Genomic DNA, 57,671 nt, shown 5'->3' on the forward strand with positions numbered 1-57,671 from the left:
TTGCTCCATCTGCTATTGAGACACCTGTCTATATATAATAAGGTAAAGATGACGCTTCACGGCATCTGTGAGGGTGTGCTCTCGCTAAAGGATGTAAAGAACCTGCCATTATACCTGTTTTTCTCTATTGGTATATGGGTGATGTATTTCCTGCATTACTACCTCACATTCTTCTGCTTTGACTTCACAGCTGACTTAGGACTTGGCTGTGCGCTGATATCGTTTGTGGTGGCCAACTTCGCCGTTATCGTGCCTACGCCAAATGGTGCCGGTCCCTGGCATTTCGCCATCAAGACCATGCTGATTCTCTATGGTGTGGCCGATCATCAGGCGCTGATCTTCGTACTCATCGTACACACCGTACAGACGATGCTCGTTATCCTGCTGGGTATGTATGCGTGGGCAAGTCTTTCGTTTACGAAAAGACAGAAGAACGTTGTTCTAAAGACAGAGTAACAAAATAACATATTAATAATAATAACCCGAACAACTATGAGTGACATCCAAAATCTGAAACCAGAATGCATCTGGAGAAATTTCTACAAGTTGACACAGATTCCACGTCCATCAGGACATCTGGAAAAAATACAGCAGTTCTTGCTCGACTTCGGCAAGGAATGCGGCATCTATGCAGTGAAGGACCCTGCCGGAAATATCCATTTCCGTAAGCCTGCCACACCTGGCTACGAGAACAAGAAAGGTGTGATCCTGCAGGCGCATATGGACATGGTGCCTCAGAAGACACCTGAGTCAACACACAACTTTGAGACAGACCCCATCCAGCCTTGGATTGACGGCGAATGGGTGAAGGCTACTGGTACGACACTGGGGGCCGACAATGGTCTGGGTGTTGCCGCCATCATGGCTGTTATGGAGGACAAGACATTGAAGCATGGTCCTATCGACGCACTCATCACGCGCGATGAGGAGACAGGTATGTACGGTGCCAACGAACTGCCTGAGGGTGAGTTGCAGGGCGATATCCTGATGAACCTGGACTCAGAGCACTGGGGTAAGTTCGTCATCGGAAGTGCCGGTGGTATCGATGTTACCGCTACACTGGACTATAAAGAGGTGGAGACTGACGCTGACGATGCAGCCGTACGCCTGACTGTAAAGAACCTGCGCGGTGGACACTCCGGACTGGAGATTCACGAGGGTCGCGGCAATGCCAACAAGCTGATGGCACAGATGGTGCGCGAAGCCATTGAGGAACTGGATGCCCGTCTGGCAGTATGGCACGGTGGCAACATGCGTAACGCTATCCCCTTCAAGGCTGAGACAATCCTCACCCTGCCCAAGGAGAATGTGGCTGCGATGAAGGAACTGGCTGAGGACTGGAAAGAGACGTTCAATGATGAGTTCAAGCTCATTGAACCTCAGGGTATCGAGGTTATCGTGGAAGAGGTGGAGACACCCAAGACAGAGATTCCTGTAGAGATTCAGGATAACCTGGTTGACGCCATCTACGCCTGTCACGACGGCGTGATCCGTTATATCCCCGCCTACCCCAACGTGGTGGAGACCTCAAGCAACCTGGCTATCATCGACATCGAAGGTGGCAAGGCCGGTATCAAGATCCTGGCCCGCTCTAGTCGCGAGGATATGAAGGACTATATCGTGAAGACCCTGGAGAGCTGTTTCTCTATGGCAGGCATGAAAGTGGAGACAGCAGGAAGCTATGGCGGCTGGGATCCCAATCCCGACTCGGAGATTCTGCACCTGCTGCTGAAGGAATACAAGGAGCTGTTTGGCGAGGACGGTATCATCCAGGTAGATCATGCCGGACTGGAGTGCTCTGTGATTCTGGGTAAGTATCCCTGGCTCGATGTTGTCAGCCTCGGTCCTACAATGAAATCACCTCACACCACCACAGAGCGTGCACTCATCAAGACAGTAGAACCTTTCTGGACACTGCTGAAGAAGACCTTGGAGGATGTACCTTCTAAGTAAAAAAACGAACAGTAAATAATAGGAAATATGCTGCCGCTTAATCGATAAACAACAAAAAAGATTATGGCGGCAGCATTTTTTTCTCTTTTCACTTTTCACTTTTGCCTTTTTTTTCGTAACTTTGCACCCGTTAAACAAAAATACAAACAAAATTATGGACGATTACCCGGCGGATAGTAACAAACGTTAGGCCAGGGGATAGCGAGCAAGGCAGCTAATCCCTTTGCCGCTAAAATTGTGAATTGTCAATTATCAATTGTCAATTAAAAAAGGATTAGCACAATGAAGACTTACTGGAACACCCAAGGTGGGCTGAGCCAGCTCCAGGAGTGGCAGCCCAATTGTTGGATACAAGTGACGTGTCCCACCGAAGAAGATCAGCGCGAGCTGGAAGAGAAATTCGGCATACCCGACTATTTTATCAGCGACATCAGCGATACCGATGAGCGCGCCCGTTATGAATATGATGACGGATGGATGCTTATCATTCTGCGTATTCCCTATGTAAAGGAGGTGCGTTCAAGGACGCCCTACACCACCGTGCCTCTTGGTATCATCCACAAGCGCGACGTCACCATCACGGTGTGCTACTACGAGACGAACATGATGATAGACTTCGTAAGCTATCAGCAGAAACGCGGCGTAGGCTTTACGGACTATGTGGATATGATTTTCCGTCTGTTCTATAGCAGTGCCGTATGGTACCTGAAGCGTCTGAAGCAAATCAACTCGCTGATAGACAAGGCCAAGCGCAACCTGGACCAGAACGTGAACAACGAGAGTCTGATAGGCCTGAGCCGCCTGCAGGACTCGCTCACGTATTTCCAGACTTCTATCCGTGGTAACGAGACGCTGCTGTCGAAGTTGAAGTTCAAACTGCAGATTGACGAAATCGACGCCGACCTGATTGAGGACGTCAACATTGAGATGACGCAGGCTCGCGAAACAACGAATATCTATTCGGACATCCTGGAGTCAACGATGGACACCTACTCAAGCATCATCAACAACAATATGAACACGGTGATGCGTACGCTGACCAGTGTGACCATTATCATGATGTTCCCCACCCTGATAGCCTCATTATTTGGCATGAACCTGATTAACGGCATGGAGAACAGTCCGATGGGATTCATTATCGCCCTCGTCATCTCCGTTGGTGTATCAGGTGCCGCATGGTGGTTCTTCCGTCACAAGCGACTAATTTAAACTAAAGATAGTAGTGAAAAGTGAAAAATTTGCTACCGCAACGAAGTAAAAATCGTTAATTTTTGTATAGCGGCAGCAAATTTTTCACTTTTCACTATTAACTTTTACATTTTTTTGGTACCTTTGAAGCCTAATTTTGTGTGAACCAACCGAATCAGTAACTAAAAAAGTTAAATGATGGACTCTCAAGAAAACATCCTCGAAAAGGGGAATCAAGAAGTTAAGGTCGAAGAGACCGCAGTAGAAACAACCGAAAACAACGCTTCACCTGCTGAAGAACGAAAAGTTTACACCACCAAGAAAGAAGTTCTTGATCGTGTAAAGGAGATTGCTCACGGCGAAGAAGCTCCGCAGAAAGAAGAGGTAGAATACCTGAAGACGGCATTCTACAAACTGCACATTGCAGAGCGCGAAGCACAGTTGAAGGAGTATATTGACGGTGGAGGCGATCCTGAAGCCTACCAAATCACCCCCGATGAAGACGAAGAAGTATTCAAGGCTGAGATGGGCGTTATCAAAGAGCGTCGTCAGCAGATCTTCCGCGAGCAGGAGGCTGAGAAGGAGGAGAACCTGAAGAAGAAGCAGGCCATCATTGAAAAGATTAAGGCTATGGTCACTTCTCCTGAGGAGGCCAGCAAGACCTACCAGGAGTTTAAGGCCCTGCAGCAGGAGTGGCGCGAGATTAAGGCTGTACCAGCTGAGAGTGCCAACGAGTTGTGGCGTAACTACCAGCTCTACGTGGAGCAGTTCTACGACCTGCTGAAACTGAACAGCGAGGCTCGTGAGCTGGACTTCAAGAAGAACCTGGAGGCTAAGACACGTCTGTGCGAGGCTGCAGAGAAACTGGCTGACGAAACTGACGTGATCAGCGCTTTCCACCAGTTGCAGCAGCTCCATCAGGAGTATCGCGAGATTGGTCCTGTCAGCAAGGAACTGCGCGAAGAGATTTGGCAGCGTTTCAAGGCAGCCAGCACCGTTATCAACAAGCGTCACCAGCAGCACTTTGAGGATCTGCGCGCTCGCGAAGAGGATAATCTGGTCAAGAAGACTGCTCTCTGCGAGAAGGTGGAGGCAATCAATGGTGAAGAGAACAAGGGTAGCGGCGACTGGGAACGTCATACGCAGGAGATTATTGCTATTCAGGCTGAATGGAAGACCATCGGCTTTGCACCACAGAAGATGAACGTGAAGATCTTTGAGCGTTTCCGTGCTGCATGTGATGACTTCTTTGCCCGCAAGGCTGAATACTTCAAGACACTGAAAGACAGTTTCAAGGAGAATGCCGACAAGAAACGTGCACTGATTGAGAAAGCCAAGGCTTTGCAGGACAGCACAGAATGGCGTTCTACCAGCGATAAGCTTATTGCCCTCCAGAAGGAATGGAAGACCATCGGTGTGGTGCCCAAGAAACTGGGTGACCAGCTGTGGGAGGAGTTCCTTGGCGCTTGCAACAAATTCTTCGAGGCCCGTAATGCCGCAGGTGCCGGTCAGCGCAATGAGGAGCACGAGAACCTGGAGAAGAAGCGCGACGTCATTGAACGTCTGAAGGCTGTTGCCGAGGAAGCCGGCGAAGGACTGCAGGAGAAGGTACAGAAACTGGTTGAGGAATACAACGCCATCGGTCACGTGCCCTTCAAGGAGAAAGACAAGATTTATGAAGAGTACCATGCTGTACTCGACAAGCTCTATAAGGAATTGAATGTCAGCGTAGCCAAGAAGCGCCTCAACAAGTTCAAGGACAACCTGAAGCAGGTAGCAGAGCGTGGCGAGGGTGCACTGGACAACGAGCGCCAGCGTCTGATGCGTCAGTATGACAACCTGAAGCAGGAGATTCATACCTACGAGAACAACCTGGGCTTCCTGACTGCCAGCAGCAAGAAGGGTAACAGCCTCATCGAGGAGATGAACCGCAAAATTCAGAAGTTGAAGGATGATATGCAGTTGGTCAAGGAGAAGATCAAGGCTATCGATGCCGAGAACAACGCATAAGCAGACTTCCCACATATCACAGAATAAGAATCCCAGCCATTTCACAATGACTGGGATTTTTTCTATTTAAAATAGTATAATCAGTAGTTAAGTTACACGGGAAGAGCTATGATAAAACGGGCACCGGAAGTGTAGCTCTCGTCGAGCATCAGGTCACCACCCATCATCTTAGTAAACTGCTTAGAGACGAAAAGACCTAATCCAAGACCTTCTGAGAAGCTATTGGCCTTGATAAACTGATTGAATATCTGACTGCGGTGAGCAGCAGGAACACCAGGGCCATTATCCTCCACAATGAAATGTACGAATCCGTCAACCTTCTGAACACGCAGCACAATCAATGCCTCGTCCTCATGACCAGGAACAACGCTATACTTCTTGGCATTATAAAGCAGTTCGTTGAAGGCCTTCAGGAAATAATCCTTATGGACATTGACAAACAAGTCGTCAGGTACCTCTGTCTTTACCTGTAGGTTCACATCAGGCTTTGACACACGCTGATTGTAGATATTGACTGCCTCACAGACAATACCATTACATGAAACGTGGTCCTCGCAATCCACCACCTTACCAACATCCAGTGAAGACGCAGCAGTGAGCATATGTACCATACGCGAAATAGATGTCGCATTGTGCTTCATCGTCTCCGTGATAGTCACCATCTCCTCACGCGGTATCACGGTATAGTCATCACGCAGCACCTGTACAAATCCCATGATGATATTCAGCGGCGTACGTATCTGATGGAGGATATTCTGCAGGAAGGCAACCTGACGCTGGGCGGCCTCTTCGGCCTGCTGATTGGCATTTGCCAATTCCGTATTCCTGTGCTCTGTCTCTGCATTCACCCGCTCCAGATGACTGATATGCTTTGCCAACGACTTCTGCATGGCAGAGAAACTGTTCTGCAGGCGTCCGATTACATCCACGCGTCTGCTGTTTGGCAAGGGCACATCAAAATGACCATCAGCAATATGATGGGTCTGAGATGCCAGGCGATTCAACGGATTGATAAACGAATTCACGATGGCACGCAGGAAATACATCAAGAGGAACAGACCTATGACGAGCAAAGGCACAAGGATGTACAGCAGTTTGTTGTATCGGGAGAACATATCACTCTCTGAACAAATCAGGGCTATGCTCCAAGGGGTATGTGCCAGGGGCTTATAGAACACCAGACAATCATCGCCGTCAAAATTTACCTCCATGAAGCCCGAGTTTCTTGCCACCATCTCATGTCCTAAGGCAATAATATCGGGATGCTCTCGTGGGTCCAAGTCGTCGAAGATGGTTTTACGGACCAGTTTCGTTGTGTCTGTATGAACAAAGTAATGACCTTCCTGTCCCAGCATCATACAATAGGAGTGCTCGTAAGGCACCTCTTCAGAGATAGCCATCGACAAGCGCTTCAACGAAAGGTCGGTTGCCATGATACCGATGGTAGTACCCTGATTATCCTTAATAGGAACGCTATACGAGGAAATCCACTCAGATTTAGAAGAAGAACCGCCATCATTATCGTCGTAAGGATCTGTCCATACGGGTTCATCAGCCTCGTAGGCCTTCTTATACCACACCTTATTATAATAGTCGTAAGGTTTCTCGCGTACAGTAATCACGCTGTCACCCTTGCGATAGGAGAATGCAGAGAAATAGTGACCATCCTGAGAGAAGAAGTCGGGCTCCATTGTAATAGAACAACTACTGACACCAGGATTCAGCTGCACAACACGCTGCGTATAGGCCAACAAGGAATCAGGTGTCAGATTCTCGTCAATCTGCCACATCATATTATCGGTCACCGTCTGGACTTCATTCAGGAAGCCGCCAACACGCAAAGAAGTATTTGCCAGCATGCGATCTGCCCGCTCAACGGCTTCCTGACGCACCATTTCCCTGGACCACTTAAACAGAAGACCCAGGGACACGACGAAGACCACCACGACAAAGGGGATAATGCCGATACCTAATCTCGCAGCCAGGGAATTATGTACTTTACGTATTGGTATTGTCATCAGGATTCACAGTTTGATTATTCAAGGAAACTTCAATGGTCTTGTCAAGCAACTGAGTGACAGAATGTGTGTGTTCAGCCATTTCGTTGACCATCTCAGCCACTTCCTCATGCGTCAAGTGGTCATGTTCCTTGGAGATAGTATCTACCAATGTATTGATTCGGGTCACAGGTTGCACCATCTGACCAGTCATATTATGTACGAAAACAGATTTCAGCCTGTCGGCCTCACGTACTTTCTCACGGGCCACACGCAAAGCATCATTCTGACGGTCAAGAACAGTCTTGCGCTGTTCGATGGTAGCCAGATAACGACCTAATGAACGCTGCATGGCACGGAAGCTCTTCTGCAAGGCACCGACCTCATCCTTTCGGTAGCTGTCTGCAATGGGCTTGTCAAAATGGCCTGCTGCCAGACGCTGAGCAGAGAGGTCGAGCATTCGTAGCGGGCGCAACTGGAAATGGATGTAATGCGAACAGTACAACAGCAAGACCAGCATGCCGCCAACCATAATAAACATCATTCGTTTCAGCAAACGGTCATATGTATCAAAGACATCCGACTTCAAACTGACGATGTTGGCTGTCCACCCCGTGTTTCTATAGGGCTTATAGAATACATAGCAGGGAGCGCCATATAAGGTCAGGGACATATGGCCAGTATTACCCTTCAACATCACATCAGTCAACTGCTGCAGATTTTGATCAGGGTATTCCGCCAGCTGTTCATAGATGGTACGCGCCTGCAAATAGGACGAATCGGGATGGATGATAAACGTACCACTCTGATTCATCAAAGAACAAAATGTACGCGGGAAGGGGCGCGCAGCTTCAATCGTATGCGACAGCCACTCCAAGGAAATGGCCGACACAAAGACACCGATAACACGCTCATGTTGCCTGATGGGGATGCTATAACCCATAACCGGATATCCGCCACGCAGGTTTTCTATCGTAGGGTCGCTCCACTGGGCCTCACCGGTAGAATATGGCAAGGAATACCATTCCTGTTCTGTATAGGGACGGTTTCCAAAATGATCAGACATAGAGATAGAGTCGGTGCCACGATAAGAACAGAATAAAGTCTGGCAGTCTTTATCCTCACAGAAAGAAGGGTCTAACGCAATAGCACATCCTACAATACTGGGATTGCTATCCAACATCTTACGGGTGAGGTATTGCAGGGTTGCAGGCTCATTAACATGATGCTCTACATTCCAGTGTATGTTTATGGAAGCCTTTTCTACAGTACGCAAACGATTATCAATTTGCTGTATCATACCGTCCAAGGCAGCCTCAGACTTTGCCAAAGCCTCTTTCTTCACGGCTGTACGGGCATAATAGAACATAACCAAGAGAGCCGCCATAAAAAATATGGCCACGAATCCCACAACACAAAGACTTAATCTTGCTGAAAGGGATTTGCGTATCGCTAAGATCAGGTTCTTCATAAACTGAGTGCAAAGTTAACCATTTTTTCAAAAAGAGCGTTGTTTCTACACACAAACTTTTCTGAAAAAAAGTTATCTTTGCACCCCTCGTCGATTAATCTTTATGCTTTATCGAATGACGACCTTCCGGCCGTTTCTGATATACATTCCTTTCACAGGATGTTCCACTACCTGTCCATTCAAGTTGTAATACTTATTATCATTGATATGGTCATATTTAGCCATATTAACAGTCGTGACTTCAGACTTCGGAACCAGATACATTCCTTTCACCGTGAGCTGGCCACCACTATTAACCTTGATGGTATTCAGATGTACAAAACCATCAACGCGTTTATTACCGTTGGAATCGTCCATAGCAGCAATCTGCTCCAATGGAATAGAAATCACACCATATTCTGAATCCCAGTAGGTGCTCCGTTCATTCACATCGGTAATGAACTGCTTATAGGGACCATGATCCACAAGGCGGTTGGCAATGATACGCAGTCCACTACCCGATCCCCGAACGATCAGACGGTCGTACTGACTGAGGTCGGCAAACTGATTGTAAGTCACAGAAGTGGAACCTACAACGACGTTACCGCCACTCAACGACTTATTCAGGTTCCAGTCTGCATTCCAGGCCTTTGTCTGGCTTGCATCAGCACCTGTGCCATTCCACTCGCAGAACATGTCCTTCGTCAGAGGAATCCACTCCTCAGGAGCCTCAAAGTCGTCAATGTTCACATAGCTCAGGATATCATTCAGGACCCTGGCGCTACGATTAGGAAAATACTCCGTCAACAGTCGGTTGCGTTCAGGGATATAGAACTCGTCAACAGTATACAGTTTGCCTGCAGAACTATAGCGATGGACATCCCGGCGGTAGTCGCCCCAACGGGCAGCCTCATCATAAAGAGCCTTGTCAATCGTGTAATAGAGACTGTCCCATACATCAACGACAGACTTCTCACCCAGCAATCCATCATTAGCCAGTACCTCTTTAGCACGACGTACATAGCGCTTTGCGAACTGAGGATTCTGCAACAGATTGCGGTAAATGGCCGTAACAGCACCTTCCTTGTCCCTGCTGACAGCACCAGAAGCCACGTTCTCATTGACATTCATCAGAATCAGTTCACTATCCCAGCAAAGGAACTTGAATCCCTCGCTTGCCGTAGAGTCATTGTTATGGCGACGGATAGCATACCAGTTATGATGATTCCAGTCTGTATTACCAGCATACTGATTGATGAGCATATAATCGATGAAGTTACCAATATCAAGCAGGGAATCGAGTTTCTGGTAATAGGTATCATCAGCAGCACGGGCCACGACATCATTCATTTTCTCCCACGCATCAAGTGTGCCTTCGCTGGCCTCAATATGATTTCCGCCATCCTCCTCAATCTTGACGACATCTATATCCTCCTTCTTGCCACCAAGATGGTCCTTGCCGAACTGGCCGTCCACACGTTCGGCAATATTGTAGAGTCCCCAATACATGCCATTGATAAACAAATGGACATAAAGGGCATTCACACTGGTGTGTCCCATTTTCCTCTGAATGCGACGTGCCCATACATCTCGTGTATACTGCGCACGCTGACGGTTATCCTCGCCCCAGTGTTGCCAGGCATTACCGAAATGGCAACGCAGCACAAGCTGGTCGAACTTCGCAGGTTCGTCCTCACCAAAGAGCGGGTACTTCAGCGTCTTAGGACCATATTTCTCCTTGAATACCAGGCGGAAAGAGTGCTTGGGGTTTTTCTCTGCCAAGCGGCCATGTCCGCCATGCAGACGGATGCCACAACTCGTACTCAGGTCATGCTGCTGAGGACCGCCAAAGAGTTCCACGCTGGCAGGGCGCGTCCAGCCATGACCTGTAGCATCACCTACCGGAGGACCTGTGAAGATATAGATACCACCTCGTTCCTCATCATTCTCATGACTGAAGAAATTGTCCTTGTCAGAGACAATGCTCAGAACGGGCAGTTGCTTCAGGCCCTCAATAATCTTAGGCCGCAAGGTACTATTACCCGTCATCTCAGGATCCATCTCATAATCAGCCTTCGCAGTACCGCTGATCTGCGTATAGCTTCCCCACTCAGAGGGATAGCCCGCAGGGGTATTGGATTGACTAAGTACGGAATTAACAAAGATATAACTGGTTGTGGCAACGGGTGACAGTGAGTCACCTATCTCCTCGACAGCACGAAGGATTGTTGTCTTGGTGAGTTGCAGTGGAGCCGTGTATCGGGGACTGCTTTTCGTTGGCGTGCTACCATCCGTGGTATAGCGAATAGTAGCAGAGGCATCACCACTAATCGTGACGCTGATGCTCTTGGTACCGTCAATCAGTTCATGTGGCCGGTTGAACTTGGGCTGGGCCAAGGCTGTCGTAACAGCAGTCATAAATGTAAGAAATGTCAATTCTGTAAGTAGTAGAAATTTTTTCATCGTTATTGGTTTTTGGGTGCAAAGATAATAAAAAAATGCGGCAACGAGTGCCGCATTTTGTTTCGTTATATTTAAATTATGTTACAATCCTTATTTATTTGAAGAGCAGTGGAGCCATCTCACGCAAGCTGCGACGCCATGTCAGGAACTCATGAGCAGTACCCTCAGACACGAAGCCATGAGCATCGAAGCCGGCAGCCTTCAGAGCATCAACACTAGCCTTGATACCATCAGGATTCTCCTTGCTGCCACAGCTCTCGAAGATAACCTTCACCTGCTTAGGATCCTTGATATCCTCAGGCATATAGGTACCACCGCTCAGCAGTCCATAGTATGCGAACATCTCAGGACGACGCAGTGTGATGGTCTTTGTCTCCATACCACCCATTGACAGGCCAGCCATAGCACGGCTATCCTTCTTGGCGATAGTCTTGAAGTTTGCATCGATATAAGGTACGAGCTCATCGCAGAGCACGGTCTCAAACTCCTTGGCAGTGAAGCCGCCCATTCCACCAAACTTGATGTCATTGGTCATACCATAGGTCATCACGATGATGAATGGCTTTGTCTTACCCTCAGCAATCAGGTTATCCATGATAAGTCCGGCACAACCCTGAACAGGCCAGCTGGTCTCGTTCTCACCCCAGCCATGCTGCAGGTAAAGCACGGGGAAGCGCTTCTTGCCATCATAGGTAGGAGGCAGATATACATTGGCAACCTTCACCAGATTTGTGCTCTTTGAGGGGAACAGAACCTGTACCATCTTACCGTGCTTGACATCCATGCGGTTAGCATAGAAATCCTGATCAGGAGCAGGAATCTCGATACCACTCTCCCAACGGCAAGAACCGAAGAAGTTGCCAGTACCAGGATCATTGACAGTAGCACCATCGATGGTGAGGTGATAATAGTGGAAACCAGGATCCATAGGACCATCAGTCGTACCAGTCCAAACACCATCCTTATCCTTCTTCAGTACAGTACCGCCACGACCACCAAGACCAAGGCTTACAATAACAGACTTAGCATCGGGAGCCTCAATGCGGAAACGGGCATAACCCTCGCTGTTCACCTTAGGCCATTCCTGACCAGGCTGGTTCCAGAAGTTGGGCACGAAATCTTCCTTCGGTACACGGTTATCAAGTGAAGCATCGAAATCACGGATAGCACGGAAGCAAGCCTTTGGACGGTAGTTCTCATCGAAAGGCAGTGGGTGGTTGTTCACACCAAGCCAAGAGTCCTTATCACCCAAGTTCCAGAATGTAACGTTATCGATAACGTCAGCGTGTCTACGGAACACCTTGAACAGACGGGCATACTGGTCAGTCTGCAATGTAGCCATATAAGCAGGCTGAGGCTTAGCCTCTCCACGAGAGAACATCAACTGGCCACCGCTCTCGTTGTTCATACGCAGGTCGAGCTCTGTGATATGGATGTGCTTCACGATCTCCTTGAAACGTACGATAGCCTTCTCCAACTGAGCCTCATCAGGGAAGTAGATATTGTAGTGGCCCTGCATACCGATACCATCGATGGGCACACCAGCATCCTTCATCTTCTTCACCATATTATAAATGCGCTCACGCTTGCCCTCATCTACACAACTGTAGTCGTTGTAGAACAGGAGTACGTTGGGGTCGGCCTCACGGGCAAACTGGAATGCCTTGGCGATAAACTCGTCACCACAAAGCTGGAAATGACGGCTCTGACGATAAGGACTAGGCTCCTGACCACCACGACGGCCCCAACGAGGAGCATTATTATCGTCGGCCATGGCCTCATTCACTACGTCCCATGCGTACACCACATCCTTGTAGCGATTCACTACAGTATGAATATGTTCACGCAGGCGCTCGTAAAAGACCTCTTTTGAAACAGCCTTACCATTCTTGTCGGTAAACATCCAATCGGCAAACTGTGAGTGCCAGCACAGACAGTGGCCACGCATCTTGATGCCGTTCTGACGACAGAAGTTGGCTATCTTGTCAGCGCGCTCAAAGTTCCAGACGCCCTCCTTAGGATGGATTTCACCTGGTTTCCAGTCGTTCTCTGCAGTAACGCTATTGAACTGTTTAATAGTGAGAGCCTTCTGGGCATCGTCACTAATGTTACGCTGATTCAGCGCTACACCGATGGTGAAATAATCCTTGTAAGCATCCTTCAGGCCTACATTCTCTCTAGGGTCAACCTGACGAAACTGTGCCCATGAGGCAGTGCTCATTGCAATTAATGCAGTAAGAGCAAAAATTCTTGTTTTTCTCATTGTGTTGATTTAGAAATGGTTTAAAGTTATCACTAACGATATTTGCGATGCAAAAGTACACAAAAAAAGCGACACAACCTTAAGTCGGATGTGTCGCTTTCTTTTCTATTCGTCTCATTTTATTGTTTTCCGAAGCGATATGTCTCACCAGCAACCGTTTCTACATCATATTCATACACATGCTGCAAAGGTAGGAGAGAAAAGTCCTTCAGCTCTGTTGACTTCAATGGCGTACGGATTTCCGCAGGTGCTAACAGATTATTGGGGCATTCACCATGAGCCTCTTTCAGTCCTTTACCTTTCAATGGCACGTACGAGCGCAAGCGCAATGTGCCACCAATAGTTGAGCGAACCACGACATCACGAAGTTCTCCTCCATTCCAGGTTTCGTCAACGACGAATCCGCCACGTGCACGCAGCCCCTTCACCTCACCGGTCTTCCAGTCTTTGGGCAAAGCAGGCAACAGCTGAACGGCACCGTCATGACTCTGCAGCAACATCTCACAGATACCAGCCGACACACCGAAGTTTCCATCAATCTGGAAGGGCGGATGCGCATCAAAAAGGTTGGGATAGGTACGTCCATTAGGATGCTGGCGCGCAGAACGGTCATCCGGCAACAGATGCAACATATTCTTGATGATGCGGAAAGCATGATCGCCATCGAGCATACGAGCCCAGAAATTCGTCTTCCAGCCCAAGCTCCAACCCGTAGCCATATCACCACGCTGGTTCAGCGTATTGGCTGCAGCCGTAAAGAGATCGGGATGAGAATAGGGAGATATCTGATTGGAGGGATACAGGCCATAGAGATGTGAGATATGACGATGTTCGTCCCTGGGGTCGTCGGCATCAATCAGCCACTCCTGCAACTGTCCGTAACGTCCTATCTGCATAGGAGGAAGATTGGACATCTGGAATTTGAGGTTTGAGATGTATTTTTCATCTTCACCCAGCACCTTGGCAGCCTGAAGCGTTTGCGAGAGCACATCAAAGGCAATCTGGTTATCCATGGTAGAACCAGCTGTCACATTGGTATTCTTACCACGAGGTCCATGCTCAGGCGATACCGTTGGAACGGTCATCAGCCATCCTGCAGCCTGTTTCACCTCGCCGCCTGCAGGATATACCTGCATATAGTCGAGCAGGAAGTCGGCTGCACCTTTCAGCACAGGATACCATTGCTTCAGGAAGTCCTTGTCGCCCGTATAGAGATAATGCTGCCAGATGTGGGTCGTCATCCAAGCGCCTCCAGTGGGGAACATACCCCAAGGTGTACCATCCACAGGACCTGCAATACGCCAAAGGTCCGTGTTGTGATGGGCCACCCAACCTTTACAGTTATACATATCCTTGGCAGTCTTTGCACCCGTCTCGCTCAGGTCCTTAATCATTGAGAAGAAAGGTTCCTGTGTCTCTGCGAGATTGCCCACCAAAGCAGGCCAGTAGTTCATCTCAGCATTGATATTAATGGTGTATTTCGAATCCCAGGGAGCATTCACGTTATCGTTCCACACGCCCTGCAGGTTAGCAGCCTGTCCGCCTGGCTGACTTGAAGAGATCAGCAGATAACGGCCATACTGCATCATCAGGGCCACCATATCCAGGTCGCTGGCATCCTTTTCAAAGGCAGCCACACGCTTGTCGGTCTCCAAACCAGAGTTTACAGATTTAGGCAGCGTCAATGATACGCGATTGTATTGTTCCTTGTATTTGGCGGTATGACGGGCCAGCAACTGCGGGAACCGCATCGTCTCTGCCTGGTTCAGACGGTTTTTGTTCTTCTTTGTGGCATTGCCGCTGATATCGTGATAGTTCACGAAATTGGTGGCGGCAGAAATATAGATGGTAGCCACGGTAGCATCCTGGACGATAATCGTGCCGTCGGCAAACGAGATACCGGCATCCTTACCCTCCACTCGCACGCTGGCGTGACACTCAGCAGTCAGACCAGCCTTAACGCCCTCTTGTTCAACGCCCTGAACCGTGGCGATGAGGCGTCCGCCATGATTCCCAGAACCTGCAGTCAGAGCATTCTGACAAGTATGTTCTGAAGTCACCTTGAAAGGCAGCTGACTCTGATAGGACATCGTAAAGCTCAGCGCACCCTTCTTTCCGGCTTTCAACTGGATAACAATCACGCTGTCGGCCTGAGAGGCGAACACCGTGCGCTCGTATTTCACACCATTATATATATAAGAGGTAGTGGCCGTAGCATCACCCAGGTTCAGGGCACGCTCATACTTGGTCACGTCATTATGGCCTAACGAGAGCTTCAGGCTGCCCATGGGAAGGAAACGCATGCCGTGAGGCCCCTTGACAAAATGCTGGTCTATCAGTTTGGCAGCCTCGCCCTCCTTGCCTTGGAAAATCAGGCTACGCACCTCTGACAAAGCCTCCAGCGACTCTGTGCTGTTATTATTGTGGGGCTGACCACTCCAGAAAGTCTCCTCATTGAGCTGGATCTCCTCAGTATCAGTACCGCCATAGATCATAGCACCCATGTGACTGTTACCGACAGGCAGTGCTTCCAACCAATGGCTGGCAGGCTTTGAATACCACAAACGATGATTCTGGGCTATCGCCGTTGAGGAAACGACAACCAACAGAAATAAAAATGCGAAACGGTTTCGTAACATATTGTTATTGATTTAAATAGTTTAGGCCGTGCAAAGGTAGGAAAAAAAATTGGTTTACAGATGATTTATGGTCTAAAAAAATGCCGAAAACAGGCAAAGAAACATTTTCACACACTTTATGATACATTTAATCATTGGTTTTTCCAATAAAAATGCGTACTTTTGCAGCAAATAACTAAAACGATGAAGAAATTCCTGTTTCTCATACTGATGATGCTGCCCATTATGGCGATGGGGGCTGACATCTTCCGTATTAAAAATGCGACCATCAAATACGACAAGCAGGAAACCCTTCAAGTGAAAAGAGCCATAGGCGATTTGCAGGCTGATGCCGAACGGGTGACGGGATGCCGCCCTACCCTCTCGACAAAAAATGTTCGTGGCCCGCAAATCATCGTAGGCACCTATGGCAAGAGTCCACTCATCCAGAAACTCATCAAACAGGGCGTTATCAAGGAAGCCGACCTCAAAGGCAAGTGGGAAAGCTATGTCCTCACCGTGACCAATGAGAAAGAGCCACGCCTTGTCATTGCCGGAAGCGACACACGCGGAACTATCTACGGCATCTACGATATCTCTGAGCGTATGGGTGTATCGCCCTGGTACTGGTGGGCTGACGTGCCTGTCTGCAAGAATCCGGATGTAGCCATTCAAATATCCGGCGATTACTTTGCCTCCGGTGAACCGGCAGTCAAGTATCGCGGCATCTTCATCAATGATGAGGACTGGGGATTAAAACCCTGGGCATCCAATCATTTTGAGAAGGAACTGGGCGATATCGGTCCCAGGACTTATGCCAAAGTATGTGAACTGCTTCTCCGTCTCAGGGCCAATATGCTGGCACCTGCCATGCATTCCTGCACAGGAGCTTTCTACTCGCATCCTGAGAGTAAGGTGGTTTGCGACTCCTTTGGCATCATTATCACCACCTCGCATTGTGAACCCCTGCTGCTGAATAATGCGGCAAAGAGCGAATGGGACAGCAACAGAGACGGCGAATGGAACTACAAGACTAATCGCGAGACCATTTACAAGAAATGGGATGCCCGCCTCGGCGAGGCCGCAAAATACGAAAACATCTACACGGTTGCCATGCGTGGTGTCCACGATGAGGGCATACGCGGCAATCTGCCCATGAGCGAGCGTGTGCCCCTTATTGAGCAGGTCATCAGGGACCAGCGCGAACTGCTGGAAAAACATAGTGTGTCCCGGTTTGCCCGCGATATCCCGCAAATCTTCGTCCCCTACAAGGAAACGATGGATATCTACGAGAACGGGCTGAAGGTACCCGATGACATCACCCTTGTATGGGTAGACGACAACTACGGCTACATGAAACGCGTGGCAAATCCAGAGGAGCAGAAACGCTCAGGTCGCTCAGGCGTCTATTACCACCTGTCATATCTAGGTGCCCCTCACGACTACCTGTGGCTCAACACCACCCCACCCGTTCTGATGTACGAGGAACTGCGCAAGGCCTACGACAACGGTGCCGACCGCTATTGGCTGCTCAACGTGGGTGATATCAAGCCGATGGAACTGGGCATGCAGACTTTCTTTGACATGGCTTGGGATATCAACGCCTTTGACTTTGAAAAGGTCTATCAGCATCAGGCAGAATTCCTGGCTCGCACCTTTGGTCATCACACCTCTCAACTCTCAGTTCTCAGTTCTCAATTACAAATCATCCTTGATGACTATTATCGCCTGGCATGGAGCCGCAAGCCAGAGTTTATGGGTTGGGAATATCAATGGGACGACAAGGCACATACGGGTCTGAAGCCTACCGAGTTCTCCTTTGAGCACTACGACGAGGCCCAGCGCCGATTGGCAGACTACCAGCGAATCAGCGACGAGGTGGAGCGGATAAGTTCAGAGTTGAGAGCAGAAAGTCTAGAGTTTGCCACCGCCTTCTTCGAGTTGCTGCAGTTCCCTGTTCAGGCTGCCTGTCAGATGAACCGTAAGTTCCTCATGGCGCAACTCAACCAGTTGCTGGCAGAGAAAGGCCGTTTCTCTGAAGCCAACTGGGCCGCTCGCCAAATGGAAGAAGCCTACGACAGTATCAATGCCCTGAACCGCCGCTATAACAAACAGCTCAATGGCAAATGGGATGGTATGATGGCACTCTCAACCAGTTTTACCAACACATGCCAGTTTTACCAGAAGCCAGAAGTGAAGCGTTTTGAAGGTGCTGGCGAGAAAGCCGTATTGCTGACGCCCCTCAGAGGCCGAAGCGCTATAGATTGTAAAGTCATTGACCTGCAAAATTGCCAACATGCATCGGAGGGTACCCGTATCGTTCACGGTCTGGGTTACGACGGAAAGGTGGTGCAGTTTGGTGATCCTTCGAAGGAGTCCGAAGACGGAGCCTTGGAAGATATATTCTATTGGTTCAAGAGTCCAAATTGTGACTCCGTAGATATTATTGTCTATACGGTACCCTTCTGGCCTCTGTATAAAGGCAAGCAGAATCGTGTGGGTGTAAGTGTGGATGACTCACCTGTGCAGGTCTTTGAAAACAAGTTCAAGGAGTACGACCGCACGTGGAAGGATCAGGTGATGCGCAACGGTGCTGTGTGCCGCCTGCGTTTCGCTGTCAACAAGAATCACCCTTACCACGAGTTGCGACTTGCAGGCGACCCAGGTCAGATGATTCAGCGTGTTATCATCGACTGGGGCGGACTACGCCCTTCATATATTGGACCAACGATTTAACCACATAAGCAAATGATTATGCGTCGTTTTACACTGACTATCATACTATTACAACTATTCTTCGGCCTGGCTTACAGTCAGACCGGGGTTTTCTTTTCCTCAGAACGTTTCTCCAGCGCGCTCATTAATGATTTGTGCCAGGATAAATACGGCTACATGTGGATAGCCACCGACTATGGACTAAACCGTTTCGACGGCTATCATTTTACAGAGTATCTGCATCAGCATAATGACTCTACGACTATCAGCAGCAGCACGGTATGCACCCTGTTCTGTGACAAGGATGGCGAACTATGGGTAGGCACCAATAAGGGACTTGACCGCTTCGACTATGCCACGGGAACATTTATCCACTATCCTTTCGCCAGAGGTCGCAAGCCACGTGTCACTAAGATGACGCATCTGAGCGATGGGAGAATGATTGTAGCTACCAGTGGCTATCATGGTCTTTACTGCATGGCCAACGAAATGGCAGACGACTATACCGAAGGCGACCTCGACATGCTGTTTGTGAATAGCGTGATGGAAGATGACATGGGACGTATCTGGCAATGCAGCTTTAGCGATCAGATATCCATGAAAGACGCCAACGGTATTCACAAGATGCGCACCACCCAGGGTTTCGTCGTTGACTTCGTCTATCACGACGGAGAATTCCTGATTGTCTGTATGCACGGACTTCATAGTTACCGTGACGGTCAGCTCACCATTCCCGATTACGACATGAGTGCACTGGAACCCAGTGCTATCATTCGCTGTGTGTTTACCGACAGTAAGGGCAACACCTATATTGGAACCCGAGGCGATGGGCTCTATTGCATCCCTGCCAACAGTAGGAAGTTAGAACGTGTACCCGCCATAGCCTCTGGCCTTAATTTACGTACAACGAAGATATGGGCCATTACAGAAGACCGTCAGCACAATATCTGGTTGGGTTGTCAGTCAAAGGGACTTGTGATGCTACCAGCCAAAAGTCCCCAATTCTCATCTTGGAGTTTTGCCACCCAAGGCATAGACCTTGCCTCTACCATCACGGCTGTATGTGAAGGTGACAATGGTTATATCTGGTGTTCTGTTCAGGGTAACGGCATCTATGGTTTTGATGCAGATGGACATTTGAAAGCCCATCCTACCGCTCCCGACAAGGCTGAGTGTATTTTCCGTGACCGCAGAGGCAACTACTGGGTGGGTACCGATGATGCTCTCTATGCCTACGACCCACTGACTGGCGTATCCACCAGGAAAGCGACCATCGACTGCGACAAATTTAATTCCATCACCGACGACGCACATGGGCGACTGTATATCTCCACGTTCTCTCGTGGACTATGTGTTTACGATACAAATACCGGTGACCTACGTCAGTATAGTCACAAGAGTAGTGGTCTGTGCAACGACTGGATCATGGGAGTAACCTCTGACAAGTCGGGAAATATCTGGTTGGCCACAGCATCGGGTGTGTCTTGTTATAATCCTAAGACAGAAAACTTTGATCGTCCTCATCTCTTTGATGTCATGTGTTTCAATGTGCTACAAACACGTAGCGGTGCTACTTATGTAGGAACAGAGCAAGGCATCTATCGACTGGAAGGCGAGAAACGGCCAGAGTTGGTAGCTTTGGGACAACTCTCTGTAGGCTATATGATTGAGGATGAACAAGGCTTCATATGGTGCTCCACCTCAAAGGGTATCTGGCAATATGACCCCGCCACAGGCAAAACCATCGGACATGTCTATGGCAATGGTCTTTCTGCTAAGGAATATATCACAAGCGTAGGACTACTTACCAGTGACAATAAGATTTGTTATGCCAACTATAATGGTCTAACCGTTTTTCGCTCTAAAGACGTCATTGGGTGCCACACAACGCTCAACGAACTCTATCTGACAGCCTTCCGTCTGCCAGACAGAATGATTTACACGCAGGATGATGATCATTACGAAGTGTCTTACCTCGACAATGCCATCACGCTGGAATTCTCACTACTCGACTATAACGCGCCAGAGAACATCATCTTTGAGTACCGTATCAACCAGTCGGCATGGCTGCAGAATCCGGAAGGCGAGAACACCATTCTGTTAAACCATCTCCAGCCAGGAACCTACAACATAGAAGTCAGGGCCATGTCTGGGACCACCTACTCACAGACCAAGACCATCACACTCACGGTGACTCCCCCATGGTATCGCTCCAAATGGGCCTACGCTATCTATCTCTTTGCATTCATCGGCATCATTACCGGCATAGGTTTCAGCTATCGCCGACGCGCCCATCGTATGTTGGCAGAAGAGAAGATGCGTTTTCTCATCAATGCCACCCATGATATTCGTTCACCACTTACAATTATCATGGGAGCCATCGGAAAACTGAAAGACTCAAAGATGGCAGAACTGAAGTCTGAGGATGATTTTCAGTCCTTTAATTCCTCGACCCTTCAACCATCCATTGAAACGATCGATCGCAATGCCCAACGTCTACTGCAGTTAGTCAATCAGATTCTTGACCAGCGACGTCTGGATAAAAAACAGATGCAGTTACATTGTCAGGAGACCAACATGGTTGATTTTATCAGCGGTGTGTGCAAACTATATCAGTTTAGTGCCGACCAGCGTAACATTTCATTCACCTTCGAGCACGAGCGAGACCATGTATTGGCATGGATTGACCGTATCAATTTTGACAAGGTCATCTCCAACCTGCTCTCAAATGCTTTCAAATATACCTACGATAATGGCGAAGTGAAGGTTGTGCTGCACGAAACAGAAAAGAGTATAGAACTGTCTGTCATCGACAACGGCATGGGCTTCAAGGATGAAGATCCCAACCGTTTCTTTGACCGCTTCTATCAAGGACAGAACTCTGCCAATCTGGGCATACAAGGCACGGGCATTGGTTTAAATCTCTGTCGTGCCATCACTGAGATGCATGGTGGCGAGATTAAGGCACAACGCCGTGAAGACAAGCAGGGAGCCTGTTTTGTGGTGACAATTCCCAAAGGCAACAAGCACCTGCGTCCTGAGCAGATTGTGACAGACAGTCCTGTGCGCGAAGTACTCTCATCAGGTATCAAGGGAAAGAAATCCTTCCGCCAGTTCCGCATCCTCATTGTCGACGATGAACCGGAAATAGCCCGTTATATCATCTCTGAATTAGGCGACCGCTATAAGTTTGACCATGCCATAAACGGCAAGGAAGCACTGAAGATGTTGCTTACTGATGAATACGACCTCGTCATCAGCGATATGATGATGCCCGAGATGGACGGACTCACCTTGCTCAAGCATATCAAGGATAATACGAATATCTCTCAGATACCCGTTATCATGCTCACGTCAAAGGCTGAGGTGGAGTATAAGCTGGAAGGTCTCAGAGGTGGTGCAGATGCCTATATTGCCAAGCCTTTCGACATGGAGGAACTGCATATCCAGATTGATAATCTCATTGACAACGTACGTCGCTTGAAAGGAAAGTTCAGTGGAGCCCTAAAACAGGAAGACCGTATTGAACAGGTAGAAGTAAAGGGTAACGATGATGCCCTCATGGAACGTATCATGCGCTCCGTCAATGCCAATTTCTCTGATCCAGACTATAACGTAGACACCATGGCCAACGACGTAGGTATCAGTCGTGCGCAACTGCATCGTAAGATGAAGGAGATTACTGGTGTTTCCACAGGTAAGTTCTTGCGTAACCTGCGTATGGAACAAGCCGCCCGTCTGCTTCGCGAGGGTAAGATCAACGTATCCCAGATTGCCGATCACGTAGGTTATGCCGATCAGGCCCATTTCTCTACAGCCTTCAAGACCCACTTCGGACAGTCACCCTCGGAATACGCCGAGACACACAAAGAGTAATCAGAGTTTCACGTTTGAGATATCTATCAGATTATTCACAATAGCATAAATCGTCAATCCTGCAGCGCTATGAATCTGCAGCTTTCTGGCGATATTGCGACGATGTGTAATCACGGTATTCACCGATATGCATAGATGGTCGGCAATTTCCTTATTCTGCATACCCTGCACCAAAGCCACGATGACATCCTTCTCACGATCTGACAGCAGTTCCTGACTCTCGCCAACGCCAGCCTTCGTCACCATATCCGAGATATTGCGCGTCACGTCGTTCTGCTTCACGATTTTCTCCAGACGACGAATGGCAGGCACGAAGATACTGTCTTCCACCATGGCGTGCTGACGAAGCCATACCTCGTTCTCGTAGATATCATGGAGAGTGGCAGTCAGCTGGTTGTTATGCAGTCCATCCTGTGGCAGATACTTAATAATGAGGAGCTTCAACTCGCGCAACTTCTTATCCGTTGCCCCGTGATGCTTGGAAAAAGTATCCACATTATAGTCATTGATGGGTTGTTTGTCTATCAGCGACTGCACATAGGGGAAGAGCGTCTTCTGCTCATACTTCATGTGACGGCGTATCTCCTGTGCATATTCGTCATAGAAACGCAGGATCAGCATACCCAGCGAGTCTTTCTCATCGAGCGACTCCTGCAGCTCCCTGCGGATGTAGGGCAACTGGAAATCAAGGAAATAGGCATGAGAAGCTTCCAGATAATGCAACAGCGTAGGGACTGACAACTGCTCATCGTTCTCGAAGCTTTCATACCCATTGGCCGTAAAGTTCACTACAGCCAGGAACGTATAGGTATCCACTCCGTTGTCCTCGCATGTCTCCCTGACGGTCTTATCACCGAATCCAAGATTGATTCCAAAACTACCGAGCGACTGCAGCAAATCATAGTTATCGCGAATCAGCGATATCATCTTGTCGTCAGCCTCATACATTTTCAGATTTCTCATCGTCCTTTTACCTATTTATGATTAATCGGTGCAAAGGTAAGCATAATTTTCGACTTACGCAATCATCAAAAATAGGTATTTTGCATAATTATAACAAATAAGTAAAGTGATTGAAATACAAGGATGAAACATATTCATGAAGTCTATGCAACAAAAATCGGGACTGTTTATGCAACATTTTTCTTACCTTTGCACCCAGAAACCATTAAAACTATAAGAATGAGAAGTTGTCTCTGTGGTATTTTTTTGTTGCTGGCTGTGCTTTCAGTATCAGCTAATGATAAGTTTTGTATTGCCAAAGACGGCAAGACTGCCACCATCATCGTTGACAAGAACGATTGGAAAGGCGTCATCCGTGCCGCCAACGACCTGGGTGATGACGTGCGCAAGGTGACGGGTGTTGCCGCCCCCGTCGAGTATGTCGATGTACCACAGCAACACGCCATCATCGCCGGCACCATCGGCAAAAGCCGCCTCATCGACCAGCTCATCAAGCAAAAGAAAATTGATATCAAGAGGATCAAGGGCCATTGGGAGGGCTACTATATCGATGTAGTAGATGACAATCTCGTCATTGCAGGCAACGACAAGCGTGGTACCATCTACGGTATTTATGAGATATCCAAGCGTATTGGCGTCTCACCCTGGTATTGGATGGCAGATGCTCCCGTAGTACATCAGGACGAACTGTACTACGACGAGGGACTTATCTACGAATGGCCTGCCGTGAAGTATCGCGGTATCTTCATCAACGACGAATGGCCTAGCTTTGGCACATGGTGTACCAAGCATTTCGGTGGCATCAACTCCAAGGCCTATGAGAAAGTATTTGAACTGTTGCTTCGCCTGAAAGCCAACTATTTCTGGCCGGCCATGTGGGGCACCAACTTCAACGAGGACGACCCGGAATCTCCCCGTCTGGCTGATGAGATGGGCATTGTGATGGGCACCAGTCACCACGAGCCCATGATGCGCTCACATCGTGAGTACCTGCAGCGCAAGGAACAGGTAGGTCCCTGGGACTACGCCACCAATAAGGAACGCGTGGATCAGTTCTTCCGCGAGGGTATGGAGCGCAATAAGAACTACGACAACCTCGTGACTATCGGTATGCGTGGCGACGGCGACGTAGCGATGGGTAAAGGTGATGATGCGGAAAACATGAAGACGCTCCACAAGGTCATCGACGGCCAGCGTAAGATTATCAAGGACATCTACGGACGTGCCGATGCCGTGCCCCAGCTCTGGGCTATCTTCACCGAGGTACAGCGCTATTATGATGCCGGCTTTACCGTACCCGATGACGTCACACTCCTTTTCTGCGACAATAATTGGGGCTACATCCGCCGTAAGGGCACGGAGAAGGAGCGCAAGCGCAAGGGCGGTCTGGGTCTCTATTATCATATCGACATGAACGGTGGCCCATGGAACGACCGTTGGGTGAACACCACCACCGTGCCCAAGCTCCGCGAACAGCTCAACCTCGCCTACCAGAGCGGTATCGACCGCATCTGGATTATCAACGTGGGCGACCTGAAACCCAAGGAGATGCCCATCTCGTTTATCATGGACTATGCATGGGATCCTGACTACATATACGTTGGTGATGAGCATGAATGGCTGAAAAAATGGACAAAAAGCGTGCTCGGCAATCTACCCCAATCGGACATCACCGATTGCACAGAAATCATCGAGGAGTATTCACGTCTGAACCTAATGCGCAAGCCCGAAGTACAAGTACCAGGTCTCTTCAATTATCAGGAAATGCTACACCTTAATAATATATGGCAGTCCCTCGTACTTCGTTGCGAATCGCTAAAGGAACGCATACCCGCTACCGCCCAGGATGCATTTTATCAGTTGGTATATTATCCCGCAGTAGCCTCTGCTGGTGTAGCCATGATGTATAACGCAGCTACTGTAGGCGATAGTCTAACTGTCTGCGAGCTGATGAACAAAGACGAACGACTTACAAACTATTATAATAAGGAGATGGCTGGCGGCAAATGGGAAGGTATGATGCTCGACAACCATATCGGCTACACACAGTGGTCGATTCCAGAGAAGAACCGTCATCCCATGTCACTTGGCTATAAGGTAACTCATGACCTAAGCGCCACAAAGGAGACCAAGGAATACTCTTTCCACGCCTACCATTATCTCCATGTCGACGATGGTTGGATGGAATATCCGCTGCTGAGTTGGAGTTTAGCCTGCATGGGAGCCTCAGACGTGATGAAGGAATGGCCGGCCGACGGCAGCGGTCCAAAACTGGAGTACGACATAGACCTGTCTCCCACCGACGGCAAGGGAACCATAGCCATCGGCATTCTGCCCACACAAGACATCGTGCCTGCCCGCGGCCTGCGCCTTGGGGTACAGATTGACGACCAGCCGATGCAGGTTATTGATGCCCGTCAAGGTCTGCACGACGAATTCCAGGAATACACACCGAAGAACCTCGCCCAGTCAAAGAACCTGAAGGCTCTCCCACCCCACAACAACCTGTTGCTTAGCGGTTGGAAGGACGGCAGGAAGATGCTGCGCCGCGACGAAGTGTTTGACAATATCCGCTGGCTGGAGGTGAATTTCGCCAACACCACTCCTGGCAAGCATCAACTGAAGCTCATCATGATTGATCCCGAGATCGTTATCGAGACCATCGTGGTAAACCCCGACAACAATCGCTACAGCTACTTCGGAGCACCAGAAAGACAATAACACCTAACTAAAGTTTCGCAAGTGATGGCGCACCTGCATAATTTAACATAAAATAGGAATAAAAATGGCTTCGAAGTTTGCTCAACTCACTGAAAATGAGTAACTTTATAGTCGCCAAACAATAAAGTTCAAACTTAGAAGCCGTGAGCAAAGGTACAACAATTATTTCAGATTTGAGAAGCTTTTTCTCAGAAAATGAGAATAACCGTGCAATTAATGCGATTATGAGAGTGATGGAGTGCATAAACATACGTCCGGAGCAGATAGGGCCAGAGAAGAAAGAGAACTGCAAGTTCACGAACGTGCAGGTCCTTAATCTTTTGATGCTGTTCCCTTTCTTCGTCGTCAGGAATGCATACCGGTACTCTGGCTCTTCATTAAGCCGCTTGTTCTGTTGTGAGAAGGACATGTTCTATCGTTTTATGAATGATGGTGATATCAAGTGGCGCAAACTGCTGTATGCGATGAACCTCCAGCTGCTGCGTAAGATCAGCCGTAGCACCGAGGCTGAGCATGACAAGCCTGTCTGCCTGATTATCGATGACACAGACGCTCCAAAGAGTGGTCGCAAGAGTGAACTTATCGGCAAGGTTTTCTCTCATATCCAACATAAGAGCATCCTCGGCTACAAATGTCTGACGCTGCTTCTGTGCGATGGCATGAGCCAATTGTTTCTCGATTTCTCGCTTCATGGTGAAGAAGGCAGTAATCCTGACAAGAAGCAAGGGTTGACGGACAAGCAACGCAGTGAGCGTTTCTCTGCCGACTATACGGGGCAATGTGTTGAGGAGCGCATAAAAGAATACACCATGAAGAAGACTGACAAGGCAATCGAGATGGTGAAGTACGCTATCAAGCGTGGAATACGTTTCGACTATCTGCTGGTTGACAGTTGGTTTACCAGTGCAGACTTCGTTCGCCTGATTACCAGCCGCCACATCAAGTGTCATTTGATTGGTATGATAAAGATTGGAAAAACCAAATACCACACCCAGTGGGGTGATTTGACTGCTAAGCAGATTATCAAGAAGCTCCAGAAGCAGGGTCTCACCAAACATAACAGGACACTCAGATGTACCTACTGCACCATCGATGTGAAGTTTGCAGGTACCACCGTGCGTTTGTTCTTCTCGAAACGAGGCAGGAATGGGCTTTGGAATGGATTGCTCACTACGGACCTCTCGCTTAGTTTTCTCAAAGCATACAGGACGTACGCTATCCGCTGGACTACCGAGGTGGCTTATCACGACCAGAAGCAACTGCTCGACTTCGGCAGATGTCAGAGCGTACACTTCTCTGCACAGATTGCCAGCTTTACGCTGATCATGATGCAGTACAACATACTTTGCACGGTGAAGCGGTTTGAAGCCTACGAAACCGTCGGGGCGCTCTTCCGTGATACCACTGGCAACACTCTCGAGCTGTCCGCTTCGGACAGGATATGGGAACTTATATTGGACACCATCCTGGAAATCGCAGAGATGATCTCTGCCGATGCCAGTGAACTGCTTTCTGCGGTTATTGATGCCAATCCTAAGTTCCATAAGCTATATCAAATGTATAAATTAGTCGCTTGATGAATGAATATTCACTTGCGAAAGTTCAGACACCTAATATAAAAGACTAAATAACCATTATGAAACAAACCATTTTATTGCTATTCCTATTTATAGTAGGACTAACGCCTGCCAAGGCCGACAACATCACCGTTGACGGCACCAATCGTTCGTACAATGTCATAGTACCTAAGAACTTAGGCGAAGGTCGTCCGCTTCTTATCTTCTGTCATGGGTATAATCAGGATGCCGGTTGGATGCAGAACAGCGAGTTCAAAAATGACCAGGTGAGTATGGAGGCGGTATGCGACACAGCCAAGTTTGTCTGTGTATTCCCCAATGGCATCAACAAATCATGGGACACCAGTGGCAATCGCGACATTAACTTTATCAAAGCCATCATCGACAAGATGGTGACACAGCATAAGATTGACCGTAACCGCGTCTATCTGGGCGGATTCTCCATGGGCGGCATGCTGACCTATCACGCCATGAACAAAATACCCGACCTCATCGCAGCCTTTGCCCCCTGTAGTGGCTATCCTATGGGTGGTGCTACCGCCAATGCTAACGTACGAGCCATTCCCATCCTGCATATCCACGGCACAAGCGACGAGACCTGCGCCTTTAGTGGTGCGCAACCGGCCCTCAACGTATGGATCAGACATAACGGTTGTCCCACTACGGCAAAGGTCACCAACAATTATAATGGCTTCGGCGGCTGCAAGATGCACGTCTGGGGACCCGGCAACGACGGTTCCGAGGTGCGTCTGCTGGAATTACCCAACAAAGGACACTGGATTTGCAAAGAGAAGCAGGTATATACTGGTAAGGAGATATGGAACTTCTGCAAGCGCTTCTCACTGAACAAGACCACGCCCAACGTCAAGATCACCTCACCTGCCACAGGTGAGAAGTATGTCGGCTTTGGTCCGAAGAACGAAGTGACCTTCCCCGATATCACCATCACAGCCACCGCAGACGATCCCAACGGTACGGTAGAGAAAGTGGAGTTTTACGATGGAAACACGCTATTGGCCACCTGCACGGAAAAGCCCTATAGTGCCACGTTGACAGGAGCAACTGCCGCCAAGCACACGCTGAAAGCCGTTGCCACAGACAACGACGGAGAGACGAGTACAGCAACCATTGAGGTTACATTCCAGGCTCCCACCTCATTGAGCCTCGCCACAGGCTTCACAGAAGGAGGTGCTGTTCCCGCGGGATGGACCACCTACGACAGTAGCGAGAAACGTACGGGCTACAGCAGCGGATTCTCTTCCGGATGCCGCGTGTTGCAGTTCACCGGCACCACGAAAGGCTTCAGCTACGGTCTTTACTTCCGCAACATCAATGGCAATAAACATCAGGGCTACGCTAAGTACGGCCTAAAAGATGCCGGTACAACAGTCAGCATGGCCCCTGGCCACTACACCCTGAAATATAAGATGTGCAACTGGAACATGGCCGACTTTGGTCCTATAGAAATCCATATTGAGAAGCGCACGGGCAATGTCAGCATAGCCAGTCAGACCTATACGCCCAATATCAACATCGGCAATAAGACAGACAATAACTTCAGCAGTCCTGCCCAACAGACTTTTGAGTTTGACATCACAGAACAAGGAGACTATGTCATCGCCATCTACAGTGCTGCATCAGAATGGAGCGACGCCATCATCGGACAGATGTATATCATGAACAACAGTTATGTGGCAACGGGGATTCATACCACCCAAGCATCCCAAGAGGGAAATGAGAGAATCTACAACTTGCAGGGGCAGAACATCAGGAGTCTGTCCCAGCAAAAACCAGGCATATATATTAGTAACGGTAAAAAGATTATAAAAAGGTAACACGAGAGTCCGGGTCTTCAACAGCAAGACCCGGATTTTTATTTTATCCTATTATTATATTATTAAATCCTACATAAATTCTTTTTTATATCATATATTCTTTGTAATTTTGCACCCATTATTACAACCAATAAACAATATGCGTAAAACCCTATTATTTCTCGTTTTATACCTCATGGGAGTGTCGTGTTGGTCACAATCAAAACCATATGGTCCTATACCCAGTGAAAAACAATTGCACTGGCAGGAGATGGAAATGTATGCTTTTATCCACTACTCCATGAACACCTATACCGATCAGGAGTGGGGATTTGGCAACGAAGACTTGAAGTTGTTTAATCCCTCTGACCTTGACTGTCGCCAGTGGGCACGCGTCTGCAAACAAGCAGGCATGAAGGGTATCATTTTCACGGCTAAGCATCATTGTGGTTTCTGCATGTGGCCTTCGAAATATACAGAGTATAGCGTTAAGAACACACCATGGAAAGATGGCAAAGGTGATGTTGTGAAAGAGTTGGCCGATGCTTGTCGCGAGGAAGGACTGAAGTTCGCCGTCTATCTCTCACCGTGGGACAGAAATCATCCAGACTACGGTAAACCAGAATACATTACCTATTTTCGCAATCAGTTGCGCGAATTGCTCACCCAATATGGCGACATCTTTGAGGTGTGGTTCGATGGTGCCAACGGTGGTGACGGATGGTATGGCGGTGCCAACGAGGTACGTCGTATTGATGGACGCACCTACTACGAATGGGCCGAAACATTCAAGATGATTCGCGAGTTGCAGCCCAATGCTGTCATCTGGAACGATGGTGGCGACCGTGGTGATCTGCGCTGGGTGGGTACTGAGGCTGGCAATGTGGGCGAGACAAACTGGAGTCTGATGCCTTCGGAGGGCGACACCCCCTATCATATGCTGCATTTCGGAGTAGAAAACGGCGACGTATGGTGCCCTGGCGAAACGAATACCAGTATCCGTCCAGGCTGGTTCTACCACGAGACAGAAAACGAACACGTGAAGAGTCTGTCGAAACTCATGGACACGTATTATAAATCAGTAGGCCGCAACTCCACCCTACTACTTAATTTCCCCATCGCCCCCAACGGACGCATTCATTCCAACGACAGCCTGCGTGGTATTGCCTTCAAAAAGATGATAGACCATATATTCAAGAAGAATATCATCAAGGAAGTGAAGGCGCCCAAGCTTACAAGCGGGTCTTACATCATCAACTTCAATAAGCCCACATCATTTAACCGTTTCCTAGCAGAGGAGAATATCGCTTTAGGACAACGTGTCAAGAAGTTCACTTTAGAAGCTCTCGTCGATGGACAATGGCGGTCTTTAAAGGACGCATTGGTAGATAATGGTGATGGTCTCACCACAGTAGGCCACCGCCGCATTATCTGCTTCCCAACAGTCAAAGCCACAAAGCTCCGTTTCTCAATTACTGATACGAAAGCTGAACCAATCATTAAGAAACTGGGCGTTTACCTCGCTCCTGAACTCACAGCCGACATTCAGGATTCTGGTGAGAAGAAGTCATCAGACCTGCATATATTCTTCAGCAGTCCCACACAGATGATGATTGACTGGGACCAAGAACAGACATTTACGACCTTCCGTTACTTGCCACCACAAGGAACAAAGGATGGCCTTATCACTCACTACACCCTTTGGGCCTCTACAGACTGGTCACATTGGACCAAGCTTGCATCGGGAGAATTCTCTAACATTGTTAATAATCCCATATGGCAGACCATTAAGTTCCCTGCCACCAAAGCCCGCATCATCAAATTCGATGCAGACCGACTGGCCGAGGGTAGCCGCATGGGCTATAGAGATATTGATATACACCCAAAACGCAAATAGACTAATGAAACGAATCCTATTACTCATCATGCCATTGTGGGTTGGCATCATCCACCTGCATATTGTGGCACAAGAGAGAGTTTATACCTTGCTTGATTGGAAATTCAAAGATGCTTCTCAAGAATTAAAGCTCAATATGAGTGAATACAAGCTAGACTTCAACCATCCTCTGCCTTATACTGATATGCAGAAAGAATGGAAGGTGGCAGCAGAACTGAAGTGCGGAACACTCGGAACAGAACAGGTGTTTGTTTGTAAGGAGGGAAAAGCGACTCATCTTCTGGGCAAAAACTCGCTATTTGGTGACATTTCTCTAGGTTATGACAACATGCACAGGCAGTTCTTTGTAGAAGTGATTGACAAAAACGAACAGCCGCATCGTCTGTGTGCCGGTCCTACTGTCATAACGGGACAATGGTATCGGGTGAGTGCCACAGCACATTATGACGCCCAAAAAGACGAGTCTGTGCTTGAACTGAACGTTGACGGTACAAGTGACATGTTGCGCTATCCAGGCAAAGCATTGCGCCATAATGCCTCTCTATGGGTGTTGGGACACGGATTCCCCAGTGGTTTTCCCAACTCTTTGCAAGTGCGTGAAGGAGCAATCCGCAACCTTGAAATCAGCGGTGCACCTCTGCCTCGTGTGGCAGGTCAGAATCCCCTCTTCACAGACCGATTCACAGCCGATCCCGCGTTCACTGTGATAGGAAACACCGTCTATGCTTATGTAGGAGAAGACTGTGCTGGACCTGGCGGATGGTTCAATATGCCTCGCTGGCTGTGTTATTCATCCACAGACATGAAACATTGGACCGCACATGGCCCTGTACTCAAGGCTGCCGATTTCCCCTATGCGTCTCCTGGTGGTTCATGGGCTGGTCAGGTAGTGGAGCGAGACGGCAAATTCTATTACTATGTCACCTTGGATTATAAAAACAAGCCTGAACATGCCATTGATGTGGCTGTGAGCGATTCACCTACGGGTCCCTTTACACCAGCAAGAATAGATGGCACACCGTTAATTACAGATGACATGACTCCCGATTCCCATCGTGGCAATGCCGACATCGACCCGACGGTGCTGATTGACGATGATGGAACTCCTTGGATGGCATGGGGCAATGGCGACTGCTATATGGTACGACTGAAGAAAAACATGATAGAGCTGGATGGAGAAGTCAAGAAAGTACCGATGCGCAATTATAGCGAGGGACCTTGGCTCTTTAAACGTGGCAACCTGTATTACAACGTATATGCTTCTGATGCTCCAGGCGTACAGTCAGAACAAATGGCCTATTCCACAGCGGAACAAATGGAGGGTCCATGGACCTATCGAGGATTTGTCAGCACCTCGGCCAATCATGGCTTCACCATCCATCCTTCGGTCATTCAGTTCAAGGGCAAATGGTATTACATCTATCACGATGGTTCCTACCAGCTTGAAGGAGCTCCTGGAGGCGATTGTCGCCGCAGTGTGTGCGCCGAGAATCTGTATTTCAATACTGATGGCACCATGCAGTTTGTTCCTCTGACACAAGAGGGACTGAGCGAAAAGAATGATTTACTATCGACACTCCGCTCGGTCGAAGGACGCTTGCAAGACAAAAAATCTCGACAGCCAACACCGTTGAAGCAGTGGTGCACAACTCAAATCACGGGTGGCGACTGGCTATTGTTGGAACAGAAGGATATGGAGTTCGTGAGTTCCCTCAGTGCTGACCGTTTGCTCTATTTCTTTCGTCAACGTGTGGGACTTCCACAGCCCGAAGGGTGTTTTCCTTATGGAGGATGGGAATCGACAGATTTGAGGGGGCACACCTTAGGACACTATCTCACAACGCTGAGCCTTTTTTATTTTCAGAGTGGTGACACAGAGGCAAAGAAAACGGTGGATTACATAGTCGGTGTATTGAGGGAGGTACAGATGAAAGGTGGCAGTGGATATGTCAGTGCCTTTGGCGAAGAAATGCTCAACCGTGTGGAAACAGACGGCAGCGGATGGGCACCATACTACACACTTCACAAAATCTTGCAAGGTCTCCTTGATGCTCATCGATATACTGGCAATGAGATGGCTCTGACCATTGCCAGCGAGATGGGCGACTACATTTATCTGCGTACAACACGACTGCAGGACAAGGAACTTTGGCGTCACAATATGGACGTGCAGGAAGTGGGAGGCTTTGCAGAGGCAATGCTCAACCTCTATCAGGAGACGAAACACGAGCAGCATCTGAAAGCTGGACAGTTCTTCCAACAGACAGACAAACTCCTGCCATCGGCAGGTGGTCACGATATACTGGATGACAAGCGGACACCAAACTTCCATCACGCAAACAGCACAATACCACAGTTCATCGCAGCAGAACGTGAGTATGAGATCTCAGGCGACAAGACCTTGCTTTTAGCTGCTGTGAATTTTTGGAAACACGTCACGTTGCATCGCACCTACTGCAATGGTTCCACAGGCAATCATGAGCACTGGAACCTACCTCCTGACCATATCGGAGAGGAACTCGATGGACAGGCCGGCGAGACTTGCTGCACCAATAACCTTATCAAGCTCTCGAACGACCTTTTCCGCATCACCCGGCAGCCCCAATATGCCGAGTATGTGGAACGAGCCACCCTCAATCACATCATGGGCAGCATAAATCCTGAAAACGCTAACTTCATGTACTTCCATACACAATTACCTGGCTCCTTCAAAACCTACGGAAAGAATACTGACGTATTTTGGTGCTGTACGGGTACTGGAATGGAGAACCACGTGCGTTACGGACAATCGGTCTTTTTCTCCGATGCCGACACCCTCTACGTCAGTCAGTTCTTTCCTGCGCAACTCAACTGGACAGACAAGAAGATGATTGTAGAACAGACAGGCGACCTCACGCACGATACATTTATAAGAATCCGCATCACTAAAGGAAGCGGACGTGCAGTGCTGAAAATCCGCATTCCCTCATGGTGCAAGGGCTTCAAAGCAACATGCGCGAAACAGGACCTACACTATGAAACAAGAGACGGCTACTGCATAATCAGCGGAAGTTGGAAACAAGGCGATGTCATCAGTGTACATCTTCCGATGCATCTGCGCTTGGAGCATCTACCCAGCCAGCCTCATATCGTCGCTCTTTATTACGGTCCTTTCGCACTTGCTGCCGATATGGGAACAGAGGGCATAACAGAAGACCGTGTGAATGTGACTGACAATTATTTTGGCGGCTATCCCTCCTACATGCAACCTGCCGATCCCATACCCGCATTGACGGGCTCAAGGACCAATCTTGATTGGATTCGCAAAACAGAAGGGAAATTAGAATTCTCTACCACAGCCACAAGCGATGGCAATCCTGTTCGGTTTGTTCCTCTCTACAAAACTTTTGGTATCCGCTTTACCGACTACATGAAATTGAATGATTAAACATCCAGAATGAACCTATGAATGATTTAGAAGCATTAGATACTGCGAAATCAATCGATTTTAGCCTTACATATGATTGTTTTTTACGCTTCCCTTGGCTTTCTCAGGATTATTACATAACTTTGTACCCCAAATATAACCCAAACCTAAAAAAGAAAATGAAACGACTTTTTTTATTTGCAATGGTGCTGTGTGGTACCATGACAACAACAGCACAAGACAAGCAGTTGTTTGACGATAACTGGCAGTTCACTCGTAACGGCAAGACCACCAATGTAAACCTGCCTCACGACTGGGACATCTACGAAGGTCCAAACTCCGGCAAGGGAGCCACAGGCACCGGCGGTGGTTGGTTTGAAGGCGGTAAGGGCGAGTACCGCAAGACATTCAAGACACCTAATGCCGATATCACCAAGCTCCACTTCGAAGGTGTCTATCAGAAGGCAGAGGTCTTCGTCAACGGACAGAAGGCCGGACAACACGGCTATGGCTACACGCCTTTCACTATTGACGTAACGAATTATCTCAATAAGGACAAGAAACAACCAAACGAAGTCATCGTCAAGGTCAACAACAGCGAGCAGCCCAACTGTCGCTGGTACTCAGGCTCTGGCATCTATCGCCACGTGTGGCTGGAGACGATGCCTGCATTGCATATTGCTGAGAATGGCATTGTTGTCAAGACACCCGTGGTAAGCGAGAAAGAAGCAGAGGTTTCAATTCCCGTCAATGTGAACAATGCATCCCAGGCAGACCGTCAACTTGACGCTATTGAGGTAACGTTCAACGAAGGAAGCTTCAAAATGGCCCCACAAACGAGCCACATTCTGAAACAGTATTTCGAACATGGATACACGATGCATAAGGCATCAAGCCTCACCGTAGATTTTCACTTTACGATTGCCAACCCTCATCTTTGGTCGCCCGAAGATCCTCATTTATATGAAGCCATCGTCAAATTAAAGTCTGAGGGACGTATCATTGGCGAGCAGCGTGTGAAGTTCGGCATCCGCTCCTTCTCCTTCGATGCCGAGAAAGGTTTCGTGCTCAACGGCAAGAAAGTGCTTATCAACGGTGCCTGCGTACACCATGACGACGGTGTGCTGGGTGCTATGGCGTTCGACGCTGCAGAAGTTCGCAAGGTGAAGCAGATGAAGGAAGCTGGTTTCAACCTGATTCGCACCTCACACAATCCTACGACCCGTGCTTTCCTTGATGCCTGCGACTCCATCGGAATGCTGGTTATCGACGAGGCTTTTGATGGCTGGCGCACGCAAAAGAATCCCTACGACTACTCTACACTTATCGACTCCTGCTATCAGGAGGATATCCATGCCATGGTGAAGCGCGACCTGAATCACCCTAGCGTCATCTCATGGAGTATAGGCAACGAGGTTATTGAGCGCAAGGACATCCGCGTAGTCTATACCGCCCGACAGATGAAGAAAGCTATACTGGAAATAGACAATACGCGTCCTGTTACAGAGGCGCTCTGTGCCTGGGATCGCGATTGGGAAATCTACGACCCACATGCCGAGGTGCTCGATGTGGTAGGCTATAACTACATGATTTTCAAACACGCCAGCGACCATAAGCGCGACCCCAAACGCGTTATCTGGCAGACGGAGAGCTACCCACGCGATGCCTTCAGAAACTGGGAGATTGCGAATGACTACCCCTACGTCGTGGGCGATATCGTATGGACAGGCCTCGACTATTTGGGCGAAAGCGGCATTGGTCGCAACTATTATAAAGGCGAACGCGAGGGCGAGTCGTGGATTAAGGGCGGACAGCCCGAATGGCACGGTGCCCCCTGTGGCGATGTCGACATCACCGGTTGGCGCAAGCCCATCAGCCATTACCGCGAGATGCTGTGGAACAAAGACACGCCACTCTACATGGCCGTCAAAGAACCCAACGGCTACCACGGAGAAATCAAGACGACGATGTGGAGTGTCTGGCCCACATGGGAGTCGTGGACATGGCCAGGATGGGAAGGCAAACCTATTGAAGTAGAGGTATATACAAAAGAGCCAGAGGTAAAACTCTATCTGAACGACCAGCTTGTCGGCACAAAGAAAGTGAGCCGCGAAACCGAGTTCAAGGCCGTCTTTACCGTCAACTATGAGCCTGGTGTATTGAAGGCAGTATCAACCAGTTCAACCAGTCTGCTTCAGACTGCCGGCGAACCCGCAAAACTAAGATTAACTCCCGACAAAAAGATCATGACTGCCGACGGCCAAGACCTCACCTTTGTCACCATCGAGGTAGTCGACAAGGACGGTCATGTCTGTCCCGATGCTGTCATTCCCTGCGAAGCCTTTGTCAAGGGACAAGGTACATTATTGTCGTTTGCCTCTGCCGACCTCAAGGATACCGAGCCCTACACCACGCCTCGTGTAAAGACATGGAAGGGACGCGCCCTACTCGTGGTACGCAGCACACATAAGAAAGGTAATACACAGATCAGCATCAAGAGCAGTCTGCCTACGGCCAGTCTGACCATAAAAACGAAATAAACGATGAAAAGAGTCCTCGTTGTACTGGTAGCATTGTTAGCTCTGCAGACACAGGCCCAAACACACGATTGGGAGAATCCCGCCGTGCTGGGCATCAACAAACTGCCTTATCATGCCACGCTTCAATTGCCATCCAAGCAGAAAGAATGCAAGGAGATTATCTCACTCGACGGACAATGGCTCTTCCACTGGAGCCGTAAGCCCGAGGAGCGTCCTGCAGATTTCTACAAAGAGGATTATGACGTGAGCCAATGGAAGAAGATTAGCGTGCCTGGCAACTGGCAATTACAGGGCTATGGCACGCCTATCTACGTAAACATGAGTTATCCCTTCGCTAAAGACCGTCCCAGCGTAACTAGTGAGCCACCCAAGGACTGGACCGCATACGAGAATCGCAACCCTGTGGGATCGTATGTTACGTTTGTCGACGTGACGAAGGATATGCTCTCAAAAAACCTGATTCTCCATTTCGGAGGTGTACACTCAGCCATGTACCTATGGGTGAATGGCCAGAAGGTGGGGTATAGTCAGAATTCCATGTCGCCTGCAGAATTTGATGTCACAAAGTACATGCGGGCAGGCAAAAACAAGATTGCCGTTGAAGTCTATCGATGGAGCGACGGCTCCTATCTGGAGTGTCAGGACATGTGGCGTCTGAGTGGCATCTTCCGCAGCGTTCAACTGTGGGTACGTCCTTTGGTACACATTGCCGACTACAAGATAGAGGCTATTCCCAATGCCGACTACTCGCAGTTCACAGTTAATGCTAAGATTACTGTATGCAATACTGGCAAGAAAACAGCAAAGGATCTGCTGGTTCAGTTGCAGATGGCTTGTCCCGAGCTGTATGGCGTCAACGTCGATCCTAACCATAGGAACATAGCCAACCATTGCATATCAAAATTGCATGCTGGCGATACCACTGTCGTAGAACTCACGTATCACTATGACACCCCGCCTCGTCTTTGGACTGCCGAGAAGCCTTGGCTCTATCCCTTCACCCTGCAACTGCTTGGCATGAAGGACAGTAAGAATAATGAAGAATTTGCCTATCATTTCGGTGTAAAGAAGATTGAAATCGTTGGCGAGGTCTTCAAGATTAATGGTAAAAACGTGAAGTTGCGTGGTGTGAACCGTCACGACCATCATCCAAAGACAGGTCGCTATGTCGATAATGCCACCTACGAGACAGATATCCGCTTGATGAAGCAGGCCAACGTCAACTTCTTGCGCACCTCTCACTACCCAGACCGTGAATACCTATATGAACTCTGCGACAAATGGGGTATCTACGTGATGGACGAGGCCAACCACGAGACCCACGGCTACGGCTATGCCAACAAAGTGATGGGCGAAGACCTTTCATTCCAGAAAGCCCATGTGGACAGAGCCGAGTCATTGGTGAAGCGCGACTTCAACCACCCCTGCGTCATTCTGTGGAGTCTTGGCAACGAGGGTGCTCAAGGGCCCAATATCGAAGCCATGTATCACAAGGTGAAGCAGCTCGACACAACCCGTCCGGCCTTCTACGACAGCGACCGTCGTTATTCTGATATCTGGGACGACAGTTATCTCTATCCCGACGAACTGAAGAAGAATGCCCAGACGGTAAACGACAAGCCTTTCATGATGCGCGAATATGCCCATGCTATGGGTAACTCCTGTGGTAATCTGCAGGAGTACTGGGATGTGATATACAGCGACTCCTCCATTTGCGGCGCCGCTATCTGGGACTGGGTGGACCAGGGAATAGAAAAAGATGGAACATACCTATACGGTGGTGACTTTGGCGACAAGCCCAACGACGGGCAGTTCTGCCTCAATGGCCTGCTGGCTCCTGATCGTACGCCCCACCCCCACTACTATGAAGTACAGAAGGTGTATCAGCCCTTGCAGTTTCTCCGCGAACCAGATGGCACCATCCGCATCGTCAACCGAGACAGTTTTACCACTGTTGACGAGTATGATATCACCTACGACACCCTGCGCTATGATAGCGAAGTGGTACTCAATGTTTCCGCCCACCAGAAAGAGGATAAGCCCTGGGCCAAGAAAGGGTTTACAATTGCTCGAGAGCAGTTCGTTCTACAGACGTGGAACTGGAAAAACAAGGCGGAAGTCGCAACGCACCTCCACCACAAGGAGAAGCAAGAGACTAAGTCATTCACAATCAGCGGAAACGCCCTCACCTCTTGGATCGTCGATGGCCACGAGGTACTACAGGCTCCGCTGGAGCCCTATTTCTGGAAACCAGAAAATGACAACCAGAGCGCAGCCGGTTTTGCCCGTCGTACAGCCATCTGGAAGGAAGTAAAAGATGTCAAGGTGAACTACACCATCATCAACGAGCACAGCATTCTTGTTGAGGTGGACTATCAACCTGCAGCACAGGACCGCCCCGTGATGCCAAAATTCGGCATGAGGATGCGTCTGCCAGCCAACTACACCGCGATTACATATTATGGCCGCGGTCCCTGGGAGAACTATCCAGACCGTAAGCGTTCTGCCTTCCTCGGCAAGTACCAGATGCCCCTATCGGCATACGAGACTGATTATCTCCATCCACAGGACAACGGCAACCGATGCGACATCCGCTGGTTTGAGATTTCATCCGCTCCTGCGGCAGTTGGGTCTCCTGCGGCGAGAACCCTGCGTATCGAGGGCTGTCAGCCCCTCTGCATCCGAGCATGGGACTATGGTGAGGAAGATCTTGAAGGTGTTCATCATCCCAGTGATATCCAGCACGGTCGTTTCGTCAATCTCAATATCGATGCCAATATTCACGGCGTAGGTGGAACAGACACATGGGGCAAGCGCACCCTTCCCCAGTACACCATTGACGGCAACCAGCCCCATCATTACAGTTTTATCCTATCATTTCAATAAGAAAAACGAGGACACCTTACGCATTTGACAAAATTCCGCATAACCATGAAACGTTTCCCTTGTTGGAAACGTTTCTTTATTTATACCTTTGCACCCAGATTAATTCGACTCAAGACTAAACCAACCATTAATATTTTTTAGTTGGTAAGTTAGTATAATAGTAATTTATGGTTTGAAAGTGTGGCACGTAGTGATTACGTGCCATATTTCGTTTATTTGAAAAGGATTTGAAACAAAAAAAAAGACACCATTGAGATTTTTATTGTAATTTTGCCACCAAAATAACTAAAAGCGGAAACAACATGACCAGATTCATCAACATGAAAGGGTTGCTACTCACAGGCATCACCACCCTTGCATCCCTGTCCATATGGGCTCAAAATCCCATTATCCACGACCGTTACACCCCCGACCCGGCACCCTACGTGCATGGTGACACCCTCTATCTTTTCGTGGATCATGACGAGAAAGTGACGGAAAACAACTATTTCACAATGAAAGACTGGCTGCTCTACAGTACCGTGGATATGGTCAACTGGACCTATCGCGGCACGCCCATCACCTCGAAAACCTTTTCTTCATGGGCCAAGCAGGACAACGACTGTTGGGCCAGCCAATGCATAGAGCGCAACGGCAAGTGGTATTGGTACTGTACGGCTACCATCAAGGGCCAATCCTATCCAGGCATCGGCGTGGCCGTGGCCGATAATCCTGCCGGTCCTTATAAAGACCCCATCAAGAAACCTCTCGTAAAGGGTTGGTTCAAGATTGACCCGTCTGTCTTTATCGATGACAACGGGCAGGCTTACCTGTATTACGGCAACAACATGCTGTGGTATGTCAAGCTCAACAAGAACATGACGTCATTCACAGGCAATGAGGTCGAGGTCAAGACGAAGGACGAGACAGCTTTTGGCCCGTATAAGGGCTATAACGACGACGGCACACCCAAGACCAACTTTGAGGAGGCTTCATGGATCTACAAGCGCAACGGCAAGTACTACCTGGAGTATGCCGCCGGTGGCGTTCCTGAGCATTGGGCCTACTCCACAGCCGACAAGGCTACGGGTCCCTGGACCTACCAGGGCAAGATACTGGGTCAGGCCGACAACAGTTTTACGATTCATGGCGGCAGTGTGGAGTTCAAGGGACATCACTATATGTTCTACCACAACGGCAAACTGAGCGGAGGCGGTGGCTATAAGCGTTCTACCTGCGTGGAAGAGTTCACCCCCAATGAGGACGGTACCATCCCCAGCATCAAGTTTACCACCGCTGGTGTCAGCCCTATCCAGACCCTGAACCCCTTTAAACTGCAGGAGGCTGAGACCATCAACAAGTGTTCCGGCATCCTGTGCCTGGGCGACTATAACGGTTGCTATGCTTCCAACATCACCAAGAGCAGCTATATCAAGGTGCGCAACGTGGACTTTGGCGAGGCTGGTGCCAAATCATTCAAGGCCGTGGTGCGTACCACAGGCGATGCTGTTATCCTGATACGTGTCAAGACAGCAAGCAGTACTGCGAAAGGAAAAGTCAACATCCCGTCAACCGACGGCGAGTGGCAGGAAGTGACAGTAGACCTCACCACCCCCATCACCGGCGTACAGGACCTGTTCTTCACCTTCGCAGGCACCACCGCAACGAGTTTTGATTTCGACAAGTGGCAGTTTTTTGAGCAGCCAACCAGCATCCAGCCTCAAACCACCAAACGCCCATCACAGGCGACCTACGACTTGCAAGGACGCAGAACAAGCAATCACATCAACCATGCCATCAAGATTATCGATGGTAAGAAAATCATCAAATAACCTGTCACAACAATGAAAAGAATCACCCTCACCCTTCTGACGTTTCTGGGCTTCTGCAGTCAGATAGCAGCCCAGGACATCGACAACACCAACCGTCTGTGGGACAACAAGCCCGCAAAGATATGGCTCGAGGCCCTGCCTATTGGTAATGGCCGTATAGGCGGTATGATATACGGCGGACCGCGCGTCGATGAGATCCAGCTCAACGAAGACTCTTTCTGGAGCGGAGGTCCCCATAATAATAACAGCAGTACAGCCGCATCCAACTTGGCCACAGTGCGCAACTATATCTTCAACGGACAGGAGAAGAAGGCTGAGGACCTGATTAACCAGCAATTCATCAAAGGTCCCCACGGCCAGAAATACCTGCATCTGGGCAGTCTGAGGATGACCCACGACAATATCACAGACGCTGAGGTGACCAACTATCGTCGTGAGCTCGACCTGCAGAAGGCACTCTCTACCGTCTCTTTCGAGCATCATGGGCACCACTACCGTCGTACCGCCTTTGCCACGATGCCCGACAGCATCATCGTTGTCCGTCTGGAGGCCGACACACTTTCCAGTTTCACCCTGCGCCACATCATTTCCGACTTCACCAGAAGTGCGTCAAAAAGTGACGACGGATGGCTTTCCATCATCACGGGTGTAGACCACGAAGGCGTAGCCTATAAACTCAAGGGCTACCTGCGCTATCGTGTGGAGAGCGATGGCGAGGTGACCTATGGCACGTCAAGTGCCGTCACGGTGAAGGACTATACCTGGGCAACCATCTACATATCGGCTGCCACCAATTATCTCAAGTATAACAATACATCTGGCAAGGGGTCTGCCAAGGCGCTGTCGTATCTGAACTCAGCCCTGAAGCACAACTACGACGAACTGCTGAGCCGCCATGTGGAGGCTTACCAGAAGCAATACGACCGCGTGCGCCTCTGGCTGCCATCATCCCAGACCAACAGCCAGCTCACCACCGAGAAACGTCTGGACAAGTTTTACGGAAGTACCGACTGGGGCATGGTGGCCCTGCTCTTCAACTATGGCCGCTACCTGCTCATCTCGTCCAGTCAGCCTGGCAGTCAGCCTGCCAACCTGCAGGGCTTGTGGAATAACCTGAAGGATGCCCCCTGGGACTCAAAATACACCATCAACATCAACGCCGAGATGAACTACTGGCCCTCGGAGGTGTGCAACCTTACAGAGACCAACAAGCCGTTCTTCTCCATGATACGCGACCTGAGCGAAACGGGTGCGAAGACTGCAAAGAATATGTACCGGTGTGGCGGATGGGTAGCCCATCACAACACGGACATCTGGCGTATTGCCGGACCTGTCGACGGTGCTTTCTGGGGTATGTATCCCAATGGCGGCGCCTGGTTGGCCACCCACCTCTGGCAGCACTACCTCTATACAGGCGACGTAGAGTTCCTGCGCGAGTGGTACCCCGTCATCAAGGGCACGGCCGACTTCTACATGGACTACATGCAACCTATTCCTGAGGACTGTGTCTTTGCGAAGAATATCACGGCAGAGGATAAGTACAACTGGCTCGTTGTGGTGCCGTCGGTAAGTCCCGAACAGGGTCCTGCCGGCAAGTCCACACCCGTTACCGCCGGCTGCACCATGGACAACCAGATTGTGTTTGATGCCCTGACAAACACGTTGAAAGCTGCAGAGATACTGGGCGAGGACGAAGAATACATCGCAAAGCTCAAGACCCAGATCTCAAAGATTCCTCCCATGCAGATTGGCAGCAGGAAACAGTTGCAGGAGTGGCTCATCGATGCCGATGGCAGCGAGATGCAGCACCGTCATATCTCCCACCTCTACGGCCTGTTCCCCTCCAACCAGATTTCACCGTTCAACCATAACGAACTCTATGCTGCTGCCAAACAGACCCTGACAGACCGTGGTGATGCTGCCACAGGCTGGAGTCTGGGATGGAAGATCTGTTTCTGGGCACGTATGCTCGACGGCACCCATGCCCTCACCATCCTGAAGAATATGCTCCGTCTGCTGCCATCCGATGATGTCACCAGCCAGTATCCCAACGGCCGTACCTACCCCAACCTCTTTGATGCGCACCCGCCCTTCCAGATCGACGGCAACTTCGGTGCCACGGCAGGTATCGCAGAGATGCTGTTGCAGAGTCATGATGGCGCCATCCACCTGTTGCCCGCCCTGCCAAGCGCATGGAAAGAAGGTAGCATCAGCGGACTGAAAGCCAGAGGTGCCTTCGAGGTAGACATGGAGTGGAAAGAAGGCAAGCTCACCGCTGCCGTACTGCGTTCTGCCATTGGCGGCACGGCCCGTCTGCGCTCCTACGTAGAGCTGGAGGGCGAAGGACTGACTCCTGCTGAGGGCGACTGTCCCAACCCGCTCTATGCCCCTGCTGACATCAAGGAGCCCCTGCTGGCCAAATCGCTAAGCGAAAAGCCCTCGCTGACAGTCAAGAAAGTTTACGAATACGATCTCCAGACCGTACCAGGCGGCAAATACCGCATCTACGAAAAAAATTATAAGTCAACCGGCATCCACAACGCCCACAACGCCCATCAGCCCCATAAGACCCATAAGACCCATAACATATTAGGTCAGCGGCTCTCTGCTCCCCAGAAGGGCCTCAACATCATCAACGGCAAGAAAATTATCAAGCACTAAATAAAAACTATGAAGAAATTATTTATCATTTTCGCAACCGTATGCTGCACCGTGATGACACAAGCTGCCAAGGTTGACAAGAATGTCAACATCACCGTCAATGGTGAGACACGTAAGTACCAGCTCTACGTTCCCAACAACGCCACAGACAACTGTCCGCTGGTGGTGTCACTCCATGGCGCCAGCGGCCATAGCACCGACAGAAGTCCGTTTGGCACCGGCGTTGCCGACCAGGCAGGCTGCATCGTGGTCTATCCTCAGGGCAAGGACATCTATTTCCCTGTATTCGGAGGAACGGTTACGGGTTGGGATGCCTCTGGCGAGTTCAACGATGATGCCAAGTTCCTCATGGCTGTTATCGAGGATGTGGCCAAGACCTACACCATTGACCGCAAGCGCATCTACTGCTGTGGCTTCTCCAATGGCGGTATGATGACCTACGCCATGACCAATGCCTGCAGCGATGTCTTTGCAGCCTTTGCTTCTATCAGTGGATTCCAGCTCAACGAGTTCCACTTCCGTCATGCCGGATGGCGCCCCGTGCCCTTCCTGCATATCCACGGCAAGAACGATGACTTTGTGAAATACTCACTCATGCCTACGATTGTGGACGAGATGGTGGCTCGCCTTGGTGCCAACCCCGTACCTCAGAAGACCAACGTTTCCGGCAAATACGACAAGAGTGTCTACGAGGCTGGCGAAGGCAGTTTCCCTTATGTATACTACGAGGTTGACGGTATGGGGCACAACGATTATACCGCAAACACAGAGGACGGCAATTCTGCAAAGACCATGTGGAACTTCTTCAAGCAGTACACCCTCGACACGCCTTGCGACACCACCCTGAAATGGCGTCCGCGTATCGAGACCGAGGGATTCGAGCCCAAGAAACATGGCATAACACTCTACAGCAGTACCTACGTGCTGTACTTCGGCCAAACACCCGATACCAACACCAAGCAGAACGTGTATCGCACCCTTCAGTTCAATAACGGCAACTACAAACTGCATTTCAAGGCCGAGGGTGATGCCGACAAGACCATCGCCGTAAAACTGCAGAAGCTGACAGGCGCAAAGAACACCATTATCGACGAGACTGTGGCCATCAACGGCGATATCAACCTCCTCTTCAAGGTAGAGGATGGATGGGGCGAATACCGTCTGACCATTACCCGCAAGGATGCTTCCGTCAACGTCACCCTTTCTGACCTGAGCATCCATACAGCCAGCGAAGAAGAGTTGTCGGCCATTCAGGCACCTGCCGTTTCAAGAAATGCCGGTGATGCTGTCTATGCCCTCTCAGGCATGAAGGTCACGGGCGACGCCCATCCTGGAAATATCTATATCAGAAACAACAAGAAGTTCCTTGTTAAATAACTCTCATAACTAACAACTACATAAAAATGAAAAAGCTATTATCTTTAGCCATTATGGCTATCGGTCTGGCAGAAGCCCAGGCGCAGGACGTGAAGATTGAATTCATCACGCCCAGTATCGTACACGTGGTAAAGGGTCAGCCCACCAAGACACTGGTGGTGACGGCAAAGCCCCAGGACGTGGCTGTCACGAAGAAAGGCAACACCACCTCCAGTAAGGAACTCACCGTGAAGCAGGATGCCAAGGGCAACCTCACCTTCCTCACAGCCAAGGGAAAGGTGCTGCTCAAGGAGAAGGAGTGTGACGTGCTTGAGGCACGTCAGACCTTCACCCTCGACAAGGACGAGGCCATCTACGGACTGGGCACCATCCAGAACGGCAAGATGAACCGCCGCGGCGAGAAGAAACGCATGGAGCAGTCCAACCTTGAAGACTTCCAGAATGTGCTCCAAAGCATCAAGGGCTACGGCATCTACTGGGAGAACTACTCTCCCACCCTCTTTGAAGACAATGCCGAGGGGATGACCTTCGATGCCGAGGTAGGCAACGGCGTGGACTATTATTTCATGTATGGCAAGAATGCCGACGGCGTCATTGCCCAGATGCGCTATCTCAGCGGCGACGTACCGATGTTCCCTCTGTGGACCTACGGCTTCTGGCAGTCCAAAGAGCGCTATAAGAGTGCCGCCGAGACCGAGGGCATCGTTGACCAGTATCGCGCCTTGAACGTGCCTCTCGACGGCATCATCCAAGACTGGCAGTACTGGGGCTCCAACTATCTGTGGAATGCAATGGATTTCCTTGCAGAAGATTTCTCCAACGGCAAACAGATGATACAGAACGTGCATCGCAAGCATGCACATTTCATGATTAGCATCTGGGCCAGCTTCGGTCCCATGACCCAGCAGTATCGCGAGCTCAACGAGAAAGGTCTGCTCATGCCTTTCGAGACCTGGCCCCAGAGCGGCATCTCTCACATCTGGCCTCCCGTCATGAAGTATCCCTCGGGCGTAAAGGTCTATGACGCCTTCCATCCCGAAGCCCGCGCCATCTACTGGAAATACCTGAAGACCCTCTACGACTATGGTACCGATGCCTGGTGGATGGACTCTACCGACCCCGACTTCTTCAATCCGCGTGAGAGCGACTATGCCCATAAGGTCTATGGTGGCACCTGGCGCTCACAGCGCAACGCCTTCCCCCTAGAGACCGTCCGCGGCATCTATCAGGCACAGCGCAAGGACTATGGCCAGAAGCGTGTCTTCATCATGACACGTTCCAGTTATGCCGGTCAGCAGCACTACGGCTCAAATATGTGGAGCGGCGATGTCAACTCCTCCTGGGACATGCTGCGCAAGCAGGTGCCTGCCGGACTGAGCTATTCTCTGACGGGCAATCCCAATTTCAATACTGACATCGGTGGATTCTTCTGTGGCTCCTACAACACAAAAGGCAGCGGTTCTGCACCACGCAACCCACAGTTCCAGGAACTCTACGTGCGCTGGATGCAGTACGGACTGTTCTGCCCCGTGTTCCGCAGTCACGGAGCCGATGCTCCTCGCGAAATATGGCAGTTCGGTAAGAAGGGCGAGCCCGTTTATGACGCCATCGAGAAGCAGATTCGCCTGCGCTATCGCCTCATACCATATCTATACAGCACCGCTTGGCAGGTCACCTCTAACAACGACAGTTATATGCGCCCCCTGTTCAGCGATTTTGCAGCCGACAAGAAAGTATGGAATATCAACGACGAGTTCATGTTTGGCCGCAGCATCCTTGCTGCCCCCATCGTGAAAGCACAATATACCGAGGAGAAGATTATCCGCACCGATGCCATGACCGGCTGGAATCGCCAGAATGCGACCGATGGTTCTGCTGCCGGAGCCATCGACTTCACCGCCACCAAAACCACCACGAAGTACCTGCCAAAGGGTGCTGCCTGGTATGACTTCTGGACTAACAAGCAGTACAAGGGCGGTCAGGACGTGACCCTCGAGACCACATTCGACCGCGTGCCTATGTTCGTACGTGCCGGCAGCATCCTGCCCCTCGGTCCTGAGATGCAGTATGTTGGCGAGAAGGCATGGGACAACCTCGAGATGCGCGTCTATCCCGGCGCCAACGGCCGCTTCACACTCTATGAGGACGAGGGCGACAACTACAACTACGAGAAGGGGCAGTATGCCACCATCACCTTCCAGTGGAACGATAAGGCCCGCACCCTCACCATCGGTGAGCGCAAGGGCAGTTATCCCGGCATGCTCACCAAGCGCCAGTTCACCATTATCACCCCCGATGGTAAGCAGCAGTCAGTCAACTATGACGGACATCAGACGCAGGTCCGCATAGCCAAGTAGTCACGACCCAACGCACCGTGTATTTATAAGAGGGCACCCGAATCTATTTCGAGTGCCCTCACTTATTATAAATGAAGCAGAAACTGGTCACCGATTGTTTTCTGTTTCTCGATACTTCCATTCCCCGTTAATGGCGGCGTTGGGGAAAGATTTCCAGATGGCGTCTTCCATCTCTTCCTTGATCTTGCCATATATGGACAGACGGTCAATCTTCAAGTTGAAGAACCAGTCGGGCAGTTCCACTTCATTAGTAAAATAGAGGGTCAGCTTCTTTATGTATGGCAACTGGGCAAAATGCTCAGGCACTTTGTTCACGCGCAACTCGATGCCAGAGAAAAGACCATCACCGCTGTCCATTTTCTGGAGTCGCTTCACAATACTGTCGCTGCCTTCCATCTGCCTCACCACCCAGCCCACCTTTGGTTTCATGGCACCCGTCTTAAGGTCCACATCAGCTCCTATGAAACCGGCCACGAGCTGTAGTGGAGTCTCTGAAAGGACAGTACCGTCAGCAGGATTGGTAATCTGATATTTAAAGTCCACATACACACGCTCTGATGGCATCTTGTGTGTGTTTGGCACTTGGTCGAGCGTCAAGCCATTCTCGTCAGGGAAGAACTTGAGAATCCAGCCATCCAGTTCTGTGGGGTGTCCGGGAATGCATCCGCCGCCATCCAACTTATCAACACGCTGCTTCTTCACCATCTTCTGCCAGAAGGCTTGGTTGGGCTTGCCCTCAGAGGCTTTAACAAACTCCGTGAGGATGGGGATGAGGTTCTGTGTCCAGTCGCCCACGCCGTACTTCTCCAATTGCTGCGTTTTCTCCACAACTTTCTGCCAGTCCTGAGGCGTACCTGTAAGCGTGATAGTCGGAATGCCACAGGCTATGCGGACTACCACACAGTCGAAATAGCTCTTCACGGTCTCCATCAGCGTAATCTGCGAGGTGATACGCTCTGTGGTGCCCGTGGTAGAGAAGTCGGCGGTGATGGTCTGGGCAATGTCGCCCCTAGTGTTGTCGTTGATCTGCGCCGTAAAATCGCTTATCAACTTCTCCCATTCGGCATCACTAGAAAGCAGGTCCTTATTGGACTGCACCACGAGGTCCATTTTACCATTATGGGCCACCAACTGATTGCGCATCTGGTCGGGATGGGCATTGACATAGCGGGCAAAGCCCTGACTGACAAGCACCCACATCATATCGGGCGAGAGCACTAGCGGACGATGCTCGGCATAGGCCCTCACAATGGTTTGGAAGAACACATCCTTGCCTGTGATGGTGAAGAACTTCTCGTTGTCGGCAAAGCTTCTGGCTATCATGGCGTGGGTGTCACCAGGTACGCCCTCTTCGCTAAAGATACGCCTGAGCGCCTTGTCTCCACTCTCCAGCAATTCTTCCATAGGAACCTTTTCTTTTACGGGTGCGAGGTTCTCGTCGACCACAAACGTGACGCCCTTCTGGGCAGAGGCCATGCTGGCCATGATCGCCATGATGGTGATGGCTAAAAATTTTCTCATATGTTTATGGGGTTTTAATATTTGGTTTCTAATGTACCGTCGAAACTGATGGGGTCGCGGTTCAGCGAGCGCACACGAATAAACGCTTCACCAGAGTCGTAGATATCAACCACATAGTGGTAGGTGTCCTCCTTGGTCTTCACGTCGATGTCTATCTGCGTGTATTTCCCCTTGGGGTTGCTCTCCTGATACTGACGCACACGCTCCTCGAAGTTCAGCCCTATGGTAGGCGACAGCGAGGGAGCGCTCTGCACCTGTCCCAGATAGGGCAGATAACTACGCAGCGTGTCGCCACGAAGTTCCAGAAAGAAATCGGTGGAAACCATTTTTGAACCATAGCGCATGGTGTTCATCGAGGTGATGTCGATATGCCAGTACTTATCGGCAATGGCACCAAGCACCGCCATCTGTTTCCTTTCCTTCTTCGTGAGGTCTCGGCGTACAATTTGCTGATCGCTCCAGTTCTTCAAGTCCTTCCATCCCTCTGGCACCCCACTCTTGCCCTTCCCGCCAGCAAGATTCAAACCATCGTCCTCGCCATCACCAGAAGTGGTATGAGGGGTCCAACCGATATCATAACGCCTGCCCACAGCCATTTTCGATGTCGAAGCAAGGAGCAACTCGCCTCTGGGCGATGCGATATTGGGGATAGTCTGCGGGGAGGTGCGACGAGGGCGCTCCACTTTATCCGTTGACGCAGCGACAGTTTCTTGCAGCTCTGAAGCCGTATCCTCCCGTTGCGTCACCGACTGCTCCGCAGCAGGTTGCTCAAGGGTCTGCATCTCAGCCTTTGAGTCCTCTATCACGGGTTCCGACAGGGCCGGCAATGGCTTTTCCGGAGTCTGCTGCGCCAAGAGCGGAGCCTCGTCAGACGACGTTTGCGAGAAATTCACCAGCACCAGCAGGAGAATGCTGGCAGCAATAGCCACAGCACCATACATCCACTTGCGCTTTAGCCCCCTCTCCTTTTGAAAAGGAGGGGTTGCGAGGTTCCCCATCAACCTGTCGTTCAGGTCGGCAGACATCGGCTCCAGCCGCTGCTCGCGCCTGTTGACAGCCTCTTGCAGGTTCTTATCATCTCTGATGTTGTTCATACTTCAGCTTTTTTAATCATTCTGTAGAGTTTCTTGCGTATCCGACTCAGTTGCGAGCCTACGGTAGAGGTGTTTGAGCCAGTAACAAAAGCGATGTCGGCCAGGCTCATATTGTCATAGTAAAACATGCTCACCACGGCCTGTTCATGGGGCGACAGCCTGTCAAGCGCCTTTTCCAACTGCTGGATGGTCTGTTCGTTCTGCAACGCATCCTCAGGCTCCCCCATCTCGTCAATGCCCCAACAGCCATCGTCCATCGATATGATGCCGGGCCTCTTGCCCCTGACAAAGTTGAGCGACTCGTGATAGGCAATGCTCTTAAGCCATGTGGCAAACGACGACTGACTTCTGTTAAAGCCCTCAATGCCTCGTAAGGCCCTGACAAACACGTCCTGATAGACCTCCTCAGCATCCTCGCGACACACCACAATACGCTGTATCATGCGATACACCGCAGGACCATAGGTCTTTAGCAGCCATTGGCAGGCAGCAGGCTGGTGATGTTGCAGGTCGCGAATCAGGTTTTCTGTTACTTGCTCCATTTCTTGACGTCTTCTACTAATATATACACACAAATCCAGAAATTATTGCAATGATTTTCATCTTTTGTGTAAAAAAATATAGAAGGAGCAAAAAGCACAATACAAAGGCCCGATATATATATCAAAAAAAACACCCTTTTATGTTAATCTTCGAAAAAAATAATTGTTTTTCCAACAATTTTATTACCTTTGCGTTTCAAAAACTAGAAAATTGTAAGTTTATGTCTAATTGTAACACATTTGTCGGTTCCAAAATCAAGGGACTCAGAGAGAGCAAGAATCTCTCGCTTGAAGAGATTGCAGAACGTAGCGGCCTTACCGTAGAGCAGATAACATCCATAGAAAACGATCAAAACCTACCCTCACTAGGTCCGCTCATCAAGATTGCCCGTGCCCTTGGCGTACGTCTGGGCACCTTCATGGACGACAATGACGCATTAGGCCCCGTGGTATGCCGTGCTGCCGAACGCGAAGCCACGCGCAGCATCAGCTTCTCCAATGGAGCCACCGATGCCCGCAAACACATGGAGTATCACCCCCTGGCTCAGCAGAAAGCCGGTCGCCACATGGAGCCCTTCGTGATTGACATCAATCCCGAGGACACCCCCTCTTTCCAACTCTCAGCCCACGAAGGCGAGGAGTTTATCTACGTGATGCAGGGCGAGGTAGAGATTGTCTATGGCAAGGAGACCTATCATCTGAACGAGGGCGACTCCATCTTCTACGACAGCATTGTGAACCACCACGTGCACGGTGCCCCAGGCAAAAGCGCCAAGATTCTGGCCGTAGTTTACATTCCATTTTAATGCATCAGACATTAAAGGTTAAACATTAAAAATTAAGGATTAAGATGAGTGATGTAAAGTACGATATGGCAGGCCGTCCGTTGCCTGATAGAACATACCCTGCAGAGACAGGAAGTGAAGGCTACCACTTATGGGAACGCACTCTGGGCGATTGGCTGGAATACTGGGCAGAGACAACCCCAGACAAAGAATATATTGTTTACTCAGACCGCGACCTGCGCTTCACCTGGTCGCAATTCAACGAGCGCGTGGATAATCTGGCAAAAGGTCTGATATCCATCGGCGTAAAGAAAGGCTCCAACGTAGGTATCTGGGCCACCAACGTGCCCGACTGGCTCACCTTCCTCTATGCCACAGCCAAGATTGGCGCCGTGCTTGTGACGGTAAACACCAACTATAAGCAAAACGAGCTGGAGTATCTCTGTAAGGACTCCGATATGGAGGTGCTTTGTATTACCGATGGTACATGGGATTGTAACTACGTCGATATGACCTACACCATGTTGCCCGAGCTGAAAAACTGCGAACGCGGTCATCTGAACAGCAAGCAGTTCCCCTACCTGAAGAATGTGGTCTATATCGGTATGGAGAAATACCGCGGCATGTACAACACCGCCGAACTGCTGCTTCTTGGTCAGAACATAGAAGACGGTGTGCTCAACGAGATGAAGAAGAATGTCAGCTGCCACGACGTGTGCAACATGCAGTACACCTCTGGTACCACGGGCTTCCCCAAGGGCGTCATGCTGACCCACTACGGTATCTCCAACGACGGTTATTTCACGGGCGAGAACATGGGCTTCACCCAGGACGACAAGCTCTGCGTCTGCGTGCCCCTGTTCCACTGCTTCGGCGTGGTGCTCGCCACGATGAACTGCCTGACCCACGGCTGCACGGAGGTGATGGTCGAGAAGTTCGATCCCCTCGTGGTGCTCGCCTCTATCCATAAGGAGCGCTGTACGGCCGTCTATGGCGTGCCCACCATGTTTATTGCCGAGCTCAACCACCCCATGTTCTCCATGTTCGACCTCAGTTGTCTGCGCACGGGTATCATGGCAGGCTCACTCTGTCCTGTGGAACTGATGAAGCAGGTCAGCGAGAAGATGTTCATGACCATCACCAGCGTGTACGGCCTCACAGAGTCGTCACCCGGTATGACCCAGACCTGCCTGAACGACACCTTCGAACAGCGTTGCACCACCGTAGGCCGCGACTTCCCCTTTGTCGATGTCAAGGTGCTCGACCCCGAGACCGGCGAGGAGTGTCCCGTTGGCGTGCAGGGCGAGATGTGCTGCAAGGGCTTCAACGTGATGAAGGGCTACTACAAGAACCCCACCGCCACCGCTGAGGTTATCGACAAAAACGGCTATCTCCACTCAGGCGACCTGGGCGTAAAAGACGAGCAAGGCTTCTACAAGATCACAGGTCGTATCAAGGATATGATTATCCGCGGTGGTGAGAACATCTATCCCCGCGAAATCGAGGAGTTCCTCTATCATATGCCCGGCATCCGCGATGTGCAGGTAGCAGCCGTACCTTCCAAGAAATATGGCGAGGCCGTAGGAGCCTTCATCATTCTGGAAGAAGGTGCCAAGATGACTGCCGAGGATGTGCAGCTCTTCTGCCGCGGCAAGATTGCCCGCTACAAGATTCCAAAGTACGTCTTCTTCATCGACCAGTTCCCCCTCACCGGCTCTGGCAAGATTCAGAAGTTCAAGTTGAAGGAAATGAGCCTGAAGCTCTGCGAGGAGCAAGGCATCGAAGTGGTATGAAGAAAATCCTCCTGTCCACACTTTTCCTCGTCCTGGCCGCACTTACAGCAGAGGCACAAGTTGACCTCATCGGCTCATGGACGGGCAAACTTGACCTAGGCGTTGGCAAACTGACGCTGGTGTTCCATCTGAAGCAGGCCGACGGCCGTGTGAAAGTGACGATGGACAGTCCCGACCAGAGCGCCAATGGCATACCGTGCAGCAACGATTTCCTGTCCGACGACTCGCTGGCAGTAAGTGTCAGAGGCATCAACGCTTCTTACAGCGGACGCCTGAAGGACGGCAAGATTGTGGGCACGTTCAAGCAGAACGGCATGTCGCTGCCGCTGGTGCTCACCAAGAGTACGGAGGAACCCAAACGTCCGCAGAATCCACAGCCGCCATTCCCGTATACTACCGAGGAGGTGACGTTCCGCAACGAGCGCGACGGCGCCACGCTGGCGGGAACGCTGACATGGCCCGTAGGCTATCATCCCAAGTCGAAAAAGAAGCCCCTCGTTGTCCTGTTTGTCACGGGCAGCGGTCAGGAGAACCGCGACGAGGAAATCTACGAGCACAAGCCTTTCCTGGTCATTGCCGACTATCTGGCACGCCAGGGCATCGCCTCATTGCGCTATGACGACCGTGCCACGGGAGCCTCCAAGGGCGGCGACGTAAGGAATGCCACCACCGAGGACTTCGCCCGCGATGCCGCCGCCGGACTGGCATATCTGCGCAGCCGCAAGGCCTTCGCCAAGGTCGGCATCATAGGTCACAGCGAAGGTGGTGCTATCGCCTTCATCCTTGGCGCACAGGGAAAGACCGACTTTCTGGTCTCTCTGGCAGGTCCTGGAGTGAAGGGAGACACGCTGGGTGCATCGCAGCAAAACAAAGTAATGGAGATGTCGGGACTGCCAGCCACCGTCACGGCAGAGCAAATCCGAAAAGATCCCAAAATCCAGGATATCCCCTGGTTCCAATGGTTTAACAACTATGACCCCTCTGCCGACATTGCCGCCACGCGCTGCCCTGTCTTTGCCCTCAATGGCGACCGCGACTGGCAGGTCATTTCCTCGCTCAATCTTACCGCTATTCAGCGCCTGCTGCCCAAGTCGAAGTATAACCAGACAAAGGAATACCCCGGCCTGAACCACCTCTTCCAGCACAGCGCCACGGGCCAGCCCTATGAGTACCGACAAATAGAGGAAACCATATCGCCCGAAGTACTCAGCGACATCGCAGAGTGGATAAACAAGTTGTAAGTATTTTCGCAACGCCAAAATAAAAGCTCTCTCACATGAAATATTCCTCCAAAAGGAGTGATTTTCTCAGATTTTATTTGTACCTTTGCCACGTCATTGATGATTTTGCTTGTCGTTAAACGCAGCACTAAGGTAAGTGAAAAATCTGGCATAGCAAAATCCTGAGCCGCTCGGCTTTGCCGCTTCGCGCGTCGAAGAACTTTTTGTTGCTCAGGAACTTGTAAATAATGTTAAACTAAAATGCTGCGGAATTTAGGTCAATGAAGAAAATTGCGTGTTTATTTTTGGTATGTGTGTCTGCTGTTATGGCAGTTGCACAGAGATATCGGAATGATTTTATTTCTCCGACTGACGGGCAGCGTTCATTGATAATATGGCAATGGATGGATGGGCTTGTCAGTAAGGAGGCTATCACGAAAGATCTGGAGGCTTTCAAGGCTGCTGGACTATCTGGCGTACAAAATTTTCAGATTGGCGGTGACCAGCAAAGCAGGATTGGTGACCCCACCTGCGCTATCGGTTCAGAGAAATGGAAGTCTATGATGCGTTGGACGATGGATGAGTGCCAGCGTCTCGGACTCACCTTCGGTACCCACAACTGCCCCGGATGGTCATCAAGTGCCTACGGAACAGTGACACCGGAATATAGCATGCAGAAACTTGTGTTCTCAGAAACAAAGATGCCCGACACAGCTGTTGGCAAAGGCAAGAAAAAAACTATCTTTATTAGTGTCGCACTCCCTCGTCCAAAGGTTGACGAAAAATACAACTATTACGAAGACATCTGCCTCTTGGCACTTCCTGACGACAGCATTGTCATGAAGGAAAACATAATAGACCTGACACAGTATTTTGACAAGTCATCTCAGATAGCAAACATTCCTTCTGCCCTTGCCAAAGACATTTCCGGGTATAGACTTCTGCGTTTCGGACACACTACAAACGGAAAGACCAACGAAGCACAAGCCCCTCTGTCGGGACAAGGGCTGGAGTGTGACAAGATGAACAGGGTGGCTGTTAAGGCCTTTTGGGATGCATATCCACAGATGCTCATAGACATTGCAGGACCTCATGCCGGCAAAACGTTTAATATAATAGAGATAGACAGCTATGAGGCTGGCGGTCAGGATTGGAGTGTGGTTTTGCCAGATGAGTTCTTGAAACGGAAGAAATATGACATACTGCCATACCTGCCTTACATCGTAGGGCGCAACATCATCGGCAGTAAGGAAGAGTCGGCACGATTCAAGAAAGACCTTGTAGATGTTGTCACCTCACTCTTTGCAGAAAACTATTATGGCTATATGAATCAGCTGGCACGCAAGACACCCGGTATGCAGCTGATGATAGAGCCGTACGGTACAGGCGGGCAGAAGCCATTCCAAGTGCTCGATATCAACAAGATACTCAAGGAGGCAAGCAGTGCAGTCATAGCGACAGAATTCTGGGTAAAGCCCGAGACATGGGGTTGGAAAGACATGAAGCGTCATGAGCAGGTGATGAGAAATCTGCAACGCCCGTTGCTGGCCGCAGAAGCCTTTACGTGCTGGCCTCTTCACGCATGGAAAGACGACCCGCAATCCTTAAAGCCGATATGCGACAAAGCCTACTGTAATGGTGTTAACAGGATGATGCTCCATGCAGGCGCCTGCAACCCTTGGACAAATGTAGAGCCGGGAATGTCATTCGGCATCTGGGGCACACATTTCGTACCCAATCAGACATGGTGGAAAGCTGGTGGAGCACGCGCACTATTCGACTACATGGCACGCTGTCAGTCGCTCCTGCAACGTGGTGTGCCGACGAAACAGCAATGGAAGGGAACGGATAAGTTCATGACCTATCAGCGCACTGACGAAGATAATGACATACTGTTCCTCTGTAATCCTACAAACGAAAGCGTATCAGACACAATCCGGCTTGCCTCCGTTGCCAAAGGCAGGAAACTGGAGATATGGGATGCATACAATCTTACTATGCAGAAGATAGACGACAGACCTATGATACTCTCCATAGAGCCGTACGGTTCAAGATTTATCATTATCTCAGATACAGAGACATCTTCTGAAACGCCACGTCCTGAAAACCAACTGCTAACCTCACTCCCGGCCAGCGATGGCAGGACAGAGATAGACAAAGGGTGGAAGGTGGC

At 49.9% G+C, this 57,671-nt stretch carries 30 protein-coding genes (2 of these 30 only partly in view); 21 read left to right on the forward strand and 9 right to left on the reverse strand.

What is annotated here, in order from left to right:
- The 4 genes from L6468_RS10945 to L6468_RS10960 all read left to right on the forward strand — a co-directional run.
- Positions 1 to 456: the end of a lysylphosphatidylglycerol synthase transmembrane domain-containing protein gene (locus tag L6468_RS10945; RefSeq protein WP_237793262.1), read on the forward strand. The gene continues 546 nt to the left of window position 1, outside the view; only the last 456 of its 1,002 coding nucleotides appear in the window; its start codon lies beyond the left edge, outside the window; it ends in the stop codon at positions 454 to 456.
- A 36-nt stretch (positions 457 to 492) separates the two neighbouring features.
- Positions 493 to 1,953 carry an aminoacyl-histidine dipeptidase gene (locus tag L6468_RS10950; RefSeq protein ID WP_091817118.1) on the forward strand — a complete coding sequence of 487 codons (1,461 nt, stop codon included), beginning with the start codon at positions 493 to 495 and terminating at the stop codon, positions 1,951 to 1,953.
- Between the two features lie 282 nt (positions 1,954 to 2,235).
- Positions 2,236 to 3,162, forward strand: a complete 927-nt coding sequence (locus L6468_RS10955; protein ID WP_091817115.1) for a magnesium transporter CorA family protein — start codon at positions 2,236 to 2,238, stop codon at positions 3,160 to 3,162.
- Positions 3,163 to 3,336: 174 nt separating this feature from the next.
- Complete coding sequence (locus tag L6468_RS10960; RefSeq protein WP_091817112.1) at positions 3,337 to 5,151, forward strand: DUF349 domain-containing protein; 1,815 nt, start codon at positions 3,337 to 3,339, stop codon at positions 5,149 to 5,151.
- A 92-nt stretch (positions 5,152 to 5,243) separates the two neighbouring features.
- On the opposite strand, the gene L6468_RS10965 is transcribed toward L6468_RS10960, so the two are convergent.
- The 5 genes from L6468_RS10965 to L6468_RS10985 form a co-directional block, all read right to left on the reverse strand.
- On the reverse strand, positions 5,244 to 7,169 hold the full coding sequence (locus tag L6468_RS10965; protein ID WP_237793263.1) for a cache domain-containing protein: 1,926 nt from the start codon (positions 7,167 to 7,169) through the stop codon (positions 5,244 to 5,246).
- Positions 7,150 to 8,535, reverse strand: a complete 1,386-nt coding sequence (locus L6468_RS10970; protein ID WP_237793264.1) for a PDC sensor domain-containing protein — start codon at positions 8,533 to 8,535, stop codon at positions 7,150 to 7,152. The genes L6468_RS10965 and L6468_RS10970 overlap by 20 nt, the downstream gene beginning before the upstream one ends.
- Positions 8,536 to 8,727: 192 nt before the next feature.
- Positions 8,728 to 11,061 carry a CotH kinase family protein gene (locus tag L6468_RS10975; RefSeq protein WP_237793265.1) on the reverse strand — a complete coding sequence of 778 codons (2,334 nt, stop codon included), beginning with the start codon at positions 11,059 to 11,061 and terminating at the stop codon, positions 8,728 to 8,730.
- Positions 11,062 to 11,155: 94 nt separating this feature from the next.
- Complete coding sequence (xyn10D/fae1, locus tag L6468_RS10980; RefSeq protein ID WP_237793266.1) at positions 11,156 to 13,324, reverse strand: bifunctional endo-1,4-beta-xylanase/feruloyl esterase; 2,169 nt, start codon at positions 13,322 to 13,324, stop codon at positions 11,156 to 11,158.
- 119 nt (positions 13,325 to 13,443) lie between these two features.
- The gene (locus tag L6468_RS10985) at positions 13,444 to 15,963 is read right to left on the reverse strand and encodes a glycosyl hydrolase family 95 catalytic domain-containing protein (protein ID WP_237793267.1); all 2,520 of its coding nucleotides are present in this window, start codon (positions 15,961 to 15,963) and stop codon (positions 13,444 to 13,446) included.
- A 183-nt stretch (positions 15,964 to 16,146) separates the two neighbouring features.
- Between L6468_RS10985 and L6468_RS10990 the strand changes: the two genes are divergently transcribed.
- Positions 16,147 to 18,678 (forward strand): glycosyl hydrolase 115 family protein, encoded by a 2,532-nt coding sequence (locus tag L6468_RS10990; RefSeq protein ID WP_237793268.1) that lies wholly within the window; start codon positions 16,147 to 16,149, stop codon positions 18,676 to 18,678.
- 18 nt (positions 18,679 to 18,696) lie between these two features.
- On the forward strand, positions 18,697 to 22,533 hold the full coding sequence (locus L6468_RS10995; protein ID WP_237793269.1) for a hybrid sensor histidine kinase/response regulator transcription factor: 3,837 nt from the start codon (positions 18,697 to 18,699) through the stop codon (positions 22,531 to 22,533).
- Here L6468_RS10995 and L6468_RS11000 read toward each other — a convergent pair whose 3' ends face one another.
- Entirely contained in the window at positions 22,534 to 23,496 is a 963-nt protein-coding gene (locus L6468_RS11000) for a LuxR C-terminal-related transcriptional regulator (RefSeq protein ID WP_176757028.1), read from the reverse strand.
- Positions 23,497 to 23,715: 219 nt separating this feature from the next.
- Here L6468_RS11000 and L6468_RS11005 point away from each other — a divergent pair, with 219 nt between their 5' ends.
- From L6468_RS11005 to L6468_RS11055, 11 genes are all read left to right on the forward strand, one after another.
- Positions 23,716 to 26,217 carry a glycosyl hydrolase 115 family protein gene (locus L6468_RS11005; RefSeq protein ID WP_237793270.1) on the forward strand — a complete coding sequence of 834 codons (2,502 nt, stop codon included), beginning with the start codon at positions 23,716 to 23,718 and terminating at the stop codon, positions 26,215 to 26,217.
- A gap of 143 nt (positions 26,218 to 26,360) precedes the next feature.
- The gene (locus L6468_RS11010; protein WP_431356549.1) at positions 26,361 to 27,794 is read left to right on the forward strand and encodes an IS4 family transposase; all 1,434 of its coding nucleotides are present in this window, start codon (positions 26,361 to 26,363) and stop codon (positions 27,792 to 27,794) included.
- Between the two features lie 59 nt (positions 27,795 to 27,853).
- Positions 27,854 to 29,629, forward strand: coding sequence for an Ig-like domain-containing protein (locus L6468_RS11015; protein ID WP_237793271.1), 1,776 nt, complete (start codon positions 27,854 to 27,856; stop codon positions 29,627 to 29,629).
- A 250-nt stretch (positions 29,630 to 29,879) separates the two neighbouring features.
- Positions 29,880 to 31,505: an alpha-L-fucosidase gene (locus L6468_RS11020; protein WP_237793272.1), complete on the forward strand. Its 1,626-nt coding sequence runs from the start codon at positions 29,880 to 29,882 to the stop codon at positions 31,503 to 31,505.
- 4 nt (positions 31,506 to 31,509) lie between these two features.
- Entirely contained in the window at positions 31,510 to 34,932 is a 3,423-nt protein-coding gene (locus tag L6468_RS11025) for a beta-L-arabinofuranosidase domain-containing protein (RefSeq protein WP_237793273.1), read from the forward strand.
- Positions 34,933 to 35,090: 158 nt separating this feature from the next.
- Positions 35,091 to 37,451: a glycoside hydrolase family 2 TIM barrel-domain containing protein gene (locus L6468_RS11030; protein ID WP_237793274.1), complete on the forward strand. Its 2,361-nt coding sequence runs from the start codon at positions 35,091 to 35,093 to the stop codon at positions 37,449 to 37,451.
- A gap of 3 nt (positions 37,452 to 37,454) precedes the next feature.
- Entirely contained in the window at positions 37,455 to 40,337 is a 2,883-nt protein-coding gene (locus L6468_RS11035) for a glycoside hydrolase family 2 TIM barrel-domain containing protein (protein ID WP_237793275.1), read from the forward strand.
- Between the two features lie 302 nt (positions 40,338 to 40,639).
- On the forward strand, positions 40,640 to 42,148 hold the full coding sequence (locus L6468_RS11040) for a glycoside hydrolase family 43 protein (protein WP_237793276.1): 1,509 nt from the start codon (positions 40,640 to 40,642) through the stop codon (positions 42,146 to 42,148).
- A 12-nt stretch (positions 42,149 to 42,160) separates the two neighbouring features.
- Positions 42,161 to 44,809, forward strand: a complete 2,649-nt coding sequence (locus L6468_RS11045) for a glycosyl hydrolase family 95 catalytic domain-containing protein (RefSeq protein WP_237793277.1) — start codon at positions 42,161 to 42,163, stop codon at positions 44,807 to 44,809.
- Between the two features lie 9 nt (positions 44,810 to 44,818).
- The gene (locus tag L6468_RS11050; protein WP_237793278.1) at positions 44,819 to 46,186 is read left to right on the forward strand and encodes a CE1 family esterase; all 1,368 of its coding nucleotides are present in this window, start codon (positions 44,819 to 44,821) and stop codon (positions 46,184 to 46,186) included.
- Positions 46,187 to 46,212: 26 nt separating this feature from the next.
- Positions 46,213 to 48,543 carry a glycoside hydrolase family 31 protein gene (locus L6468_RS11055; RefSeq protein WP_237793279.1) on the forward strand — a complete coding sequence of 777 codons (2,331 nt, stop codon included), beginning with the start codon at positions 46,213 to 46,215 and terminating at the stop codon, positions 48,541 to 48,543.
- Between the two features lie 87 nt (positions 48,544 to 48,630).
- Here L6468_RS11055 and L6468_RS11060 read toward each other — a convergent pair whose 3' ends face one another.
- From L6468_RS11060 to L6468_RS11070, 3 genes are read right to left on the reverse strand one after another with little or no spacing between them, the layout of a single operon-like run.
- Entirely contained in the window at positions 48,631 to 50,064 is a 1,434-nt protein-coding gene (locus L6468_RS11060; RefSeq protein ID WP_237793280.1) for a DUF4419 domain-containing protein, read from the reverse strand.
- Positions 50,065 to 50,078: 14 nt separating this feature from the next.
- The gene (locus L6468_RS11065) at positions 50,079 to 51,158 is read right to left on the reverse strand and encodes a DUF4251 domain-containing protein (RefSeq protein ID WP_237793281.1); all 1,080 of its coding nucleotides are present in this window, start codon (positions 51,156 to 51,158) and stop codon (positions 50,079 to 50,081) included.
- Positions 51,155 to 51,700 (reverse strand): RNA polymerase sigma factor, encoded by a 546-nt coding sequence (locus L6468_RS11070; protein WP_091817050.1) that lies wholly within the window; start codon positions 51,698 to 51,700, stop codon positions 51,155 to 51,157. The genes L6468_RS11065 and L6468_RS11070 overlap by 4 nt, the downstream gene beginning before the upstream one ends.
- Before the next feature lie 221 nt (positions 51,701 to 51,921).
- Here L6468_RS11070 and L6468_RS11075 point away from each other — a divergent pair, with 221 nt between their 5' ends.
- The 4 genes from L6468_RS11075 to L6468_RS11090 form a co-directional block, all read left to right on the forward strand.
- Positions 51,922 to 52,506 (forward strand): helix-turn-helix domain-containing protein, encoded by a 585-nt coding sequence (locus L6468_RS11075; RefSeq protein WP_091817047.1) that lies wholly within the window; start codon positions 51,922 to 51,924, stop codon positions 52,504 to 52,506.
- Between the two features lie 44 nt (positions 52,507 to 52,550).
- Positions 52,551 to 54,278, forward strand: coding sequence for an AMP-binding protein (locus L6468_RS11080; RefSeq protein WP_373277378.1), 1,728 nt, complete (start codon positions 52,551 to 52,553; stop codon positions 54,276 to 54,278).
- The gene (locus L6468_RS11085) at positions 54,275 to 55,519 is read left to right on the forward strand and encodes an alpha/beta hydrolase (protein WP_237793282.1); all 1,245 of its coding nucleotides are present in this window, start codon (positions 54,275 to 54,277) and stop codon (positions 55,517 to 55,519) included. The genes L6468_RS11080 and L6468_RS11085 overlap by 4 nt, the downstream gene beginning before the upstream one ends.
- A 305-nt stretch (positions 55,520 to 55,824) precedes the next feature.
- On the forward strand, positions 55,825 to 57,671 hold the 5' portion of the coding sequence (locus tag L6468_RS11090; protein WP_255779402.1) for a glycosyl hydrolase. It continues 565 nt past the right edge of the window; 1,847 of the gene's 2,412 nt are visible here — the first part of the coding sequence; it begins with the start codon at positions 55,825 to 55,827; its stop codon lies beyond the right edge, outside the window.

The organism is Prevotella communis, from assembly GCF_022024115.1.
In the GTDB taxonomy this organism is placed as follows: Bacteria; Bacteroidota; Bacteroidia; order Bacteroidales; family Bacteroidaceae; genus Prevotella; species Prevotella communis.

Coding starts and splice junctions, on each gene's coding strand:
- L6468_RS10995 (WP_237793269.1), top strand. CDS start 18,697: ATGCGTCGTTTTACACTGACTATCATACTATTACAACTATTCTTCGGC.
- L6468_RS11065 (WP_237793281.1), bottom strand. CDS start 51,158: ATGAACAACATCAGAGATGATAAGAACCTGCAAGAGGCTGTCAACAGG.
- L6468_RS11035 (WP_237793275.1), top strand. CDS start 37,455: ATGAAAAGAGTCCTCGTTGTACTGGTAGCATTGTTAGCTCTGCAGACA.
- L6468_RS11000 (WP_176757028.1), bottom strand. CDS start 23,496: ATGAGAAATCTGAAAATGTATGAGGCTGACGACAAGATGATATCGCTG.
- L6468_RS11045 (WP_237793277.1), top strand. CDS start 42,161: ATGAAAAGAATCACCCTCACCCTTCTGACGTTTCTGGGCTTCTGCAGT.
- L6468_RS11085 (WP_237793282.1), top strand. CDS start 54,275: ATGAAGAAAATCCTCCTGTCCACACTTTTCCTCGTCCTGGCCGCACTT.
- L6468_RS10960 (WP_091817112.1), top strand. CDS start 3,337: ATGATGGACTCTCAAGAAAACATCCTCGAAAAGGGGAATCAAGAAGTT.
- L6468_RS11020 (WP_237793272.1), top strand. CDS start 29,880: ATGGAAATGTATGCTTTTATCCACTACTCCATGAACACCTATACCGAT.
- L6468_RS10975 (WP_237793265.1), bottom strand. CDS start 11,061: ATGAAAAAATTTCTACTACTTACAGAATTGACATTTCTTACATTTATG.
- L6468_RS10950 (WP_091817118.1), top strand. CDS start 493: ATGAGTGACATCCAAAATCTGAAACCAGAATGCATCTGGAGAAATTTC.
- L6468_RS10990 (WP_237793268.1), top strand. CDS start 16,147: ATGAAGAAATTCCTGTTTCTCATACTGATGATGCTGCCCATTATGGCG.
- L6468_RS11050 (WP_237793278.1), top strand. CDS start 44,819: ATGAAGAAATTATTTATCATTTTCGCAACCGTATGCTGCACCGTGATG.
- L6468_RS10970 (WP_237793264.1), bottom strand. CDS start 8,535: ATGGCGGCTCTCTTGGTTATGTTCTATTATGCCCGTACAGCCGTGAAG.
- L6468_RS10985 (WP_237793267.1), bottom strand. CDS start 15,963: ATGTTACGAAACCGTTTCGCATTTTTATTTCTGTTGGTTGTCGTTTCC.
- L6468_RS10955 (WP_091817115.1), top strand. CDS start 2,236: ATGAAGACTTACTGGAACACCCAAGGTGGGCTGAGCCAGCTCCAGGAG.
- L6468_RS11070 (WP_091817050.1), bottom strand. CDS start 51,700: ATGGAGCAAGTAACAGAAAACCTGATTCGCGACCTGCAACATCACCAG.
- L6468_RS11025 (WP_237793273.1), top strand. CDS start 31,510: ATGAAACGAATCCTATTACTCATCATGCCATTGTGGGTTGGCATCATC.
- L6468_RS11060 (WP_237793280.1), bottom strand. CDS start 50,064: ATGAGAAAATTTTTAGCCATCACCATCATGGCGATCATGGCCAGCATG.
- xyn10D/fae1 (WP_237793266.1), bottom strand. CDS start 13,324: ATGAGAAAAACAAGAATTTTTGCTCTTACTGCATTAATTGCAATGAGC.
- L6468_RS11075 (WP_091817047.1), top strand. CDS start 51,922: ATGTCTAATTGTAACACATTTGTCGGTTCCAAAATCAAGGGACTCAGA.
- L6468_RS11005 (WP_237793270.1), top strand. CDS start 23,716: ATGAGAAGTTGTCTCTGTGGTATTTTTTTGTTGCTGGCTGTGCTTTCA.
- L6468_RS11015 (WP_237793271.1), top strand. CDS start 27,854: ATGAAACAAACCATTTTATTGCTATTCCTATTTATAGTAGGACTAACG.
- L6468_RS11030 (WP_237793274.1), top strand. CDS start 35,091: ATGAAACGACTTTTTTTATTTGCAATGGTGCTGTGTGGTACCATGACA.
- L6468_RS11055 (WP_237793279.1), top strand. CDS start 46,213: ATGAAAAAGCTATTATCTTTAGCCATTATGGCTATCGGTCTGGCAGAA.
- L6468_RS10965 (WP_237793263.1), bottom strand. CDS start 7,169: ATGACAATACCAATACGTAAAGTACATAATTCCCTGGCTGCGAGATTA.
- L6468_RS11040 (WP_237793276.1), top strand. CDS start 40,640: ATGACCAGATTCATCAACATGAAAGGGTTGCTACTCACAGGCATCACC.
- L6468_RS11080 (WP_373277378.1), top strand. CDS start 52,551: ATGAGTGATGTAAAGTACGATATGGCAGGCCGTCCGTTGCCTGATAGA.